This window comes from Allobacillus saliphilus (assembly GCF_018138385.1).
Lineage (GTDB): Bacteria > Bacillota > Bacilli > Bacillales > Alkalibacillaceae > Allobacillus > Allobacillus saliphilus.
Window position 1 is genome coordinate 1 of record NZ_JAGSIE010000010.1, and the last position, 57,671, is coordinate 57,671.

A 57,671-nucleotide genomic window follows, 5' to 3' on the forward strand; every position below is an offset into this window, starting at 1 on the left:
CTATGTGCTTACCGCTACCAGGTCACACTCGGGACTTTCACCCGTTAGAATTCACCCATGCCGGGCAAACAAAAAACCCATCTATTCCTTATTGAATAGATGGGTCGAAACAATTATGCTTGTCGTTTTCGACGAGTCGATTTAGGTTGATCAAGTACTTCACTCATAATCAAGCTTTCAACCAGTCTTTTTTTATTTAAGTTTTCTTTTACTGAAATACGCGTCGTGGAACGATGATCGCTTGGGACAATAGATCCTGCTTTAATTTTATCACTTGTCACCATACGCTCAGCTGTATCTTCGAGCGATTCCTCTCTTCTTTTCTGCGAATCCTCTAACGCTTGATACCATTCATTTGACGAATCCGATTGGACGTCAGAAATAGTCGTTTCCACTTCCTGCTTAAATGTTTCAAAACGTTCTTTAATCGTTTGCTTTTCGCTTGTTTCTTGTTTTGAAGTTGGGTTATCTCGTGTTGGCCGTTCATCGTGGTCTTTTTTATCATCTTCATTTTTAAAGAATCCAAATAACCCAGCCAACAGTGCCATAATTATGAAAATATTACTGAATATCGCATCTAAAATTCCTTCCAAAAGGATTCACACTCCTTTGGCGAGCAGATTATTATTTCGAGTCATTATCATGATTTTGATCATCTTTACTGATCTTGCTAATCATATCTCGCATATCCGTATCGGCCATTACGTTTTTATAGTTGACGTAATCCATGACACCCATATTCCCGCTACGAAGTGCTTCAGAAAGTGCTTGCGGAACAAGTGCTTCCGCTTCAACCACTTGTGCTTGCATTTCTTGAACTTTGGCAATGTTCTCTTGTTCTTGAGCAACTGCCATCGCACGTCTTTCTTCTGCTTTCGCTTGCGCGATGTTTTTATCCGCTTCCGCTTGATCTGTTTGTAACATCGCACCAATGTTTTTACCGATATCAACATCTGCAATATCAATGGATAAGATTTCAAATGCTGTTCCAGCATCTAACCCTTTACCTAAAACATTTTTAGAAATTCTGTCTGGATTTTCTAATACTTTACCATGACTTTCTGAAGAACCGATTGTACTAACGACACCTTCACCGACACGTGCGATAACCGTATCTTCACCGGCACCACCGACAAGGCGGTCGATGTTAGCACGTACTGTAATTCGAGCTTTTGCTTTTACTTCAATACCATCCATTGCAACACCTGCGATAAACGGTGTTTCAATAACTTTCGGGTTAACACTCATTTGTACAGCTTCTAAAACGTCACGACCAGCCAAGTCGATGGCTGCACAACGCTCAAAACTTAATTCAATGTTAGCACGTTGAGCCGCAATCAAAGCATTGACGACACGGTCAACGTTACCCCCGGCTAAATAGTGACTCTCTAGCTGGTTAGTATTTACATCAAGTCCTGCTTTGTGAGATTTAATCAATGGATTAATGACCATCTTAGGAACAACTCGACGTAAGCGCATACCGATTAATGTAAAGATACTGATTCTAACACCTGCAGCTAATGCACTAATCCAGAGTGTTACTGGAACAAACGTGAACAAAATCGCCACAGCGATAATGATTAGTGCTACGAGCAATAAAGGCCATAATTCTTGAAATTCCATATTAAAATTCCTCCTATAAAATTAATCTTCTTTTTTTACTTCTCTAACAACTAAACGCGAACCTTCAACTTTGACAATTTTAATGATTGAACCTTGTGCAATAAAAGAACCTTCTGAAACGACATCGAGTCGTTCTTCATCAAACACAGCTGTCCCTGATGGACGTAAATAAGTTAGGGCTGTTCCTTCCTTCCCTATTAACTCCATACGGTTTACATTTGAAATGTAACCCTTTTCCGTGGACGTTTGGTCTTTTAACACAATATGACGAAAGATTCCTTTATCGGTATCAATCTTTTTAAATAGAATGATTGCCAAAATCATTGCAACCAATAAAGCAATCCCGATACTGAAAGCCATATGACCCATGTCGGCTCCTGAAGTCAGCATGGCACCGAGAATCGCTCCTCCACCGACAATTCCAAGAATACCACTCGGTAAAAATATTTCCAATACAATTAAAACAATACCTGCAAGCATGAGCACTAAAGATTCATATCCAGCTAATCCCGCTACAAGGTGCCCGTAAAAGAAAAGAAATAGAGCAGCAACGCCCATTCCGCCAGCAACACCAAAACCTGGTGAATATAGCTCGACAATCAAGCCGATACTTGCAATTGATAATAGGATTGGGACGACAACCGGATTCGTAATGAATCTTGCTAAGTTCTCAGAAAAAGTTGGATTGGTCTCTGTGACAGTTGGATTGGTGATTTCCATTTTTTCAAATAGCTCTTGGCGGTCAGATGCAATGCCTTCTGCATATTCCACTTCGAGAGCTTCCTGTGCACGCAATGTCAGAAATTCACCTTCTCCAGCACGATATTCAGGTAAATCGATACTTGGATCCGCCATGGCTTGCGCATACAATGGGTCCCTTCCATTTTTCTCGGCTGCAGACGTCATCGCTGCAATCCATGCTGATTGTGCTTTCTTGCTTGCTGCATTTCCATCCCCAGTAATGACGCCAGAGGCTCCCATTGTTGCTCCAGGTTTAAAATAGATTTCATCTGCTTGCAAAGCTATGTATGAACCTGCTGACAAGGCTTCATTAACAATGTAAGCTGCGGTTGGTATGTCTGTACTTGATATCAATGTTGCAATATCTCCTGCTGAATCTACTCTTCCACCGGGTGAGTTAATCTCAAAAACGATTTGATCGGCAAACTCTTCCTCTGCCTCTTTGATACTACGATCGAGAAAAGCAACCAATCCCCGTTCAACTTCATTTTCAACAGGAATTACATACACGGATGTAGATGCTTCCTGCTCATCATTTGCAAAAATTGATGCTTGGTTGATCCATAGGAATGACAAAGTGAATATGAAAACCGCCAAAAATTTTTTTCGCATTCATTTCACTCCCTTCTTCCAGACTTTTCAGACGGTTAATTACTATTCTACTATATATACGTCTAAGAACAATCAGAAGTTTCATGTTTTAAAAAAATGTAAAATTTATTAGGTTTGCTTGAACAGATCAGTTTCACCTGGTATGAAAACCAGAAGAATCTCGCTTTTCATATCAACTACCAAATTAAATTGTTCATCGAAAGCATAATGAAAAACCCAATTTGATGGAAAATCCCACCAAATTGGGTTTTATCTTTTTATTGTAAATGTTTCATTACGAATTGATTGACTTTTGAACCGTCAGCTTTGCCTTTAACTTTCGGCATCACTGCACTCATTACTTTCCCCATATCTTTTTTGGAAGTAGCTTGTTGTTCATCAATCGTTTCTTGGATGATTTTTTCTAATTCTTCATCAGATAACTGCTCTGGCATATAAGCTTGAATAATGGCCAACTCGCTTTCAATCTGTTCGGCCAAATCTTCACGGTTAGCTTTTCGGAATTCATGGAGGGAATCATTTCTTTGTTTTACTTCGCGACTTAAAACTTGTAACTCTTCTTCTTCAGTCAAGTCAGCCTGTTTTTTGATCGCTTCATTTTGCAAAGATGATTTAACCATTCGAATAACAGTCAATTTTTCTTTTTCTCTGTTTTTCATCGCTGTTTTCATATCAGCGTTTAATTGTTCAAGCAATGACATGAACGCTTACACCCTCTTTTATTTTTTACGCTTCCGTGCAGCCTCTGATTTTTTCTTACGTCTTACACTAGGCTTTTCATAATATTCACGCTTACGATACTCAGACAATGTACCGTTTTTTGAAACGGATCGTCTAAAGCGTCGAAGAGCATCCTCAATAGTCTCATTCTTTCTAACGCGAGTTGTATTATTAGACATGCTCAACCCTCCCTCCAGCTAAACCAAAAAAGTGAAACAATGCACACAGCTCGTGTACATCTTTGGTTATTATATTAAAAATTCTTCCCCAGGTCAATGAACTCTTTCTAAAACAGTCATGTATTCATCGAACAAGCATAAAATGTAACGGGGAGGAACGCTATGTATCTCATGATTTTGATGATTGCTACGTATATTGGAATATTTTTGTTTGGAATTTTGCTCATGCGCGTTGGTTTCGAAAATATCAGTATGCAGACGATAAAATCCGTCCGGCCTAATCCTTCGATCTACGCTGGCTTGCTAATGGGCTTTTTGCTGACACTTCTACTACAAAGTAGCTCTGTTTCAATTGCTTTATTAATTTCTTTTTACGCAGCATACCGACTGAGTATTCCGTTTGCTATTTGTTTCATCATTGGAGCTAATATTGGGACAACCTTAACTGCTCAGTTATTCATTTGGAATAATGAACATTTAATGATTGCTTGTTTATTGATCGGCTTCATATGTTTAGTTAGTCAGAAGCGTAACATATTTTTTATCGGTACTATTTTATTTGGCATGGGTGTTGTATTCAGTGCATTAGGGGGACTTGAGCAATTATCAAACCAAATTCCTAAAAATTCGTATATGGCTATCCAAAACGGACAAATTGACCATCCATTCATTCTGCTTTTATTCGGGGCTGCAATCACTTCCATTATTCAGTCTTCTACTGCTTTCACAGGAATTCTTATCAGTTTTTCAGGTGGCGGCTCGATTCCGTTACTGGATATCTACTACTTGCTACTCGGTGCCAATATAGGGACTTGCTTAACCGTCATACTCGTTGGTCTTAGCCACAAGCCGAAGCTTAGAATTATTGCGTATATTCACATTTGGATTAATGTAATTGGAAGTGTTGTATTTTTCTACCCGGGGATCGGACAAGTATTTGTAAACACGGTATCAGCTATTTCTGACCATCCAGGCCAACAAATTATATTATTAGCGTTCTTATACAATTTATCTGTTGGTTTGTTGATTTTCATTTTACACAAACCTTTTGCCCGTCTACTAGAAGAGCTTTATTTACGCCAAGCCAGTTGGTCAAACTCTGTTACCCAAAAGAATATAAAAAAACAAAGAGCCAGCTAGATTACTATTTGAATTAAGATTGATTTGCTTAATCTGTACGTGGACACTCATGATCAACTTAATGGGGGCACTGCAGCTGACTGTTGAAGAAGTTCGACTCACTGCTGATAAGTGGTTGCTAACTGTTGAAAAAGTGTGGCTGACTGCTGATAAAGGATTGCTAACTGTTGATAGAGCGCGGCTGACTGCTGATAAAGGATTGCTAACTGTTGAAAAAACGCGGCTGACTGCTGATAAAGGGTTGCTAACTGCTGAAAAAACGCGGCTGACTGTTGATAAAGGGGTGCTAACTGTTGAAAAAACGCGGCTGACTGCTGATAATTCGTTGCTCACAACTTAAATAAGCTCGAATTTTTTTAACAAACAACAAAACAATCAAAAGCCCGAACGATTTTAGATTCAAACCGTTCGAGCTTTTTGAGTTTTTTTATGCAATTCACTTAGTAACTAGATTGACCTTCTTGACCATTTACTATATCTACACCTGCAGATGCGCCTATTCGAGTCGCTCCTGCATCTAACATTGCATTGGCATCCTCTAGGTTACGAACACCACCAGATGCTTTGACACCCATTTCAGGGCCGACTGTCAGACGCATGAGACGGACATCATCAACAGTTGCTCCTCCACCAGCAAATCCAGTGGACGTTTTGACGAAATCAGCACCAGCTAATTTAGCTAGCTCGCATGCTTTCACTTTTTCATCCTGGTCTAATAAGACTGTTTCAATAATCACTTTGACAATCGCTCGACCTTTTACAGCTTCTACGATTTCTTTTATTTCCGTTTCAACTTCCTCAAAACGATGATCTTTTAGTGATCCGATATTAATAACCATATCTATTTCAGTTGCGCCATTTTCAACAGCTTGTTTTGCTTCAAATACTTTTGTTTCTAATGTTGTTGCACCTAATGGGAAACCGACCACTGTACAAACTTTGACATCGGAATCTTTCAATAGCTCATGACAATGTGCGACCCATGTAGGATTTACACAGACGGAAGCAAACTTATATTCTTTTGCCTCTTCACATATTTGATTGATTTGTTCTGCTTGAACTTCAGGCTTTAACAATGTGTGGTCAATCATTCCAGCGATATTTTGGTCCATTTACATCTACTCCTTTTATGAACTGATTACTTTGTTATACACTTCATCGTCTTCCATCACACGGACAAATTGTCCATTATTATAAGGATAACCTGCTTCTGTGATTTTTACTTTCACTACTTTTCCAATCATATCTGGAGAACACTCAAGCACAACTTTTAAATAGTTGTCTGAATAGCCTTCATACAAACCACTGTCTGGATCTTTTTTATATGGAACTTCTGGAATGACTTCTAACACTTCACCTTCAAAAAGAGAAGCATATTCTTTCGCTTGCTGGTCGGATAGCTCGATGAGTCGATGAACACGGTCATTTTTTGTTTCGTCATCGATTTGATCCTTCATTCGCGCTGCAGGTGTACCGGTTCTTTGAGAATATGGAAAGACGTGTAACTCTGAAAAGCCAATTTCCTGAATCGAACGATAGGTTTCCATAAATTCTTCTTCCGTTTCACCAGGGAAACCAACAATGACGTCTGAAGTAATCGCTAGACCAGGTAAGGCTTTTTTTACTTTTTGGACTCGGGTTAGATAGAACTCCATTGTGTATTTTCTTCGCATACGTTTTAAGACGGTGTCAGACCCTGATTGTAGTGGAATATGCAAGTGACGCACAATCTTCTTCGATTGATCAAGCACTTCAATCACCTCATCAGAAATCTGACTCGCTTCGATGGAGGAAATTCGAATCCGCTTTAAGCCGACGACTTTACTTTCTAAATCACGAAGCAAAGCAGCTAAATTATAGTCTTCTAAATCTTCTCCATATCCGCCTGTATGAATACCTGTTAGTACAATCTCTTGATATCCGGCATCAACAAGTTGTTGCGCTTGATTGATGACATCCTCTGGTGGACGGGAGCGCATTAAGCCCCTTGCCCAAGGAATAATGCAAAACGTACAGAAATTATTACATCCTTCTTGAATTTTTAAAGAAGCACGTGTACGGTCAGTGAATTCAGGTACATCCATCGCTTCAAAGACGCGATTTTTCATAATGTTTTTAACCGCATTAATCGGCTGTCTTTCTTCTTTATAAACTTCGATGTACTCGAGCATCTTCTTACGATCCTGCGTACCGACAACGATATCCACTCCGGGAATTTGCATAATTTCATCTGGAGAGGTTTGTGCATAACAACCTGTTACACAAATGACGGCTTCTGGGTTTTTACGTACTGCTCTACGAATGACTTGTCGGCTTTTTTTATCGCCTGTATTCGTTACCGTGCATGTATTGATGACGTAGACATCTGAATGCTGGTCAAAATCAACACGTTCATAATCATGCTCTTTAAAAAATTGCCAAATGGCTTCTGTTTCATAATGATTGACCTTACAACCTAAGGTGTGAAAAGCAACGGTCGTCACACGATCAACTCCATTCTTCAAAATAAAAAGACAAAGCAGCAAGTACATATAATGGCGCTGTCTCCGTCCGTAAAATACGTTTTCCAAGTCGAATCGAATACACATGATCATGATCAAAAAAAGCTAATTCTTTTTCAGAAAATCCACCTTCTGGACCAATAATCACTAGTATTTGATCATTTTTATTTATTTTACCAAGAACTTCTCGAAAAGTCGAAGAATGATCTGCTTGCTTAGCTTCTGTTTCATTCGCGATCAAACAGTAATCATATTGCTGAAGATCCAGCTCTCGTAAAGATATCAATGGTAGTATGTTCGGGATGATGGTTCGATGCGATTGCTCACTAGCTTCTTTCATAATCTTCTCTAAACGAGCTCGCTTCTTCGCTTCTTTTTTTCCATCCCATTTAACAATCGAACGATCCATTTGAACAGGTAGTAGCGCGTGCATGCCGAGCTCTGTGCCTTTTTGTGCAATTAACTCAAGCTTATCGCCTTTAGGCATGCCTTGCGCTACAGTGACCGTTATTGGCAACTCTTTCTGTTCATCTAATTCTTCCAGTAGCGTAATTGTAATTTCCTCTGCATGAATATGCTCGATTGCACCTATGTGAGTACTTTCATCTGGTTGGCAAATAATCACTTTGTCTCCAGGTTGGAAACGCATAACATTCACCATGTGGTGTCGATCATCACCTTGAATGGTAATGATATTTCCTTTTATGTCTTCTGAGGATACAAAGTATCTTTGCATATTATTTCAGACCCTTTTTCGTTGCGTTCGGTTTCTGTGCGACGATTGAAACCCAATCATCTAATTCTTTCGTCTCAATAACTTGAAAACCTTTTTCTGTTAAATCATTTAAGACTTCTTGTTTCTTTTTCTGGATGATTCCAGAAGTAATCAGGAGTCCATTTGGTTTTAACAAATGAAAAGCATCTTCAGTCAACTGAATGATAATCTCAGCTAAAATATTGGATACGATGACATCTGGTTCATATTGAACGTTTTTCAATAAATCATTCTTCTGTACGGTAATCAACTCATCTGTCTGATTTAATGTCGAGTTGTTTTGTGTACTTGTAACTGCTACCTCGTCCAGATCGAACGCATAAACGTGTGAAGCACCTAGCTTTGCTGCAGCTATACTGAGAATGCCTGAACCAGATCCGACATCGAGTACAAGATTGTTTGGTTTTAAGAAACGTTCCAATGCTTGCAAGCTTAAAACCGTTGTTGGATGTGTTCCTGTGCCAAATGCCATTCCAGGATCCAATTCAATAATCAATTCGTTCGACGATGGTTGATAATCCTCCCATGTCGGTTTGATTGTGATATGATCAGACACTTTAACCGGTTTATAGTATTTCTTCCATGCTGTTGACCAATCTTCCTCATGAACTTCCGAGATGGTCACTTCATTCCGCCCAATTGGTATATTAAAGTTTGGCAATTCACTGATCGACTGCTTGATGAAAGACACTTTTTCAGCCAGTGAATCATCTGTTGGTAAATAAGATTTTACATATACGCCATCATCGGGATAATTTGAAGCATCTAGCTCATAGATTGTACCGTATAAGGTAACATGATCTTTATATAAGTCTTGCGGATCGACAATCACAACACCACTTGCCCCAGCTTCTTGGAATATATGAGAAACAGCTTCAATTGCTTCATTTGTTGTGTGTATCTTAATCTCTGACCATGTCATCAATGAATCGCCAACTTTCTTTTACAACTTTATTAATCACCTTTAAAGGCTCTCTTCATTCGTTGAAACAAATTGTCATGATGTTCATCTAGCGTTTCGTCACTTTCCATTTCATGTAGTTCTCTAAGCAGTTCTTTTTGTCGATCATTTAATTGTTTTGGAACCATTACTTTCACTAGAATATGTTGATCGCCTTGACCATAACCGTGAACATTCGGTACACCTTTTCCTTTTAGACGGAAATGTGTGCCTGTTTGTGTTCCACTTGGTATTTTGAACTTAACTTTGCCATGAACTGTTGGAACTTCTACCTCATCACCAAGTGCAGCTTGCGCATAAGTGATTGGCATTTCACAAAGGATATCATCGCCATCGCGTTCAAAGAACTCATGGTTTTTGACTCGAATGACGACAAACAAGTCTCCCGGTGGTCCTCCGTTTTCGCCAGGATTTCCTTCCCCGCTAACTCGAATTTGCTGACCATCGTCAATTCCTGCTGGAATATTAATCTCTATTTTCTTTCTTTTGCGCACAGAACCTTTACCACCACAAGTTGAACATTTTTGCTCTACTTGTTTTCCTGTTCCGCTACAATAATGACAAGCTCGGCGGTTGACGACTCTGCCAAAAGGCGTATCCTGTGTTTCATTCAACTGACCTGTTCCTTGACAGTGTGGACAAGTGTTTACATTCGTTCCAGGCTTCGCACCGGAACCTTCACACGTATCACATGTTTCTTCTTTCGGTATATGAATAGCTGTTTCTTTTCCAAAGACAGCTTCTTCAAAATCAAGTTCCATCGTATATTGAAGGTCTTGACCTTTTTGAGGAGCGTTCGGATCTCTTGTACGTCCGCCACCTCCGAAGAACATATCGAAAATGTCCTCGAAGCCACCGAATCCTCCTGCTCCGAAGCCGCCAGCACCAGAGCCACCTTGGCCTCCTTGCGTACCCGCATGGCCAAACTGGTCATATTGTGCTCTCTTCTGTTCATTGCCAAGAACTTCATATGCTTCTTTTGCTTCTTTAAATTTATCAGCCGCATCCTCTTCTTTATTCACATCAGGATGGTACTTTCGCGCTAATTTTCGATAAGCCTTTTTAATTTCGTCCTTAGAGGCATCTTTAGAGACCCCCAAGATTTCATAATAATCTCTTTTACTCATGAGACCACTCTCCTGCATCGTATAACATAAAATTTATCATAACATTAGATGATTTCCTTCTGCAATGTAAAGTCGGTTTCGATGACCGATTTTAGCTTGGCTTATTATTTAAAACTTGGTTCATTCTAGTTTATCTGAAATACAGATGACAAACGTGTTGCTAGATATAGAGAAAATCACCTTAAAAAAAGCCAAAGCCAGTAAGTTGACTTTGACTTTTTTTAAACCTTTTACACATGAAGCTTATTTTTTCTCTTCATCGTCTTGAACTTCTTCATATTCAGCGTCTACAACGTTGTCATCTTGAGACTGTTCGCCGCCTTCTTGTTGAGCTTGCTGTGCTGCCTGCTCATACAATTTCACGCTGAGGTTCTGTACCTCTTGCTCTAGTGCTTCTTTTTTCTCTTTGATTGCATCTAGGTCTTCGCCTTCAAGAGCAGACTTCAATTCTTCTTTAAGCTCTTCAGCTTTCTTCTTCTCATCTTCTGAAACTTGTTCGCCTAGATCTTTAATCGTTTTATCCGTTGTGAATACGAGTTGATCAGCTTCGTTGCGTAGCTCTACTTCTTCACGACGTTTTTTATCTTCTTCAGCATTTTCTTCTGCTTCTTTTACCATACGTTCAACTTCATCATCGGATAGACCTGAAGAAGATTTGATTGTAATGGATTGTTCTTTGTTTGTGCCTAAATCTTTTGCACTTACGTTTACAATGCCGTTTGCATCGATATCAAAAGATACTTCAATTTGCGGAATACCACGTGGTGCTGGTGGAATATCCGTTAACTGGAAACGGCCAAGTGTCTTGTTGTATTGTGCCATTTCACGTTCACCTTGTAGGACGTGAATATCAACTGCTGTTTGATTATCAGCCGCAGTAGAGAATACTTGTTTTTCACTTGTTGGAATCGTTGTGTTACGTTCAATCAGCTTAGTGAATACTCCACCCATTGTTTCAATTCCAAGTGAAAGTGGTGTAACGTCCAATAGTACAACGTCTTTAACGTCTCCTTGAAGCACGCCACCTTGGATTGCTGCGCCTAGTGCAACAACTTCGTCTGGGTTAACGCCTTTTGAAGGCTCTTTTCCAATTTCTTTCTTAATCGCTTCTTGTACTGCTGGAATACGAGTGGAACCACCGACCAATAGTACTTTATCAATGTCTGAAGCTTTCATATCCGCATCATTTAATGCTTGGCGAGTTGGCTTCATTGTCCGCTCAACCAATCCAGCAGATAGTTCTTCAAACTTCGCACGGCTTAGTGTCATTTCTAGATGAAGTGGTCCTGCTTCTCCTGCTGTAATAAATGGTAGAGAAATTTGTGTTTGTGCTACACCAGAAAGATCTTTCTTCGCTTTCTCAGCAGCATCTTTCAAACGCTGAACTGCCATTTTATCTTGAGATAAATCAATGCCGTTTTCTTTTTTGAATTCTTGAACCATATGATCAATAATGACTTGGTCAAAATCATCTCCACCTAGACGATTGTCACCCGCAGTTGAAACAACTTCAAATGTTCCATCACCGATATCTAGAATAGATACGTCAAACGTACCACCACCAAGGTCATAAACCAAAACAGTTTGATCGTCATCTTGGTTAATTCCGTATGCCAATGCAGCAGCAGTTGGCTCGTTAATGATACGCTCTACTTCCAAGCCAGCAATCTTACCAGCATCTTTTGTTGCTTGTCTTTCAGCATCATTGAAATATGCAGGTACTGTGACGACTGCTTTTTCAACGGTTTCACCTAAATATTCTTCTGCATATGATTTTAAGTGCTGAAGTAAAATCGCAGAGACTTCTTGTGGGGTGTATTCTTTACCCTCTGCTTCTTCCTTGTGGTCTGTTCCCATATAACGTTTAATGGACTGAATGGTGTTAGGATTCGTGATCGCTTGACGTTTTGCGACTTCACCTACTTGACGCTCACCATTTTTAAAGGAAACTACAGATGGTGTTGTACGGTTTCCTTCAGGGTTTGCAATGATTGTAGCATCTCCGCCTTCCATTACGGCTACGGCAGAGTTTGTCGTTCCTAAGTCAATTCCGATAATTTTACTCATAAAAAAATCCTCCTTGCATACTGTTTGTTTTGGTTTATTTTTATTGGTTAACTTTAACCATCGCCGGTCGGATCACACGATCTTTTAACTGATATCCTTTTTGAAGCACTTCAATTACTTGGTTTGAATCATATCCATCTTCTTCAACTTGCATCACAGCTTGATGGATGGTAGGGTCAAATTCTTTTCCCTCTGCTTCAATTTCAGTAACACCGACTTTTTCCAAAGCCTGTTGGAGTTGTTGATAAACCATTTCAACTCCTTCAACAAATGAAGCAACATTCTCTTGATCAGCACCGGTTTGAAGTGCCCGTTCAAAGTTATCCAACACAGGGATGATTTCTGTAGCAAGCTCTTGGGATTTATATTTTAAATCCATCTCTTTTTCTTTTTTCATTCTTCTCTTGTAGTTATCAAAATCTGCTTGCAAACGAAGGAGACGGTCATTTAAATCAGCATTCTCATCCTTTAACTGGTTGAGTTCAGATTGATTTTCTTCCGAATTAGCATCTCGTGACTCTTCGGTTTCGTTTTCTACTTGATTTGTATCTTCATTTTTTTCATTTTCCTCTTTAATCACTTCATCGAAATGATCTTCTGGGTCTGTTACGATGTTATCTTTTTCAATGTTATTTTCATCGACCAATCCAGTCACCTCCTCATGTAACGCTTCCTAGATTTCCAATTGTTAAATATATCATCTATCAACTAAAAATCAACCAGTAAGGATTGACACTTAGTAATTAATTTTCGTCATACCACGACTTTAAGGATTGGCTCATTTGCTTACTCCATAACTGAAGCATGGCAACAGCTTTCGCATAATCCATTCGAGTTGGCCCAAGTAAAGCAATCGTACCCACTTGGTCTTCTCCAATTGTATAGGTAGACGTAATTAATGATAGGTCATTTAATGCCTCAATTTTATTTTCGCGTCCGATAAAAATATGGGTTCCTTCTTCTTTCGATTTTAAAAGAGGCGCAATTTGTTCTTCACTTTCCATCATGCTAAACAAAATTTTAATCTTTTCAATATCATTGAACTCTGGTTGATTCAGCATATTCCCTTTTCCGCTTACATATAAATTAGTCGGCAAGTCGATCAATAAGGCTTCCTCTAACAAATGATAGGCTTGTGAAAAATCGGACGTATATTGTTTGATTAACCCTCTAACTTCTTTTTTAATCATCCGATCCAAATAGACTAACGGTACTCCGACAAGCTTTTCATTTAAAATATTGACCGTTTTTTCAAGGTCAGATTGGTCTAATCCTTGAGGAATAACAAAGGAACGGTGTTCAACATGACCCGTATCCGTCACAAGGATTGCAATCGCTGAATGCTGATTTAGAGGAACGATTTGTACTTGCTTTAACTTGGTTTCGAAAATTTCTGGACCAAGAACCAATGTCATGTACTGCGTCAATTCAGATAGAATGTTAGCGGAGTTTTCCATCACTCGTTCCAATTCAATCATCTTATGGCTAAAGTACTTATTAATCCGCTTGATTTCATCTTTCGTCAATTTCAACGGATCCATTAGATGGTCTACATAGAAACGGTAACCCTTTTCCGATGGCATTCTTCCTGAAGATGAATGGGTTTTTTGCAAGAAACCCAACTCCTCTAAATCAGCCATTTCATTGCGGATTGTTGCTGGACTAAACCCTACTTGCTCCTTTTTAGCTATATTTCTGGAGCCAATCGGTTGTGCAGTATCAACAAACTCATCCACGATGACTTTCAATATTAACAATTGGCGATCTGTAAGCATTTAACTCACCTCTGTTAGCACTCTTTTCATTCGAGTGCTAATGCTATTATTAAATTATCAAAAACCATTTTACCTGTCAATAAGAGTGATTTGATTTTCATCCAATAAGAACGAGGAGAATACTTCATTACCGAACATTAATCCTTGTCGAGTCATACGAATGGTATCTTTATCATAATAAATCCACTCTTTTTGACTTAATCGCTCTATCTCTTTACGATAAATATCGAATAAGGAAATGCTATACTTAAGTTGAAACAGCGTATCAGAAACGCCGCTTCTTCTTCGCAATCCGAGAAACATTTCTTCTTCAATCTTTTCTCTTTTCGTAATGTCATCGACATGCAAAATTGGCTTTTTTCCATCGTTAATTGCTTTAATATAATGATTTACCGGCCGGTAATTGACATATCGTTCATCGTTTAAATAGCCATGTGCTCCAGACCCAAATGCGTAGTAGGTTGCATTGCTCCAATAGGTCAAATTATGTTGGCTTTCAAAGCCTTTCTTTGCATAATTACTAATTTCATAATGATTTAAACCGTTGTTTTCCATCATGTCCATCAATGTAATCAACATATCTGCTTCTGTTTCTTCTGGTGGTTTATTCAATTTTCCTTGTTGATGTCGCATGTGGAATACAGTACGTGGTTCAATTTGCAATGCGTAAGATGAATAATGAGGCAAATCATAGGATATTGCCTGGGTTAATGTTTGTTTAAAATGATCCAACGTTTGATCTGGAAGCGCATAAATAAAATCCATGCTAATATTCGTCAAATCATGATGCTGTAATAAATGAACAGCCTGATTAACTTCCTCAACGGTATGAAGCCTGTTCATTTGTTTCAGATACTCATCATCCAACACTTGCACTCCAAGCGAAACGCGGTTGACACCGAATTCTTTCATAACTTTCACATGTTCTTCTGTAAACTCGCCTGGATTTGCCTCAATTGTAAACTCCTCAACTTTATCAACGTTAAAATAGGTTAATATCGATTTCATTAGTGTTGTCAATTGCTTTGGATTTAAACTCGTCGGGGTACCTCCACCGATATAAATTGTACGTACCGTTTTTTGTTGTTTTCCTATATATAACTCCATTTCCTTATCTAAAGCTTTCAAGTAATCATCTGCCAATGATTGATTATAGTACATTTTTGCAAAATCACAGTAATGGCAAATTTCATGGCAAAAAGGAATATGAATATATGCTGCGTTTGTCATCGGTAACCTTCTTTCTTCGAGACAGTATGTTAAATCTATTGCAGATTTTCCATCCGCTACCGGTGGACGCTTTTACCCGCAGGAGTCGCCACCTTCGCTTCTCACAATTCAACATTGATATTCATTTTAAATTGATAATCTCAACATCGAATTTTAACAGTTCAATAAACAAAGAAAAGGGCGACCGAATTGGCCTGCCCTAGTCGTCGTCATCCATTTCAAGTACGGACATAAATGCCTCTTGTGGGATTTCGACTTTTCCAACCATTTTCATTCGTTTCTTACCTTCTTTTTGCTTCTCCAATAATTTTCTCTTTCTCGATATATCTCCACCGTAACATTTCGATAAAACGTTTTTACGCATGGCTTTAATTGTTGTCCGAGCAATAATTTTATTTCCGATTGCTGCTTGAACCGGTACTTCAAATTGTTGCCTTGGAATAATCTTTTTCAACTTTTCAGCAATATGCTTTCCTCGATGAAATGCAAAGTCCCTATGAACAATGAAAGATAGAGCATCGACAGATTCACCGTTTAATAAAATGTCCATTTTAACCAAATTCGAAACTTGATAGCCCTTAAAGTCATAATCAAATGAAGCGTATCCCTTCGTTTGTGACTTTAATTGGTCAAAGAAATCATAGACGATTTCTGACAAAGGAATTTCGTACGTAATATTTACACGGTTTTCATCTAAATATTGCATATCCTTGAATTGACCACGTTTTTTCTGACAAATTTCCATTACCGCACCGACAAAATCATTTGGAACCATAATGGTCGCTTCAACATAAGGCTCTTTAATTTCTGATACTTCCTGTGGATCTGGTAGCATAGATGGATTATCAACATGGATAATTTCACCATCATTTAATTGAACTTCATAAATAACACTTGGTGCTGTCGTAATCAAGTCAATGTTGAATTCTCTTTCAATTCTTTCTTGAATAATTTCCATGTGTAAAAGTCCAAGAAATCCACAACGGAATCCAAAACCGAGCGCTTGCGAAGTTTCCGCTTCATATTGTAAAGACGAGTCATTAAGCTCTAAGCGTTCTAGCGCCTCGCGTAAGTCATTGTATTTATCCGCATCTACTGGATACAAACCACAAAAAACCATTGGATTCATTTTTTTGTAACCAGGTAATGGTTCGGACGCTGGGTTGTTCGCTAATGTAATCGTATCCCCAACCCGAGAATCTCCTACGTCTTTAATTGATGCTGTTAAGAATCCAACGTCACCAACAGTAAGCTCTTCTTTCTCGACAGGACTTGGTGTGAAAACTCCTAGCCCGTTTACTTCGAATGTTTTACCAGTCTGCATCATTTGGATTTTATCGCCTTTTTTTAGGCTGCCTTCTTTTATACAAATATAAGCAATGACACCGCGGTAAGAATCATACAAAGAATCAAAAATCAAAGCTTTTGTTGGCTCTTCTTCATCTCCAGCCGGAGCAGGTATATCTGTCACAATACGTTCTAAAATTTCATCTATACCTTTTCCTGCTTTTGCAGAAGCCAAGATAGCATCATCCGCGGGTATCCCGATGACATCTTCTATCTCTTGTTTCACACGTTCTGGGTCTGCACTTGGTAAGTCAACTTTATTAATAACTGGAATGATTTCCAAATCGTTATCCAAAGCTAAATAAACGTTTGCAAGTGTTTGGGCTTCAATACCTTGCGCTGCGTCAACGACTAGGATCGCCCCTTCACAAGCTGCCAGACTACGTGATACTTCATATGTAAAGTCGACGTGTCCAGGCGTATCGATCAAATGAAATAAATAATCTTCACCATCTTGATCCGTATATCCTAATTGTACGGCATTCAATTTGATGGTTATTCCACGTTCTCTCTCCAAATCCATGGCATCAAGAAATTGTTCTTTCATTTCTCTTTGGGTCAACGCATTCGTTCTTTCTAATATGCGATCGGCTAGAGTAGATTTACCGTGATCGATATGGGCAATAATTGAAAAATTTCGTACGTTTCTTTTCTTTCTCTCTGTCAAACTGCATCACTCCTGTAATTCGCGAAAATACGCTAGCTTGATTATAGCAATACAATCGACAACATTCAATTGATTTTCGTTACCAGAATAGCAAAGAAAATCGATGAAGGAATTCGAACAGGAATGAGAACAAGCTTTTTAGTCCTGTTTCCAAAAAGCTAGCAATCATGAATAGCTCGCTTCCTTTAGGCTTCTCATTTAATTGCTTCGTATGTTTTACTTCAAACGATTCAACACCCTGTTCTTTCTTGTCCAGTTCCGTTTCATTCGCTATAACTTCTGTTGTAGTAGGTTCGGCGTGCTTTCCGAAAGACACACCGACCTGAAAGATAAAGAACAAAACAATGAGAATACCTAAAAGTCTTAACATGATTACACCTCTTCCGCCGTTTTATTGAAATAATAATCTGCAAAAATTTCACTGAAGTACTTAATGGTTAAATAAAGTTCTTCAAATGTATTTTCATACCCACCAACCTCAAGAACAATCGAGTTCTCTGCTAAATCTTGGTTATAGACTCCGTTAACCCCAGATCCTCTTTTCACTTCCACACCCCGACTTAACGTTGGATATTTTTCTTCAATCCGTTCGTGAAGCTCTGCTGCGAATGCTAAGTTTTTCTCATAATTCTCATGTTCGCCACCGATGACAAACATTATCTTCGCGGCCTTTTGACCGTTAATTTCTGTCGTTGTTATATTCCTTGGCTGCGCATCACGATGGATATCGATCATAAAACTTAAATCTTCATTGTTTGCTTGCGCTTGTTGAACCACTCTTCGTGCATAATCATATGACTGGTGATAAACCATTCCTTCTTTTTTCAGTTCATTCCAAATATCCGTTTCATCCACAAACGATTCAATTTGCTGATTCTTTAAGTGTTCACTCATTTTTTTGGAAAGCTTCATAACGTTCTCCGTCTGATGGAAGGCTTCATCTGGAACTCGACCTTCTGATAGTTCAGGTAAAAAAGACTCTCTATTATGGGAGGTATAAAGGAAAACTGACTCACCGGTATATGTTTGATCTGGTTTACTGTCCTCAACAATCTCTTCATCTTCAAACAATTCATCTGGTGGAGCTGACTCAATCGACGTCGTAAAGTGGTTCGTTCCACTTCCGCGAATCGCAATCGTACTGTTGTTAATAGAAAAGTTCGGTAGCTCATGTCCAAACAACAAGCGAATGTCTTGATACGGCAAACTAGTTACCATTGGCAATAATACGGATGATAATGACAGTTGCTCTTCCGATGAAACAATGCCATCCATAATCGGTTGGTCAATCGTTAATAAATGACTGAGTGAAACAGCATCAATGTCAGCTAACCATTCATCCATAAATGAATCTTGTCCGTTTGGAATTGGTCTGATCGTAAATGCTGGAATTAATAGCCATAAGACAATAAACAAGACAATAAATAAGACAAATGGATTTTTCATTTTCTTTTTAATGTTTTTGGAGTTGAAGAATATTGGATTCATGTTTTATTTCAACCTCTCTAGTAAAGTTCTATTAAAACTCTATTCGAGAGATTCAGATGATAGAACGTCGAATCAACGAAAAATAAAAACCCCTGTTAGGACCTATTTCAAAACGTCCATTACAGGGGTTCAAGAATTGTATGGCTTTACTTTATAAATAATCGTTAGCATTCTGTTCATCGATGGATGCATGAAGTCCTTGATTCAGTCCATTGGCGATAACCATACTCAATTCCTCAATTACTTCGTCGACTTCTTTTGGGGTAACCATTAAATTATGACCGATTGGATGGAGTACTTCTTGAATCAGTTGGCGTTTCTCCTCCTCGCCTAAAGCGCCGATCACTCCCATGAATTTCTTTCTTGTTTCCTCATCTGGTAAGTCTTCTGGTTTTAAAAGCTTTCGCTTACCGAATGACATTCCCGCAGGTGTCAACGCTTTGCTTGCTCGACCTTGCTCAGAGATTTCCCGACCAAAATGCTTGAGCATATAATCAATCGTGTCACTCGTAATTGTGACAGCATCAACTACTGTCGGTACACCTATTGAAAATACAGGAACATTCAAAGTAGCTTCACTAACTTCTTTTCGATTATTACCTACCCCGGAGCCCGGATGTATTCCTGTATCAGACATTTGGATTGTAGCATTCACGCGGTTGATACTCCTTGCAGCAAGGGCGTCAATAACAATAATGAAATCAGGCTTAGACTGTTTTGTAACACCGAAAATCATATCACTCGTCTCAATTCCGGTCATTCCCATTACACCTGGGGTAAAAGCTGCTATCGGACGGACACCTTTTTCAACCGAATCGGGATGTAGCTTGAACAGATGGGCATTCACGTATGTTTTATTGACCGTTCTTGGTCCTAAAGCGTCTGGTGTTATATATTCATTTCCGAGACCGACAATTAAACAACGTGCATCATTTGGGATTTCATGCTTTTGAATCAATCGGCTTAGCTCTTTAGCCATCATCGTGCTTATTTGGTTCATAAAGTCGGATTTTAATTCCCGCAACTTTTGAGATTCCAACGTGACATATTCTCCCGGACTTTTGCCTACACGTTTACTGCCTTCTTCATCAATTTCAACACGTGTTAATTTGACATCGTCTGCTTGAAATTCTCGAATAATGATTCCATCAAGCTCGTGTTCTTTTTCTGGATTTTTCTCAACAAACATCTCTTTTGCTTCAACCGCTAAATCTGTACGTAATCTGTATTCATTTTCCATATAAAACCCTCCGATCTCTGTTTCTTAGTCTGTTCTAAACTTCCTATTTTAATCGCAAGCGTTTTCATCTTAGAAGTAATTTATTGAAATTTCCGCAAACCTTTGTTACAATATTTTTTGTCCAAGATATTGCTTGGACAATTCATCAGGAGGTGAATGAACATGGCGAACACTAAAAGCTCAACTAAAAGAATCCGAGTTAATAATGAAAAACGTACAGGTAACCAGACAATCAAATCTGATATGCGTAGCTCTATGCGTGAGGTAGAAAATCATGTACGTAACAACAATGCTGATGAAGCAAAAGAATCTTTAGTAACAGCGGTAAAGAAAATCGACAAAGCGCAACAAAGAGGAATTATTCATAAAAACAACGCGAGCCGTAAAAAGCGTACACTTATGAAAAAAGTGAATGAAATAACTTCATAAGTGAAAAAACGATGGTGAATTTCACGCTAAAGTGATTGCTTTTCCATCAAAAAAAGAGCTGGTCTTCAAGCATTACTCGAGTGCTTGGACATCAGCTCTTTTTATGTGCGATTTTTTATTTTTGTTCTATCGATTTCCCTCTAAGCTGGCTCACCAATCAGTCTTCCGGCTCTTTCTATAAACATCTCTAATGCTAACCACTTATCCTTTTCGCCCGTTTTCATCTGTTCATCACACTTCGCCGCTTCAATGATCATTTGTTTCAATTGCTCTTCTGTAAATCTTCTTTCTCTTTTGAGTGCCATCTTGACAGCGTATGGATGGACTTTCAGCTGTTTTGCCATTTGTTGCTGTTGATAATTCGATTTTTTTAATAATTTGCATTGTAAAATCAAACGAATTTGAGATGCGACGAGTGCCAACAATGCAATCGGCTCCTCATTTCGTTTACGAAATTCTTTTAATGCCGAGAGTGAATGACCTAAGTTGTTATCTGTCAATGCATCAATTAACGTAAACGTACTTGTTTCGGCATGAGTGGAAACAAGCGACTTTGCTTGTTCATAACTAATGTCTCCATTCGTCGCATATAAAGCGATTTTCTCTAACTCATGATCTAAAGCTTCGATATGCTCACCGACTCTTTCAATCAGTAAATCAATTACTTCGTTGGATAACTGTAGACCACGGGAGGCTGCCATTGGTTGAATCGTACTTTTCATGTCATATAAATTCGGTGGTGTACAGTCAATGACCATACTATTTTCTTTAACGATTTTAGTGATTTTTTTTCGTTGATCCAGTTTAGGATAAGGTGCAATGATGATCACTGTCGTAAAATCGACGGGATGCTGGATAAACTCAGTCAGTACGTCAATCTGGTGGTCAACATCCCCTCTATGTACTTGGCCAGTCAAAAAATGTGCTCGGTTAATGATGACGATTTTATGATCACTGAAAAAAGGAAATGTCTCTGCGTCATGAATAGCTTCTTGAATCGGAGTTGTTTCCATATCATAAAGCTGAAAATCAGCATTTTCATCAATATTATTCAGCGATTGAACAATCTTCTCCCGAACCTTTTGAATATAAAAAGTTTCTTCTCCATATAATAAAAAAACATTATGTTTAAAATTATTCTCTTTTACGTTCAAAAATTCCTTTGCATGCATGTAATTTCATCTCCTCCTTTTTAATCGTATAACGGATTGTCCTTATTGACAATGCAAAAAATATGGAGGGTGCCATATACAGACACCCTCGAATCTATATAAACGCCAAAAAGACAAAATCCCGGGCCGTTTTTGTCTTTGGCGGCGTTTGGTGTTATACTTATTGTGTGTATTGTTGGCAGGAATATAGCTGACAACTCTTAGCAATCATTTGTTAAAATTTTATGGATTTTATTAAAAGGACTAGACGATAACTTCAGTCTACCAGTATACTGTATATGAAACGGGAGGGATGAACGTGAACGAATTCGAACAAGAAGTACAATCAAAAAACAATGATGTCGTTGATTCAATTAAAGGCTTTGGTTTTTCTTTCTTATTCTTTTTCATTATTTTCTTCATTGGAACAGTCTTTCAGGTGATTGGTTCGTAATTAAAATAATTGGTTCAAAGAGGCTGATTCATTCAGCCTCTTTTTTCTATTCTATGGAGTAAATAGGTAAAATGTGCTTTGTCCATTTTTATAATTCATTTCAACAGCCCCATGGATATCTGTCCGCCAAATTCGGATATTCCGCTCCTCCAATCGTTGAATCACCTCCTCCGATGGATGGTTAAAGGCATTTTCTTCTCCGACAGATATAAAAGCATCTTTCACCTCCCCCTCTACTTCTGTTATGAAAGCCTCACCCGTAGAAGTTTTACTTCCATGATGGGCAACCTTCAATAAATCAATTGGTGGTAAGTTTGCTTGAAGAATTTGTTTCTCCCCTGGTTTTTCTACATCACCGGTAAACAACGCCCGATGCCCATCTACTTCTAAAATAAACACTAACGAATGATTATTTTCACTACCAGATAATTGGTCTGTTTCAGGCGCAATTACTTCAATGCTTCCGCCTCCGAATTGTAGGTGATGACCTTTCCTTAAAAGAATGGGTTCATAACGATCGCCAAAATAGCGTTTAACTGGTTCGATATCCTTTCTTGCTGCAATATACAATCCTTTCGTTTTAAATGTGTCCATGATTTCTCTTCCGCCTGCAACGTGATCGTAGTCAAAATGGCTAATAAACAAAGCATCGAGCTCAGAAATTCCTTTTGACCATAAAAAAGGTTGAATAACATTCTTCATATTTCTATTTGGCCGATCCAAATGAGAATAAGCTACCTCTTCTCCTGCATCCACCATTAAAACAGCTGACCTGTATGGCAATTCAATGACGAATGAATCACCTTGACCGACATCAAGCATAGTAATCCGATACGTACTATCCAAATATGGCAATGCTTGCTGCACCCACCAACACGTAATTAACATAACCGAAAATGCTGCAGCTAACTTTTTATTACCATCATTCCATAAATTCATCACACTAAGAAATAGTACATAATAAATAAAAATTATTACAATCGAGGGTTTGCCAACAATCCATTGAGCAAAAGAAAATTGTTCAAGTCCAACGAATGCGTCCATCATTGGCTGGTTGATCCATATGAAAACCTTTTCCATTAAAAGAGCAAGTGAAGGCGATAAATAGTGTAACAACAAAAGAGTAATCAATAGTGGTAGCATAAACAGCGTAAAATATGGGACAAACAATAAGTTGAGGAGAAAGGATAAAACATTTGTGTAGTAAAAGTGATAAAACTGAAGTGGCAATAGTGCGAGTTGGCTAATGAGACTAATTTTTATCGAAATCCACAACCAACCGTCTGTTGTAATCAACCGCTTCGATAAAATTAAACTACTGGTCACGAGGAAGGAGAACTGAAAAGAGAGCTGATAAAACAGATAGGGGTCGAATATCAACGAAGCAATATAAACAATCGATAAAACATCCAGTAATTTTAGAGCTAATTTCAACTTCGTAATCAAAATGACCAATACGGCCATCATGCCTGCACGAATGACAGAAGGTTGAGCTCCAGCAAGTAAGATATAAACTGGGATTGTAACAAGCATTACATTCATAACGGATTCTTTCGAAATGCGGAATCCAAAATACAACACAGCATACAACAAGCTCAATAGTAAACCAACATGTAATCCACTGATCGCAAGTAAATGTGACAGATTCCAAAATTGAAAGCTTTCGATGAGCTGATCATCTAAGCTAGATCGTTCGCCAAACAGTAGAGCTTTCATCCATGCGGCGGTATTCGATGAAAAAATGCCATCAATTCTGCCGAGCAGACGGTCTCGATATTCATAAAGTGGTGAAACAAACGATGAACCGACACACTCATCAATTGTTGCATCATATACAGTCCCACTAATGCCTTGATTGCGTAAAAATAAAGCATAATCAAACTGACCCGGGTTCGTTGCTTTTTTATCCTGTTCGATCGATAACTCTGCTTTGCACACAGCACCGAGTTTAATATCTGTTCGCTTATGTGTGGGTTGTCGAACAAGAACGTTATGTTGATCAGCTAACTCAACTTCAAACTCTGTATAGAATTCTTTCGTAACAGGATGACTTTTAATAATGATTGATCCTGTGTATTGATCTGGAATAATACTTTCAGACAATGGGGTTCCTGTAGGCGAGAGGTATAAAGAGAGGATAAAAAGAAGTAGGGATACTCCTAAAAACCATTTATGGTTGAACCAAAAGCGTAGGAGTGACAATAGCAGTACTCCTACCAAACAAAGGCTCACTTCGATTGGCAAGTATCCCAAAGTAAAGATGATTGCGGTTAAATAGAAATTACCTTTCACTTCGACCTCAATTTATTCGACGTGCATAAATAGGTCATTGATTTGTTCTCGGTAATGACGTAATTTTTCCTCTTCGACTCCCTGCGCTTCCAACTCTTGAATGAGCTTTGTCATTAAAGTAATTTTTTCTTTTGTACCAGTGTCAATATGTAAATAATCCAATTCGACCTTTTCATATTCAACACCCGCAGCTTCTAGTAATTCAATCGCATATGGATGGTTCCGATAATCTTCTGCATAATAAATTTTACTAATTCCACTTTGAATGATTGTCTTGCAACAATTTAAACATGGAAAGTGGGTGACGTATATTTCAGCTCCTTCTGTCGGCACACCGAATTTGGCACATTGTAAAATCGCATTGATTTCAGCATGAATTGTTCGCACACAATGCCCGTCAACAACCTTACATCCAACTTCAATACAGTGATCGCCACCAGATACGCTCCCATTGTATCCACCTGCGATGACTCGTTTTTCACGCACGATAGTCGCACCAACCGATAATCGCTCACACGTACTTCGTAAAGCCAATAAATGACTTTGCGACATAAAATATTGATCCCAAGAAATTCGCTCCATTGGTTACGTTCCTCCTAAGCACTCCAAATAATTTATTTCTCTTTAGTATATCACGTCAACACTATGGGACAATGACCATATCTCTAAATCGTTCGAGCGTTTTTTCTCCTATTCCTGATATTTGCAATAAATCTTCAACAGATTGAAATTTACCATTTGTTTCACGGTATTCAATAATACTCTTCGCTTTCTGTTCACCGATACCCGGTAATGTCATGATTTCATTTAATTCAGCAGTATTAATCCTTACTTTTCCTTCCTCAGCCATTACACGTTGAGAAGAATAAGTACCTTCACCTTCCTCTCCTTTCATAGGTACATAAATAACCATTTCATCGTGAACTAAGGCAGCCATATTGACCATCAGCTCATCGGCGTCCTCTACAAAACCACCTGCTATTTGGATCGCATCCTTGACACGGTCGCCTTCTGTTAATTGGTACACACCTGGCTTTTGTACCATCCCTTTAATATCCACCCATAGTATTGCGGATTCGATAGTTTTATCCATCGACTCTAAGTTCTCCTGGACTACCTCAACAGGTTCCTCAACGATCACTGAAGCCGTTTCTCGGTTTTGCTGGAAAAAGAGTAACGCAATGAATAAAAGTAAAAAGATGAGTGCATAAATCAACCATTTTTTTTGAATAATCATGTTCAAGACCTTCTTTCATATATTAATTTAGGGATACCTTTAAGGAGGTTATGAAATGAATTGGGGAATTATCGGAACAGGCAATATGGGGAAAGTTCTCTTGCATTCATTTACTACTAGTCATGCTGTGGAGGAAGAGAACCTTTACCTTTATAATCGTACATTGATGAAGGCATATGAGTTGTTAAATCAATATCCAAATGTCCATGTCGAACGAAGCTTAACGAACATGGCCAATAAATGTGATGTGCTATTGCTATGTGCTAAACCGAAAGAAATCCTAGAGATTTCAAAAAAACTTCAGCCTCACATTAAAAAAGAACAGTTGGTTATATCAATTACGAGTTCAATCTCAACTGATCATCTAGATCAAATTCTTCCTTGTAAAACAGCACGAATGATTCCAAGTATTACAAACCAATCGTTAACTGGAGCTACATTACTTACATTTGGGAAACGAACGAATATGATGGATCAACAAATGATTAAGCAAACGTGTAAACTATTCTCAGAGCCTTTCGAAGTCAAAGATGACAACGTCCGTGCCGCTTCTGATATCGTCTCCTGTGGTCCGGCTTTTTTAAGTTATGTATTAGAAGATATGATTCAGTCCGTTGAACAAGAAACATCACTCAAAAGAGAAGAAGCAGTAAACTTTGTAGAAACAATGGTAATTGGATTTGGTCGTTTACTAGAGGAAAAACATTTTTCTCTTGAAACGTTACGTGAAAAAGTAATGGTGAAAGGTGGGATTACGGGAGTGGGCATGGAAGCGTTGGAAAAAGAGATACACAACAGTTTCAATCAAGTATTTAAAAATACACATCAAAAATTCTCTGCGGAAAAAGAAATGGTGGAGGCATTGATTCTCGAGGCGAAAATGAATTTTAGTGGATAATTCTATTGTAGCCAAGACATAGAAAAAAGCAACAAATGAATGTTGCTTTTTTCACTGAGCTTCACAAACAAAGAACAAGCGATCTCCTTCTTCACTTTCCTCGAAAAAGTTGAAGTCGGCATAGACGCGAACATTCGAAAAGCCTACTTGCTCAAGCCATTGTTTATATTGATGAACTAAAAAAGTGCGTTGTGTGTGTTCTTCATCAAATCGTTTATACCGCCCGTCATTTTCTGCTACGAAAAACGTGAGGTCGTAATGGACCTCCCCTTTTTCTTGACCTGGTAGGCAAAACCAAACATAACTCAGTTCATCAGTTATATACGAATAGATTTCATCTGCAATCAATTGGTTCATATGTTTAAGACTATGAACATCAAAAAGAAACGTCCCGCCTGGCTTCAAGTGATTTTTAATTCGTTGAAAGGATTCCTTCACTTGATTTTGATCAGTTATATAGTTTAAAACATCTAAAAAGCTAACAATGACATCAAATTGTTCATCGAGTGATAATTGAACTAAATTTGCTTGCTCAAACATAACGGAACTCGTTTCTGGTTTTTTATTATTTGCTTGTTCAATCATTTCTTCAGATAAATCGATACCAACGACTTTTCCTGCGGTTGACTCCAAGCGAAATGACATCTCGCCAGTTCCACAACCGAGATCTAACACCGATGGATTAGAGTGATTTATCGTGAATGTTTCATAAAAATCAACCCATTGGTGATACGGTACCTCTGCCATGAAGTAATCATAAATTTTTGCCATTTGATTGTACATGAAGATTGCGCCCTTTCTTAAATAGGCAAGTCAACTTTTGATGCATCGCCCCACAATTTTTCCAAGTTATAATAGGCTCTTTCTTCTTTATGGAAAATATGGACAACGACATCTTCTAGATCAACAAGCACCCACCTTGCTTGGTCTTTACCTTCTATTCTTTTCACTTCTTTACCTTGTTCTTCTACTGCATCTTTAATGGACTTGCTAATTGCATCCACTTGACGTTCAGTGTTTCCAGAACAAATTAAAAAGTAATCAGCAATTAAAGATACTTCCTTCATATCGAGTGCGACAATCTCTTGACCGCTTTTATCGTCACATGCCTTTGCCGCGATTTCAAGTAGTTGTTTACTGTCCAAATAAAACCCTCCTAATTTTTAGTTAATTCATTATATGCATGAAATGTATCGGGGTAAATCAATTGTTGTTTACTCATTAGAAAACGAATCGTTTCCTGAAGAGTATACCGACAAGCCTCATTCAAGTCTTGAGTAGCTAATTCTCTTGCTTTGTAGACGGCTGGAAAGTCTCTTCCTGGTTCAATATAGTCTGCTAAGAAAACAATTTTCTCTTCAAGTGACATTCCAGCACGCCCTGTTGTATGATAACAAATTGCATGAAGGATATTTTTTTCTGTTATATTAAATTGACGTCGGATGAGTTCAGCGCCGGCTGGACCATGTAACAGTTCTTCATTAAACATCAATAAATCTTTAGGTAGATGGTCAGATGACTCAATAATTTCACTGAGATGTGTTTGATCAAATTCTTTCGCGTAATCATGCAGTGCAGCAGCAATGCCGACATGTTCTTCATTAGCATTATATAGCTTCGCTAAGCGCAGTGCTTCTTCAGTTACTCGCTCTACGTGTGCTTGACGTTTGTTGCTTAATACTTTTTTTGATTCCGCTAACGCCGATTCAACGTTCATAAAGATGATTCTCCCTTATATACCGTTCTACTTTTTCGTCCAAGCCTTCAATTGGTTCATTATTTTTCAATCCTTCTCGGATACTCGTCGATGAGTAAGGTAAATCAGGAATTTCAACCATTTGAATTTGCTCTGGTATGTCATATGAATAACCTTTTCTCCTTACTCCAACGAATTGAACTAAACGTTTCAATTCTTCGATTTTATACCAATTAGGTAAATATGCAATTTGATCGCCGCCGATAATAAAATAAAACTGTACTTCTGGGTGACGTTTTTGTAGTGCTTTCACCGTATCAATCGTGTAAGAACGGCCTTCTCGATTAAACTCAATCGTCGAAATATAAAGACCTTCCTCACCAGCAATCAATCGTTCTAGCATACGTAATCGGTCATTCGGTGATGCTGTTGCATTGTCTTTATGAGGCGGTTCGTACGTCGGAATAAACCAAACTTCATCCAATTCCAGTTTTTCTCTTACTGCTTTTCCGATCTCATAATGTCCCAAATGTGGCGGATCAAATGTGCCACCAAACAATCCTACTTTCATAAAATCACCTTTTACACCGACATAAAATATTAGTTGAGCCTTCACATTATGGTAATTGAATCTGTTTATTTTCTTCAGAAGGCTTGTATAAAACGATGATATTTCCAATCAGTTGTACTAATTCAGCACCCGTTCCTTGGACGATTTGTTGGGCAATCTCTTCTTTGTCCTCCAAAACGTTTTGCAAAATATTAACCTTAATCAATTCTCTTTTTTCAAGTACATCATTTAATTGTGCAATCATATTTTCATTGACACCTTGCTTGCCGACTTGGAAAATTGGCGATAAATGATGTGCTTCTTTACGTAAAAAACGTTTTTGTTTTCCTGTTAACATTCAATCACTCCTTCAGCGATTCCAGCAGTTTTTCGTTCGGGCGATGTCCTGTCCAAATCTCAAAGGATTTAGCCGCTTGGTAAATCAACATATCTATCCCAAACAATACGTAGACACCTTGCGCATTTGCTTGCTTAAGAAACTTCGTCCATTTCGGCTGGTAGACGATATCGCTGACAATAGCTGTTGGTTTGACACGATTCAATCGGATGACTTGTTCATCTATATTCGGTTGCATTCCAACGGTTGTCGTTTGAATAATCAAATCAAACGTTTCTAGATACCGTTCAGCCTCTTCCAAACTATATACGTGACTTTTTTTTAGTTTCTTAGCAAGTTCAAGCGCTCTTTCTTCCGTTCGGTTCGCTATATTAATGGTAGTATTTTCTAAACCATTCAGAGCAAGAGCGATCCCTTTAGCTGCTCCTCCTGCCCCGATGATCAAAATCTCTTTATTTGTATGGTCAAAAAAATCGGGTTTAAATTGCCTTAACGCTTCCATATAGCCTATTCCATCTGTATTGTAACCAACAAGCTCGCCATTCATCAATTTCACGGTATTCACGGCGTTCATTTCTTTTGCAAAAAAATCTAATCGATCTAAATGTGGAATAATGGCTTCTTTATAAGGTACGGTTACATTGAACCCTAACAATCCCTCTCGCTTCACCCACTCTGTAAAAGTACCCAATTCTATTTCTAATAACTCATACAATTCGTATGCGCCTCTCACATTAAACTCTTTCAGAAACTGTTTATGAAGTTCGGGTGATTTTGAATGTTTTATTGGATTTCCTATCAACCCTAGACGATACATATAATCATTCCTTTTAAATGATTGCTTCACGTATTATAACATTTACGCCTTCGGGTGCATACGCGTCTATTGTGATTTTGCCTGCCGGAATAGTAATCCATCCAAGACCAGAAACAACAACATCCATTTTCTTTTCGTGAATATGGAAGGTTTTTCGTTTTAAAGCTGGCCAATTCTCTAATGTTTCTTCACTCGGTGGAGATAGCATTTCACCTAGGTGATTTTCATATAATTCTTCCGCTTTCTCTGTCTTCGTTCGGTGAATGGACAATCGGTTTGAGAAGTAACAAATATAGCCGTATTTATCATCCGCTTCAGAAATGTCCAATCGAACCATTCCCCCGACGAATAATGTTTGTCCATCATTCAATTGAAAGACTCTCGGTTTCACTTCCTTTTTTGGAGTGATGATCTTCAAATCTTTCGCAGACATTAGATGGGCCATTTGGTGTTCATTAATAATTCCTGGAGTGTCAATCAAACTTGATTGTTCATCTAATGGGATTTCAATGAACCCAAGTGTTGTTCCAGGAAAATAGGATGTCGTAATAACATCTTTTTCACCGACCGATTGATGAATTAGATGATTGATGAAAGTCGATTTACCGACGTTTGTACAACCGACAACATAGACATCTTTACCTTTACGCAGTTGATCGAGTTGTATCGACGCTTCTTCAATGCCTGTTCCTTTGACAGAACTGACTAAAAAGACATCCTCGACAATTAACCCATACTCCTTAGCGACATTGCGCAACCAGAGCTTAACTTTGTTCAGATTTGTAGACTTTGGTAGCAAATCGACTTTATTACCGACTAAAACGATGGGATTGTTCCCAACAAAGCGCTTTAAACCCGGAATGAAGCTTCCGTGAACATCGAATAAATCAACAATGTTAACGACCACTGCATCTTGGTCACTAATATCATGAAGCATTTGGAGAAAGTCATCTGCATGCATATTCACATCTTGAACTTCATTATAATTTTTTAACCGAAAGCAACGCTGGCAAATCAATTGTTCTTGATTTAACGCAGATTCTGGTACATAACCAGGTTCTTGCTTATTTTCTGTCTGAATGGGTGCCCCACAACCTTGACAGTACAGTTGCTCATTCATATTAATCCTCCCAATTCAACTTACCTTTTCGTTTAAAATAATTCATGATTCTTCTTTCAATCATTCGATTAAATTTTGTAAAGAATCCATCAGATTCAACAACGGGTATAACAAGTATTGTGTAAAGACCCGCACGATTCCCCCCAAGAACATCTGTCAATAATTGATCGCCGATAACCACAATTTCTTCTTTTGGAAGATTCATCGTTTTTCTTGCCTGTCTGAAAGCTTTTTGTGTAGGTTTTTTAGCATTATGGATAAAGGGAATATTCAATGGGGTTGAAAACATTCCTACTCGATCTTCATTGTTATTAGAAATGATCGTTACTTGGAGACCGGCCTCTTTTAATGACTCGAACCACTCGATAATTTCCGGAGTGGCTTCAGGCTGATCCCAAGCAACCAACGTATTGTCTAAATCAGTAATAACCCCTTTTATTCCTCGCTCTTTTAAATAAGCAGGTGTTATCTCAAATACGTCTTTAACTTGATCACTTGGCAAAAATTCTGAAAGCATACTTACACCTCACCTAGATTCGCTAGTATTCATCATAAAGGAACCTATCACAATTGAAAAGCGTTTTTAATGGATAGCTTTGTTAAAGCCCGTTGTTGATATTGTGATCCGCTATCGGTGGACGCTTTCCGCGGGCACGGCTCGAGCCTCCTCGGCCTAAAAAATGGCCTGCGGGGTCTCGAGACTCGTGCTTTTCCCGCAGGAGTCGCCACCTTCGCTTCTCACAATTCAACAACTCAGTACTTCATCATTAGAAAATCAACACTGAGCTTTAACAAAGCCTAATGTATAGTTATTAGCCTGTCACTTTTTATGTATTTCATGTTTACATCATAGTTGTAACGGAAATAATAAGTAATACCATTTTTTAAAATAATAAATAATTTGAAAAAATGTTAAGAATCGTTCGACAAATTCATACATTTTTCTCTCTGTGGATAAATAAATCAACAAGATAAACCTTCATCCTTCAATATTTTCGAACCTCTTTAAGTTGATTGCTCACAACTTATGCACAAGTTACACACAAGTTATCCGAATTGTGTATTCTTCTTTTTAGTGATAGGATAAATCACGTGGAATAGAGATTCATGTAGAGATTTATGGGAGGTGCAAGCCTTTTAGGGCATTCACAATGGAACAATTATCAGATCATTTATTAATTGAATCTTACTTACGAGCTGTCAAACTAGAGTTGAATGATGACTTTATCGACTTAATTGAGCAAGAACTTGTCATTAGAGGGCTAGATGAAAAAATCAAGGAAATGTCATAATTAGCTTTTCTAACTATATATAACTAACACGTATAATCGTGTTAGTTTTTTTATTGGCTAATGGTTTACTCTTTTCAATTGTAATCAATAGCCATTATAATGTTACTATATTTGTATCTATATCTTTGAAAGGATGTCACCATTCATGATTTACGCAGTTTTTGCACCAATTCTATTTGCAATCGTCATTCCATTCCTCAGCAGGATGAAACATAAAATACATACTGGATGGCTCATCCTGCCTGTTCCGTTATTGGTTTTTATTTATTTTGTTTCATTCGTCGGGAGTGGTTTTGAAAGTCAAGTAAGCAACTATAGTTGGATACCTTCACTTGATATATCGCTTAGCTTTCACTTGGATGGGCTGAGTCTTTTATTTGCTCTATTGATCAGCGGGATTGGTTCGTTGGTCGTTTTATACTCCATCTATTATTTAGACAGAGAGGAACGACTCGGTCATTTTTATACATATTTGTATATTTTTATGACAGCCATGTTGGGGGTTGTCCTATCCGATAACGTGTTTGCCCTCTATGCTTTTTGGGAGTTCACGTCCCTCTCTTCGTTTCTTTTAATCGGTTATTGGCATTTTAAAGAGAGATCCCGTTATGGAGCAATTAAGTCTCTATTAATTACGGTCAGTGGTGGTTTTAGTTTATTAGCTGGATTAATTTCACTAACCATCGTTACCGGGACGACAAGTATACGTGAAATGGTTGGCCAACCGGATGTTATTTTGGAAAGTTCCTTTTTCCCTTTGATTTTAATCTTTTTATTGCTCGGTGCATTTACGAAATCCGCACAATTTCCTTTCCATATTTGGTTACCTGATGCGATGGAAGCGCCGACACCTGTCAGTGCATATTTGCACTCTGCAACAATGGTAAAAGCAGGTATATATTTAATGGCTCGTTTCTCAGCAATCTTCGGAGGTGAACCTAGCTTCTTCATGCTGTTGAGCCTATTTGGAATCATTACTTTGGTATGTGGTTCTTATATGGCCGTCAGGCAGACGGATCTAAAGGCGATTCTTGCTTATTCAACGATCAGTCAATTAGGTATGATTATGGCGATGTTAGGATTCGGCACAGATATCGCGATTTTTGCAGCTGTATTCCACATCTTAAACCACGCAACCTTTAAAGGTAGCTTGTTTATGATTGCTGGGATTGTCGACCATGAAACCGGTACAAGAGATATAAGAAAACTGGGTGGACTGATGACATTTATGCCAATGTCTGCCACACTAGCTCTATTTGGAACATTTTCGATGGCTGGCGTTCCATTGCCATTCTTAAATGGTTTCTATAGTAAAGAAATGTTTTTCGATGCATCGCTTCAGTTATCCGGGTATGCAGGTACATTTGTAGAAATAGTTGCAATCGTGCTTCCATATTTAGCGGTGATTGGCAGTATATTCACATTTGTTTATTCGATGTACTTATTCTTTGGAACATTTAGAGGAAAGTATAAAGAAGAGCAATTACCGGTTAAGCCGCATGAGGCACCTTTTATGATGCTATTATCACCCATCATTTTAGTTTCTGGCGTGATTATCATTGGGCTTTTCCCTAACCTATTCAATAATGGCTTATTGACTCATGCAGCGGATGCTGTCTTCGGTGATGAAGTGACAAAAGAAATTAGCTTTTGGCATGGATTCATCCCACCGCTGTACATGTCATTAACAGTAGTCATACTTGGAGCAATTCTTGTACTAACAAAAACAAAATGGGAAAGAGTTTACAATATTCTACCTGGAAACTTCTCTTTTAATCGGATTTATGATTGGGGAGTCAATCAGTTAGAAGCTTCCAGTAATCGAATCACATTCACTTATATGAATGGATCTTTACGTCTTTACATGGTTTTGTTATTGGCTTCTGTAACAGCCATTACCGGAACTGCTTTATTCATTAGTGATGGAATTAATTTCGAAGTATCGGATGTGGCTCCTGTCACCGTCCATGAGGTGCTCATTGCCATTGTCATGGCACTTGCAGCAATTGCAACCATCTTTGTGACCAACCGCCTTGCTGCGATCTTAGTTGTTGGTGTTGTCGGATATGGTCTAGCCATTTTATTTGTTCTTTACAGTGCACCAGATTTAGCACTGACACAACTGATTGTTGAGACCGTTACTGTTGCTCTGTTTTTACTTTGTTTCTATCACTTACCAAACTTGACCAAACGAACAGAGTCAATCGCCCATCGTGGTGTAAACATAATCATTTCAATCGGTTTCGGAGCATTGATGCTCGTCATGTCCATCAGTGCTTATAATAGTCAATTCTTTGATACGATTTCCGATTACTTTACAGAAAACTCCTATAAGCTAGGCGGAGGAGATAATATCGTCAACGTGATTTTGGTCGATTTCCGTGGCTTAGATACACTTTTTGAAGTATCTGTACTATTTGGAGCCGGACTCGCCATATACACATTAATTCGATTTAGAAAGAATAAGGGGGCGAAATAATATGGAAATCTTGATGGCTATCTTGGCGTCCATTTTGTTCGCCACCGCCATATATAACTTATTGCAAAAGCAGTTTTTAAGAATCATTATAGGTACGGTACTGCTGTCGCATGCTGCCCATCTTTTCTTGCTTACGATGGGAAAGTTGAAACGAGGAAATCCTCCTGTATTGGTTGAGGGTGTCACGAATTACACGGACCCTCTTCCGCAAGCTCTCATTCTGACATCAATTGTCATTAGCTTTGGGGTAACTAGTTTTCTACTCGTATTAGCTTACCGAACCTTCACACTGAACAAATCGGATAATATGGATGAATTGAGAGGTAGTAGTGATGAGTAACTTAGCAGTTTTACCTATTGTAATACCTTTAATAGCTAGTGTTATCTCAGCGTTTATACCAAAAAAGCTCGGTCTATCACGGGTCATTGCGAAACTATTCGCGTTAATCTTTTTAGTATATGCGGGGTACTTAGCTTGGGTCGTTTTCACAGACGGAATCATCGTTATGCAGTCAAGTGGCTGGGCCGCTCCATTCGGCATATCGATTGTCGCAGATTATTTATCAGTGACATTAGTTTTGATTACGTCAATTGTGACTACCGCAGCCGTCTTCTATGCACCTAGTTCATTAAGTAAACTACAAGAAAGTTACTATTTTTATACTTTTATGTTCTTAATGATTAGTGGGGTTGTCGGTGCATTTCTGACCGGAGACTTGTTTAACCTATTTGTTTTCTTTGAAGTATTGTTGATGGCCTCGTACGGACTCATCGTACTCGGAGGAGGAAAAGTACAATTAAGAGAATCTCTCAAATATGTTCTATTTAACGTTTTCTCTTCCATGCTATTTGTAACTACGATTGGTTTTATCTATGCTTCAGTTGGTACAGTAAACATGGCTCACTTAGCTGAAAGAATTCAAGAAGCTGAGCAAGCAGGAATATTAACAGGGCTCGCTGTCTTGCTGTTTTTCGTTTTTGCCATTAAAGCAGCCATTTTTCCGCTATATTACTGGTTACCTAATTCATATATCGTTCCAAATCCAGTCGTTTCTGCTTTATTTGGAGCGTTACTTACGAAAGTCGGAATCTATTCGATCCTTCGTATGTATACATTGGTTTTCAATCACGATGTCGGCATTACCCATGAGATCTTCATTTGGTTAGCGATGTTCACGATGTTATTCGGTGTCATTGGAGCCTTATCTACACAAAATGTTAAACTGATTGTTACGTATAACATTATTCCAGCAATCGGATTCATTTTAATGGGAATTGGCTTGTATTCGACATCTGGTATTGAAGGTTCAGTTTATTACTTAATCCATGACATGGTCATCAAAGCAGCCTTATTCTTTCTTGTTGGTGCTTTAGTCGTAGCGGCGGGTACAGATGATTTACGGAAAATGGGTGGCTTAATCACCCGATATCCTGTTCTAGGCTGGCTGTTCTTTGTCGGTTCTCTCGTACTGGCAGGTGTCCCACCGTTTAGTGGTTTTATAGGAAAACTGTTATTATTAAGAGGTTCATTAGAACAAGAAGAGATCCTTTTAACAATCGCAGCCCTAATCACAAGTTTATTAATCCTATATTCCATGGTACGTATTTTCGTACGTGGTTTCTGGGGAGACACTGTTGAAGAGTTACCCGAAGGACAGAACAAAAAAGTTCGCAACTTAACCATTCCTGCTGCACTACTACTAGCGATCAGTATTTTTCTAGGAATTGGCGCTGAGTTTATCTATCCTCATGTTGAAACAATTGCCAATATGTTATTAGATCGCACAGAATACATTAATGCCGTACTAAGGGAGTAAGATTTATGGCTATTCAAATTATATTCAATTTACTTATTGCATGTTTATGGATGTTTTTGACTGAGTCTTATACATTCGTCACTTTTCTGATTGGTTATATCATCGGTATAGCTTTATTGTTTTTACTTCGTCGCTTCATACCAGATGCATTTTACTTTAAGCGAGTCTTGTTGCTGTTCAAGTTGATCTTGCTCTTCTTAAAAGAATTAATTGTATCAACATGGCAAATTGCTAAACTCGTATATAAACCGAAGTTGAATGTACAACCTGGAATTTTTGCACTACCAACAGATCTTCGGACGAATTGGGAAATTACGTTGCTAGCCAACTTAATTTCCCTAACGCCTGGAACATTGAGCGTATCCATTTCAGAAGATCATACGAAAATTTTTATCCACGCGATGGATATGCCGGATATTGAAAAAGAAATTGAAGGAATAAAAGAAACTTTTGAAAAAGCGATTATGGAGGTGACAAGATAATGTTTGAAGATTTCGGAGGCCAACTATTGGAATGGACAGTGATCATTTGTTTAATTGTCATTGCTATTTCGGTAGTTATCCTATTGATTCGCATTATCATTGGTCCTACGAATGCGGACCGTGCTGTCGCCTTAGATACGATGGGGATCAATTTGATGGCATTTGCTGGACTGACAGCAATCCATCTCGTGACGACTAAGTTAAATGATGTTATTTTATTGATTGGAATTTTGTTGTTTATCGGTACAATCGCAATCGCGAAATTCATTGAAAAGGGTGTTATCATTGATCGAAATAATCATTAGTCTATTTTTATTGATTGGCACCTTTTTCATTTTTTCAGGATCACTGGGAATTCTACGGTTTCCTGATGTTTATACGAGGCTTCACGCAGCTACAAAGGCTTCTACACTCGGTGTTGCGAGTGTCTTATTGGCAGCTTTCTTATACCTCTATGTAGACCATGGAATTATTAGTGGAAAGCTTTTGATCGGGATATGGTTTATTATGCTTACTGCCCCAATCAGTGGTCACATGATATCCAGAGCTGCTCATAATGCCGGAGTCAAGCTACATGAAAGTAGTATCCGTGATGAATTACAAGAAATGAATGAACAAAATGAAGCCGAACGCCAATCTGAATAACAGTTGTTTAATCATCAACGAAAAGACTGCACTCCTTTTGATGGAGTGCAGTTTTTTTATTGTTTTTAAGTTGGACAAGCACAAATTAAAATCTCCGCCATATAATTGGGATGTAGGCAAATATCTAGTCAACCGGGAGTGATGTTTTGCTTAGTTTTTTAAAACTACTTTCATTGTTCGTCCAGCACCCTTACTTTTTTGCCCTCTATATAAAGGGACAGATTTTTCCTCAACCGCTTTCAAAAGAAGATGAAAAAAAGTACTTAGACCTTTGGCAAAATGGAGACTTGGACGCTCGCAATAAACTAATTGAACATAACTTACGACTTGTAGCGCATATCGCAAAAAAGTATGAAAATAATAAAGAAGATCAAGAAGATTTAATTTCAATTGGTACAATCGGTCTAATCAAAGGTGTAGAAAGCTTTTCACCGGATAAAGGCACAAAGCTAGCAACCTATGTAGCAAGATGTATCGACAACGAAATACTGATGTTTCTTCGTTCCACCAAAAAAAGCAATAAAGATATGTCCCTACAAGACCCAATCGGTAATGATAAAGAAGGAAATGAGATTAGTCTTATAGACATATTACAATCAGATCAACCTGACCTCGCTGAAAAAGTTCAGACGACGATGGAAATCGAAAAAATCTTCCAATATATTCATTTATTAAATCAGCGTGAAAAAGAAGTGATTGTAAAAAGATATGGATTAAATAATCAAAAAGAATACACACAACGAGAGATCTCTCAGTCACTTGGCATATCACGCAGCTATGTCTCTCGAATTGAAAAACGCGCACTAATGAAAATGTTTCATGCATTTTACCGTGAAAAAGAAAAAATTAAGAAGCAAAAAGAATCCTAAATGTTCAATGACCGAGCAGGATTAACTGGCATTATTTTGGCACATAATAAACCCTAGACGAAGATCGGATTCATTGATCTTTATCTAGGGTTTTCGTTATAGCATATTCAATATAAAACTCGCACTGTTTTCTGCCGCTTTCGCAAGAAATTTTTCAAAGCTAACTTCTGATGTTTTACCTGCAATGTCAGATAAAGAGCGAACAATTAAAAACGGTGTTTCGTATTGATAACAAACTTGGGCGATGGCGGCCGCCTCCATCTCTAGTGCTTTCACTTCTGGAAATCGACTGACAACTTGGCTAACACGATCAGCGTCAGACATGAAGGTGTCAGCTGTACCTATCATCCCTACAACCTTCTGAAAATCACCTGTAAGCTCTTCCATAGAATCTTTGGCTCGTTGGATCAGTTGGTCATCTGATGTAAACACTTCCGGCATTTGTGGTATTTGACCGAACTTATAACCAAATGCGGTTGCATCAGCATCGTGGTGCAAAATCTTTTCACCGATGACGACATCTCCAACTTCCAATGACGGATCAGTTCCACCAGCACTTCCTGTATTAATGACATAGTCGGGCTTAAAACGCTCATGTAAAATTGTGGTCGATAAAGCTGCATTCACTTTTCCGATTCCAGACTGCAATAGAATAATCTCATGATCGCCATAGCTTCCTAGATCATATTTGCAATTTGCTATCGTTTTTGATGAGTGGATGGTTATCCGTTTTTGGATCGCTTCTACTTCTTCTTCCATTGCCCCAATAATTGCATATTTCATTTCTAAACTCCTTAGTACTATTATTCAAATCGATGTTTTTGATCGTTTTCTTCTAGAACTTTTACGAGTTGTGGTTGCCAGCCTTTATTTTCGATCCATTCTAAGTGGACACGATAGATTTCTCCATCTGTCTGGTTTTCGATCGTCGCTTCCACATAATTTGGTCTTCCGTCGCTTCCAAACCACCAATAAGTAATGTTCTCTGAATCACCGTTAATTGCCATAGCTGAAGCTTCTTCTAACTCTTGGCGGTCTTGGCTTCCTTTATTTAAATCAATAGAATGTGGTTCATTTTGATTCGTTGGGTAGGCATCCCAATTCCCTTTAATAACTTTGATTACATTCTCTTCATTGGATTGCTCAACTTCAATGTTTTCTCCGAAGCTGCTATATTCACCTGAATCTTCTTCTGACGACTCTTCAGTTTCTTCCTCATCTGACTGTTCTTGTTCATCTGTAGATTGGTCTTCATCAGATGTTTGGTCCTCGTTACCTTCATCTGTATTCTCATTATCTTCTTCCTGGTCTGATGATCCAGTTTCGTTCGATTCTCCATCAGAAGACTCATTTAACTCCATACCTTCCTCAGAATCTGCATTTTCAGCCTCATCTTCACCAGAAAAGAAAAATAACATAGCTAGTAACAGAATTAAAATTCCTGCCAATATCAACATGTAATTGAGCATCTTTGTTGTTCTTCTTCTTTTTTCAAAACGTTCAGCTCTTGTATGTTCATTTTGATATTCATCTGCCATAACACGGACCTCCACGAAATGGATTTATTTAAGTAGTTGAATATGTAAATGTCCTACACAACAATGCGTAGGACAATACATATATAACACTTTCTTATTTCACTTCAGTAATTCGAACTTCCAATTCGCCACCTGGTGTAACGACGGTTACTTCTTCACCGACTTTTTTACCAAGTAAGCTTTGTGCCATCGGGGAATCATTTGAAATTCGACCCTCAAAAGGATCCGCTTCCGCACTTCCGACAATTTGATATTCTTCTTCGTCTCCGTCTGGTAATTCAACGAATTTAACAGTTTTACCTAACTGGACAATATCCGATACGTTTTCATCATTTTCAATAATGACAGCATAGCGAAGCATCGTCTCAATTTGAGAAATCCGGGATTCAACAAATGCTTGTTCATCTTTCGCTGAATCATATTCAGAGTTCTCGGATAAGTCACCAAAATCCCTAGCTATTTTAATGCGTTCAACCACTTCTGGTCGTCGAACGGTAATTAAATCATTTAATTCATCTTCTAGCTTCTTTTTCCCTTCTTCTGTCATAAAAAACTGTTTCTCTTCTGCCATTTCTAACACCTCTTTATATTTTCTAATCTGTTTGTCACTAATCCATTGTTATGAATGTTTGTCCTCAATAATACTTTTAATTTTTGTTGTCAATAAGTCGATTGCAACGTAGTTATGGCCGCCTTCTGGAATAATAATGTCTGCATACCTCTTTGCTGGCTCGACAAATTGCAGATGCATCGGTCTCACTACATTGACATATTGATCAATGACAGATTCAATCGATCTACCACGTTCATTGATATCTCGCATCATTCTACGAATAATTCGTAAGTCAGAATCCGTATCAACGAATACTTTGATATCCATCATCTCACGTAATCTTTCGTCTTCAAGGACTAAAATTCCTTCTAAAATGATAACATCTTTTGGTTCAACGGTAATTGTTTCGTCAGACCTTGTATGCATTTCGTAATTATATACCGGCTTTTCAATCGATTGACGATCTAATAGCTTCTGTAAATCTTCCCTTAGCAGGTCATTGTCAAATGCTAGTGGGTGGTCATAATTTGTTTTTAATCTTTCCTCAAACGGTAAATGCGATTGATCCTTATAGTAATAGTCTTGTTCAATCACTAGCATGGAAGTATCTTTGAATTGATCATAAATTGCTCTTGTTACAGTCGTTTTTCCTGAGCCGCTTCCTCCAGCGACACCAATTATAATAGGTTTCTTGCTCACGGGAATCCGAAGCCCCTTTCTAGTTTGTCTGTTTTATTGCCACTGCGATTCCATCTCCGGTTTCTACAATCGTCGTCTCAAAACGTTCATCGTTCATCAACCATTGATTAAAGGAGTTTATTTTGGAACCTAGCTTGGATAACCGTTTGGATTCATTATTCTCTCCAGAAACATATCCCTTAAATAATACATTGTCAACTACCAATAAGCCATTCTTTTTTAAGAAAGGTGCTGTATAGTCTACAAAATCTTTGTTTTTCCCTTTGGCCGCATCAATTAAAACAAAATCAAATGGCTCATCTTCTGTTCGATCATTTAAATAATCGATTGCGTCTTGATGTATGGCGTTTATCTGTTTTTCATAATTGAATGTTTGTATGTTTTTAATAGCTTGTCGATACCTAGTTTCATCGACTTCCAAGGTTGTTACATGAATACTCGGATCTACTTTCGCCATCTGTATGGCGGAATAGCCGATTGCTGTTCCAATCTCAAGAATTTTTTTAGGCCGATGAATTCGAATCAACTGTTTGATGAATTGGATGCCGTCAACTTCCATAATCGGCACATGATGCTCTACTGCATATTCTGTAATTTTCTGTAGTTCAGAGTCGGATCCTTCATACAATGACTGGATGTAACTTTGCGAAGCACGCATGACTTTCCTCCAACAGTGCATTATTCTTCAATTCCGTTATTTTATCATAAAAAAAGGTGGGAACGCGAATTCCAGGCGCTCCCTAACAATTCTGTCCATTAATCTTTCGGCGGACGATATTCTTGAATATTTTGTTCATGTTCAGCAAATGTTTCTGCATAATAAACTTCGCCTTCATACGATGCAACAAAATAAAGATATTCATGTTCTTCAGGATTCAATGCCGCTTCCATCGAATTTTGATGGAAATTGGCAATCGGTCCAATTGGTAAGCCTGTAATATAATATGTGTTATAAGGAGATTCAATCTCCAAATCGGAATATAACACACGCTCCTTATGTTCGCCATGGGCGTATAATGCGGTAGGATCCGTCTGCAGTTTCATACCATCTTCTAAACGATTATAAAAAACGCCAGAAATCATTTTTCGGTCTTCCTTACTACCAGCCTCTCGCTCAAGTAATGATGCCATTGTAATGGCTTCATGAACATTAAACTCCGATGCTTCTATTTGGCTCATAAACGGCTGTAATTGATTGGAAGTTTCAGTCAACATCATATTAACTACATCATCAATCGTTAAATCTTCTTGATAGACCGGATACGTAATGGCATATAAATAACCTTCAAGTGGATACCTAATTTCATCCTGTAAAATATCTTCTCCAAGAATCGTAGGATATCTTCCCATTAGCGATTGGATATACTCACGATCTTGCATTTTATCTAAAAACTCTTCTTCATTGATTGGCGTCTCTTTATCCAAACGGGCCGCGATTTGTTCCACTGTGAACCCTTCTGGAATGGTTATCGTGTACAAAGGATCGACGAGTATCTTACCTGTCTTTAACGTTTCAATGATTTTATCAAGCTCCATATTCTGTGCCAATAAATACTCACCAGCTTGGAAGCCCGATTCATTTTTGAATTTCACATACAAACGAAAGATTAAGCTATTATTAATGATATCCTTTTCCTCAAGTATGCTGGCAATCCCTTCTGTACTTGTACCTAATGGGATCTCTACTTCGATAATCTCATTATTATCAGGGTCGACTGGACTTAGACCCTTGTCTATGTAGTTATATATAGACATTCCACCAATGATTAAACCGATGATCACAAAGAGAAGAATAGTTATAATCCATTTCCGTGCAATCTTTGCTTCCCATATTCGTTTTTTCTTTACTTCTTTATAGGTTAATTTTGAATCATCATTGGAAGTTGACATTTTCTCTTCCCCCTATCTACCCGCTTCATTATAAAGTATTCATGAAATAATTTCTATAATTTCAGTAGAGTTTCCAAAAAATTGTCTAATAAATTGTCCTGCATAAAAAAATTGGTACGTTGAAATAGGGTGAAATATAATGCGATCGATCTTGTAAATGCGCTCACAAAAAATTAATCTATAAAAAAAGCCGGTCCTTGATGGACTCGGCTTTTCTAGATCAATGAACCATCTTACTCTGTATCTTCTTCTTCTGAAAAAGTCGCGAGCATTTCTTCGACCATTTCCCATTCTTCATCCGTTTCGATCTCGTAAAGAGCCATGTCATCTTCATTTTCATCGCTTTCTTCATAGCGGAATGCATAAACTTCTACTTCATCTTCATCCACTTGATCGGAAGGGACAACGACGATATATGACTTTTCTGTTTCATCTACATCAAACGAGAACAACACATCAAAAAGATGTTCCTCACCATTTTCGTCCGGAATAATAATTCGTTCTTTCTCTTCCATTTTCAACACTCCTTTTTAGTTGGATTGATCCAGAAAACCTTGCAGGATCAATACGGCTGCCATTTTATCAATGACTTTTTTCCTCTTTTTACGACTCATATCTGCTTCAAGTAGCACGCGTTCAGCAGCCATTGATGTCAATCGTTCATCCCAAAGAACCGTTTCGATACCAAGTTCATTTTCAAGAAACGCGGCAAATCTTTTTGACGCTTCTCCACGGTCACCAATTGTTCCATTCATATGTTTGGGGAGACCGACGACAGCTTTGCTAATTTCGTGTTCTTTGATGATTGCCTCCATTTTGGGCAATATTTGTTCAAAACCTGCATGCTCATCCCAAGAAATTGTTTCAATTCCTTGAGCTGTGAAGTGTAGGGCATCAGAGACAGCAACCCCGATGGTTTTCTCCCCAACATCTAATCCTAATATCCTCATCTATTATCCTCTTTATTCGTTTTTAAGTAGTGCTTGACCACTTCCTCAATCAACTCATCCCGTTCAACTTTTCGAATCATATTCCGTGCATCTCGATGACGAGGGATGTAAGCAGGATCTCCTGACAATAGATAGCCGACAATTTGATTAATCGGATTATAGCCTTTTTCTTCAAGCGACTCATACACAGAATGCAAAATTTCATTTACGACTTGTTCTTGAGAGTCATCAGCAAACTGGAACTTCATCGTATGGTCTTGATTATCCATAATTGATCCCCCTCATTTCTACTTACCTTCATTATAAACGTAAATGCGTTCAAGAAGAAACATTTTTAATGTAGTCTTTTGCTGATTCTAATGCTTCATCAATTTTTTCAGGGTTTTTACCGCCTGCTTGAGCCATGTCTGGACGGCCTCCACCGCCACCTCCGCAAATAATGGCTGCTTGTTTAACCATGTTTCCGGCATGGTATCCCTTTTTCACTAAATCATCTGATACGCTACCTGCTAATTGAACCTTTTCACCATTTTCAATGGCTAACAAAATGATTCCAGACGTTAATTGCTGTTTAAATTCATCTACCATTTGTCTGAGTGCATTCATATCCTTTACATTAACTTTCGCTGCTAATAGTGAAATACCTTCTACATTTTCGGTCTGTTCGATTAACTCGGCTGCTTCGACATTCGCTAAACGGGCTGATAAAGATTCATTTTCTTTTTGTAATGACTTGATTTCAGCAAATAATGATTCTATTCGATTTGGAACTTGATCTTCCTTCGTCTTGAGCAAGTTTGCTGCTTGATGTAAATAGGCTTGTTTATCTTCAAAAAATTCGAAAGCGCCTTTGCTTGTTTTTGCTTCAATACGTCTCGTTCCTGCACCAATACCAGATTCAGAAATAATCTTGAATAAGCCAATTTCCGCCGTATTTGTAACATGGCAACCACCACATAGCTCAAGGCTGTATTCACCAATAGAGACGACACGAACTTCTTTTCCGTATTTTTCACCAAATAGAGCCATCGCACCCATTTTCTTGGCTTCTTCTATATCATGGTAACTAACACGAACATGAATAGATTCCCAAATTTTTTCATTCACGTTTTTCTCAATTTCACTCAGCTCTTCTTCCGAGACTGCATTGAAATGAGAAAAATCGAATCGCAATCGATCGGGTGCAACCAGTGAGCCTGATTGATTAACGTGGTCACCTAATACATCCTTAAGCGCTTGGTGTAATAAGTGTGTCGCTGTATGGTTTTTAATAATTTTTTTTCGTTTTGATTTATTGACCTCTGCAGTAACCACATCTTGGGTGCGCAATATACCTTCATCTACTTTAATACGGTGAAGATTTTGGCCATTTGGTGCTTTTTGGACGTCCAATACGAGAGCCTTTCCTTGCTCAGATTGGATTATACCTTCATCAGCTACCTGTCCTCCACTTTCTGCATAAAACGGTGTTTCTTTGAGGAATAGATAAACTTCATCGCCTTGTTTCACTTCATGCACTTCTTGCTTGTCTTTAATCAACGCTGCAATAGTTGTATCCACCTTCAATTGATCATACCCTGTAAATTCACTGCTTACATGAATTTCTCTAAGAACTTGATCTTGAACTTGCATGGAATCAACATTTTGTCGAGCATCTCGTGCACGTTGGCGCTGCGCTGCCATTTCTTTCTCAAATCCAGCTTCGTCAATTTCAAAACCTTCATCTTGGATGTACTCTTCCGTCAATTCTTTCGGAAATCCGTACGTGTCATATAGCACAAACACTTCGTTGCCCGGAAAAATATAACTTCCTTTTTCTTTCTCTTGCTTCATGATTTTTTCTAAAATGGCAAGTCCCTCTTGAAGTGTTTCATGAAATCGTTCCTCTTCCGTCCGGATGACATTTTGAATGAAATCACTTTTTTCACTGACTTCTGGATAAAAGTCTTTCATAATATTTGCAACGACTTCAACCAACTGATGAATAAATGGTTGGCCCATACCCAACTCTTTAGAAAAACGCACTGCTCTACGTAATAGTCTTCTTAAGACATAACCTCTTCCTTCATTTGAAGGTAATGCTCCATCTCCAATTGCAAATGCGACGGTTCTTACATGGTCAGCAACGACTTTAAATGCTGTATCGACTTCTTTTGATCTACCATACGTTTTTCCACTGATGGTTTCAATTTTTTCAAGGATGGGTTTAAATAAATCCGTCTCAAAATTCGTTGGTGTGTCTTGAATGACAGAAACAATTCGTTCTAAGCCCATACCCGTATCAATGTTTTTATTCGGCAACGGTGTGTACGTATGATCTGGATTATGGTTGAACTGAGAGAATACTAAGTTCCAAATCTCCAAATAACGTTCATTTTCACCGCCTGGATAAAGCTCTGGATCTTTGGGATCGTTTCCATATTTCTCTCCACGATCGTAAAAGATTTCTGAGTTTGGACCGCTTGGACCTTCTCCGATGTCCCAGAAATTCTCTTCAATCCGAATAATTTTTTCTACAGGAAGTCCAATTTTTTCTGCCCAAATCTTGTACGCTTCTTCGTCTTCTGGGTGAACAGTAACTGACAATTTTTCCGGATCAAATCCAATCCAATCTTTACTCGTGAGAAATTCCCATGCCCACTCAATTGCTTCTTCTTTAAAATACTCACCAATTGAAAAGTTGCCGAGCATTTCAAAAAATGTGTGGTGTCTTGCCGTAAATCCTACATTTTCAATGTCGTTTGTTCGGATTGCCTTTTGAGCGTTGACGATTCTAGGATTATCAGGGATTACTCGACCATCAAAATATTTCTTTAACGTTGCAACCCCACTATTAATCCATAATAAAGTCGGGTCTTCATGGGGAACCAACGACCGGCTTGGTTCAACAGCGTGATTTTTTTCTTGAAAGAAATCTAAAAACATTTGTCTTACTTCACTTGACGTCAATAATTTCATCGTTCTTCCTCCTCAAGGATTTCGTAATATAAAGCTTTGTTAAAATCTGTTGTTAATCTTGTGATTCACGATCGATTTTTCACGATTTATCGGCGGCTTCGCTTAGGGTTTCGACGGCTTCACAGGGTTTTTCGGTGGCTTTGATCGATTTTTCGACGGCTTCGATCGGTTTTTCGGCGGCTTCGATCGACTTTTCGGCGGCTTCGATCGACTTTTCGACGGCTTCGATCGACTTTTCGACGGCTTCGATCGACTTTTCGGCGGCTCCGCTTGGTTTTTCGACGGCTTCGATCGGTTTTTCAGCAGTGCTTTTAGCGGAAGTTCTTTTAGTTCATGATCCGCTGAAGTCGTCCCCGACACGATTCACAATTCAATAACTCAGTGCTACATCATTAAGAATTTAAATTGTGCCAAATACAAAAAAGCCCCTACAATAATATGTAGGGACGGTTATCCGCGGTGCCACCCTGATTATAGATTTTAACAAAACCAACCTTATATACCTCATAAGTTGGTGATTGGAAAATCTATCAGCTCAATCACTGTAACGGAGTGGACCGGCGGGGATTAGCCGCTCTCTGGAATAGCGTTCAATGACATTCACTTAGCGTCTTTTACAGCCAGGAAGACACCTCTCTTGGAAGTGGCTATGTCATTTACTCGTTTCCTTCATCGATTTCGTAAATTTTACTTCTGTCGCTATTATATTGAATCTCTATCAGGCTGTCAATTTCTACTATCGTTCATCTGAAAATAAATCCTCTAAAAAATACTCAGGTTGTTGTACTTGGCTTACCAATTCCCTTGATTGTTGCTCATGATCGATTTCAACGAGGCAATTCCAACAATAAAATCGCTCTTCGCCAATCATTCCAATGTTGCACGTATGACAGTTTGGGCATTTCATGGAAAATAACTCCTTTGTATTTTCCTCTCATTTTTTGTCATGAGGGCCCAAATTATGCATATTTAGATATATTCGTTTTGGCTGTTCGACATTCGCCTTCACTATGACTCAATTTTTGTATATTAATCCATAAAATCATATGGTGATAAACCATCATCATGTTTTTCAGCATCTTCTAATGGTAGTCCTTCGTAATCGTCTTCTGATTCAATTTTTGGCTTTACTTGTTTTGTCTCGATTATTTTATCAGATGAAGCTTCGTCTTGTGTTCCACTCAGTTCTTGTGTCGAGTCGCTGACTTCAGATGCGTCATTACAATCGATTTCATCTACACTCATTCCCCAAACATGTTTTAATCGTTCGACTAACGTCGTATTCCGGTTAAAGAAGTTCTTTTGACGCAATCCATCCATCAGTTCGTTATATTCTCCACAAATAATGAGTGATGATTTTCCTCGTGTAATTGCTGTATAGATTAAGTTTTTTACGAGCATTCTTCTAAAAGAACGAACAATTGGAATAATAACGATTGGAAATTCTGAGCCTTGTGATTTATGGATCGAAATCGCATAAGCGAGCATCAATTGATTGAAATCTTGCCGAGTATAGGAAACTTCCAATCCTTCAAAATCCACAATCATTTCTTCTTTTTTCGTTTCCGTTTCCGTCGGTTTTTTAATCGCTCTTATTTCTCCAATATCGCCATTAAACACCTTTTTCTCTGGTTGATTCACAAGCTGAATGACTTTGTCGCCAGATCGATAGATTGAATCAAAGTGTTTTATTTCTCGTTTTTGTTGCGAAGGTGGATTAAATAGCTGCTGCAATGCTTCATTTAATGCATGAATGCCTGCTTTCGAACGATACATAGGAGCCAAAACTTGAATATCACGTTGTGTATAGCCTTTCGCCAATGCACGCTCTACTATTTTTTCAATCACGACCGCTGTATTTTCTGTCGTTGTCGGGAAAAAATTAAAGTCACTGGATTTCGATAAATCAAGCTCTTCAAAACGGTCATTTTTAATCGCATGGGCTAACTTAATAATGGATGAATTTTCTTTTTGTCGATAGATCTCTTCTAGTCTAGCTACTTTAATACAATCGGACTTCAACAAATCGGAGAGCACTTCTCCTGGCCCGACTGATGGTAACTGATCTTCATCTCCTACAAGTATGACTTTCATTGATGACGGAATCGCTTTGACCAATCGATTCGCAAGCCAAACATCGACCATGGAAAATTCATCGATGATAATTAGTTTTCCATCCAGTTGATTACCTGCATCATATTCAAACTCATTTTCTCCACTCCAACCGAGCAAGCTATGAATCGTTTTCGCTTTCATTCCTGTTGATTCACTCAATCGCTTAGCGGCACGACCCGTTGGCGCGCATAGTAAATAATCGGAGTCTTTGATCGTTTTTTCTTTATCGCACAGTTTTTGATAACTCTCCAATATACCTTTCACAACGGTGGTCTTACCAGTCCCGGGTCCCCCGGTCAATATCATGACTTTTTCATCCAACGCCATCTTGATTGCTTCATACTGCTCTTCTCCGTATGATATACCTTCACGTTCCTCTAAGTCGCCAATCAGTTTCAATAGTTCACTTTCTGCATAGGTTGCATCCTCTTTTACTTCCTGAATCCGAGCAAGTTGAGATGCAATCCCTTCTTCTGCAAAATAAAGTTGAGGTAAATAGATCCGGTTATTTTCTTTCACGAGCAATGATTCTTCTATTAATGACTGAAAATAAATGTCAAATGAGAAGTCACCGTTAGTACCATGAGAAAACAGTAGTTCTGAAGCTTGGCGGATCAAGTATTTTTCATACACAAACACATGGCCGTTGAGTGACTCTTCTTCCAACACATGTAAAATGCCTGCTTGAATCCGTGTTGGATGATCATTACGGATTCCAATCTGCTGGGCAATTTCATCCGCTCGTTGAAATCCGAATCCTTCAATTTGGAATACGAGTTGGTAAGGGTTCTCTGTCAACACATCCAACGTTTTTTCTTGATGTAACGCATAAATTTTTTGTGCGAGCTGAAGTCCGATTCCGTACTTGGACAATTCGACCGTTACACGATCAAAACCTTGATGAAGACGTAAATCTTGAATAAACTGCTGTTTCGTCTCTTTTTTCATCGATACGATTCCATCTAAAACCGTTTCATCCTTGAGCACTTTTTCGACCGTATCAATCCCTAATTTACCGACGATTTTCTTCGCTGTCTTTAATCCAATTCCATAAAATAAATCACTAGCGAGATAACGGATTAAGCTTTCCTCGGTTTTCGGTAGCTCTTTTTCATAAGTGAAAACTTGAAATTGGTCCCCGAATCGAGGGTGGCTTTCCATCTTGCCGTAAAATATATAATCATTTCCATATGTAAGTTTCGGAAGATGACCTTTAACCACAAATTCATCTTCCTTTGTGTCTAAATTCGTTTCCTCCAGCTTGATCGATGCGATAGAAAATTGTTTTTCAGCATTATGGAATATCATATGATTCAGTTGGCCTTTTATATAAAGCTGTTCAGTCATTCCTTCTATCTCCTTCATCGATCAAATCAATTATACTTCTTTCAAATATTCCTCGACTTTAATTTTACCATCTGCTGCAAGCATGTGGTCCGGCTGTATATGAAGTGTTTTTTTGAAATAGGTCAATGCTTCTTGTGCTAGGTCTTTGTGTAAATAACACACTGCGATATTGTAGTGAGCATCTGCGTGTTGTTCGTCCAATTCCGTTACATACATTAACTGGGTCAATGCATGGTCGATTTGTCCATTATAAGCTAAGCTTAAACCATATTGGAACTGAATTTCTTCATCTTTTTTGTCCAACTCGCTTGCTCGTTGAAAGTACGGAAGAGCGAGCTTTTCATTTTGTTGATTTCTTAACGTAACAGCAAGCATATAATAAGCATCTGCATCGTTTAAACCGAATTGTACAGCACTTTGAAATTCTCTTGCTGCCTGCTGATAATCTTCTTGCTCAAAATAAAGGACGCCTAAACCGTAATAAGCGGTTCCTGATTTTGAATCGATCTCAATGGCACGATTAAAAAAGTTTTTTGCTTTGTCATATTCACCGACATGGTTAAGTAAATTTCCGAAATTAATAAATCCAACAGGATCGTTTGGATTTTCCTCGATGTATTGATTGAATGTACTGGCAGCTTCCTCCAGCTCGTTCGCTTGCATGTGTTCGATTCCTTTTTCGATTAAGTTCATTTCGCTCTACTCCTTTCGATTGCACAGCTATCTTCATAACCTTTACGCAAATTCATTTAACTTTTATTTTATCGTATCGCAAACCTCGTGCGAATAAATTTTTTCAAAATATGTACTTTATTTTGTTAAATAAGGCGTTTATCTGGCAAAAAAGCCACCACAATAATGTGCTGACTTTTAAGCTAGATATGTTAGTTGTTTACCGTCTTTAAAAGCTCGATCGATCGTTCCGCCACCCAGACAACGATCACCATCATAAAATACAACAGCTTGACCTGGTGTAATCGCCCGTTGTGGTTCTTTAAAGATGACGTTCGCTTGTTCTTTATCGGAATCAACGATGACTCGAACGGCGTAGTCTTCCTGTCTATATCTGAACTTTGCCGTACACTCAATTGGTTCGCTTAAATCGATATCTGCTAACCAATTCAAGTGGACAGCTTCTAATGAATCTGAATAAAGTGCTTCGTTATCAAAACTTTGCCCGACGTAAAGTATATTGTCTTCTAAATTTTTCCCAATTACGAACCATGGATCACCCGCACCACCGATTCCAAGACCTTGTCTTTGACCGATTGTGTAGTACATTAATCCATCATGTTTACCTTTCACTTCGCCATCCAATGTTTGCATTTCACCTGGTTTGGCCGGTAGGTATTCACTCAAAAATTCTTTGAAGTTACGTTCGCCAATAAAGCAAATTCCTGTACTATCTTTCTTCGTTGCAGTAGCTAAATCATGTTTTTTGGCAATTTCACGTACTTCAGATTTATCGAGCTCTCCTAAAGGAAACATCAATCTCGGAAGTATTTCTTTCGGAATCTGATTCAAAAAGTATGTTTGATCTTTATTTGAATCAACGCCCCGAAGCATTTGTGCTTGACCATCTATTTCATTGACTCGTGCATAATGTCCAGTTGCCAAGTAATCTGCGCCTAATCCCATTGCGTGGTCTAGAAATGCTTTGAACTTAATTTCTTTATTACACATGACATCTGGGTTTGGCGTGCGTCCCGCTTTATATTCATCTAAAAAGTAGGTAAACACTTTATCCCAATATTGCTTTTCAAAATTTACCGAGTAGTAAGGAATGTCCAGTTGGTTAGCAACCCGTGCCACATCTTCATAGTCCTCTGTTGCTGTACACACACCGAATTCATCTGTGTCATCCCAGTTTTTCATGAAGATTCCCACGACATCATATCCTTGTTGCTTTAAAAGCAACGCAGTGACAGATGAGTCGACCCCTCCAGACATACCAACTACCACTCTCGTATCTTCTGGTTTTTTCATTTTTTCACCACCTAACCTTTTGTATCGCTTGGTATTAATCTGTTTAAAATCTTACTTATTTTTTCTACACAAAACTGTATATCTTTCTCACTCGTTTCGATTCCAAAGCTAAAACGAATGGAATTATATATCCGAGCATTTTTTTCACCATACATTGCTTTTAGCACATGGGACGGATCAATGGAACCGGCAGTACATGCAGAACCTGATGAGACAGCAATGCCTTCCAAGTCGAGATTGGTCAAAAACATCTCAACTTCTACACCTGGAAAACTAATATTTAATATATTTGGCATATGCTCTTCTTTTGCTCCATTCAATTGATAGTCAATGGAGAAATCATTCAATCCTTCGAAAAACTGCTTACTAAGCTTTTCGTAATGCATCCACCGCTCGTTCTGTTCTTTCTCCAGTAATTCAATTGCTTTTGTAAAGCCTCTAATGCCAAGCATATTTTCAGTTCCAGAGCGCCATTTTCTTTCTTGTTCACCGCCAAAGATTTGTTGTGCTAAATGAACATCGTCATTTCGATATAAAAACCCAATTCCTTTTGGTCCGTAAATTTTATGCGATGAAACAGATAGTAGGTCTACGTTCAATGATGTGACATCAAGCTTTTCCAACCCGTATGCTTGTACCGCATCTGTATGGAAAATGGCTTGGTGTTCTTTTAACCGTTCACCAATCGCCTCAATTGGCTGACGCATACCCGTTTCATTATTTACTCGCATGATGGAAACAAAAATCGTATCCGGTCGAAGAGCTTTTTCTACCGCATCGACTGAAACAATACCCGATTCATCAACTGGGAGAAAGGTTACTTCAAAGCCTTCCTTTTGCAGTTCCTCCATTGGATGCAAAACAGCATGATGTTCGATTTGCGTCGTGATGATATGTTTTCCTCGATGGGCATACGCAGCAGCAACACCGAAAATCGCCAAATTATTTGCCTCGGTTGCTCCGCTCGTAAATATAATAGAAGAAAAATCGGCCCCAATACTATTTGCCGCTATATTTCTAGCATCATCCAATATTTTTCTACTTTCTCTGCCGAAGGAATGGATACTTGATGGATTTCCATATGTTCCATCTAAAGCTTCCATCATCTCTTGCTTGACTTCAGGATGTAGTGGAGTTGTCGCTGCGTAATCTAAATAAACGCGTTTCACAGAAGTCACCTACTTTTTCTATTAAATATAAAACATATGCTCTTCCTGATAAATAGAGCCATCATGTTCAGCTAAATCAGCTAATGTCGTTGAATCAAGTACATCTTTCACAGCATCACGGATTCTACGCCATAATTCTTTTTGAGCGGGTTGTTCGTCATCCATTTCTTCGACGGGACGAATCGGCCCTTCAAGTGGTCTGATGATATCAGCTGCCGTTATATTTTTTGGCTCTTCAGCTAGCAAATATCCACCCTTTGCTCCACGAACACTTTTGACTAATCCTACATTACGGAGTGGTGCAATCAATTGTTCAAGGTAATGCTCAGATAATTGATATTCTTGAGCAATTGCTTTTAGCGAAATCGGTTTTTTACTCGGGTGACCTTTCGCCAATGCGATCATTATCGTTAGTCCGTATCTCCCTTTTGTAGAGATTTTCATCCTTTATCCCCCTCATTAATAAACAACGTAACAGCAAGATTGATTTCTTTGTAGAAAACCATCTGACATTATAGCATGTTTTATAACATTGTGGAATTTAATGAACTAGCGCTTTTTTGAATTCTGACGAGATTCATTCGCTAACTTTTTTAATTTCTCGTATGTTTGCGCATATCTTTTTTCTTCACCTAACATCTTCGGCTGATAATAAGTCATGCCACGAAGTGATTCAGGTAAATATTCTTGGTAAACCCATCCCGTGGAAGAGTGGTGTGGATATTGATATTCAACCCCATGACCTAAATTGGATGCACCTGCATAATGGGAATCTTTTATATGATCAGGTATATCAGCCGTAATACCTTTTTTGACGTGTTTAATCGCTTTGTCCAATGCTTTATATGCCGTATTCGACTTCGGTGATAAGCATAACTCAATTGTGATGACACTAAGTGGAATTCTAGCCTCAGGCAAGCCTAATCGTTCAACTGATTGGATAGCAGGTAGCACCCTTGCGGCAACGGCTGGACTAGCCAAACCAATATCCTCATATGCAATGACCAACAATCGGCGCATGATGGCTTCTAGATCGCCGCCTTCTAATAGCCTAGCTAAATAATATAAGGCGGCATCCGCGTCACTTCCCCGGATGCTTTTTTGAAAACCGGACAGAAGATCATAATAAATGTCTCCCTTATTATCATGCACAAAACCTTTGTTTTGAATGCTTGATTCAACTGTTTCGAGTTCTACTTGATAGACACCTTCATCAGTCATGTCCGAAGCGAATACCACTTCTTCTAAAATGGTCAAAGCTGTCCGTCCATCACCTGTCGTTTCGGCTATTCGTTTCAGATGCTCCTCTGAAATATCAATCGTCATGTTTGATAACCCTTTTGGATCTTTTAACGCTCGATGAAGAAGCCCTAATATATCTTCTTTCTTTAATGGTTGCAATTGTTTAATTTGTCCACAACGAGAGCGAATCGCATTGTTTACACTATGGTAAGGGTTTTCTGTCGTAGCACCGATAAATGTAATAATTCCTTCTTCCATTGCATTTAACAAGGTATCCTGTTGTCCTTTATGAAAACGATGGATTTCATCAATGAACAAAAGGACATTTCTTGTTAACTTAGCTTCTTGGATAATATGCTCGACCTCTTTTTTGCTGGCACTCGTTGCATTGATCGCAAAAAATTCCATGTTAGAGGAACCCGCAATGGCATAAGCCAAAGAGGTTTTACCAGTTCCTGGAGGGCCATAAAGAAGCATTGAAGGTACATAACCATTTTTTATCATTTTATATAAAGAAGTGTCTTCACCAATGACAAGTTTTTGACCGACAACTTCTTCAATTTTCTCTGGTCGCATACGGAAAGCAAGTGGTTCATTGTTAAACATATCGTTCTCCTTCAAATCATGTTCAATCTTTTATCTATTTTACTATATATATTCATTTATTTCTTAGTTTGAGCCTGGATTTCTATGTATATTATCTTCGCGACTTGCACATGATAGAAATAGGAAACTATCAATCGAGAACAAAAGGAGTTGGGAATATGGTTAAAGTGAGGCAAGACGCTTGGTCTCATGAAGATGATTTATTACTGGCAGAAACTGTGCTTAGACATATACGTGAAGGAAGCACACAGCTCGTAGCTTTCGAGGAAGTCGGCGACAAACTGAATCGAACGGCTGCTGCCTGTGGTTTTCGGTGGAACGCTGAAGTCCGTAAAAACTATGAAAAAGCAGTAGACTTAGCCAAAAGACAGCGTAAGGAACGAAAAAAGGCTATGAAACAACAAGCTACAGATCGTGTAACAAGCATTTCCAGAACGAAAGAAATCAATACAACGAAACAACCTTCGACAATTGATGAAATTATTCATTTACTAGAACAACTAAAAGAATCTACTGCATTAAACAATGAAGCTGAGTTCGAGCAAATGAAGGAATACAATCAACAATTAACAAATGAGAATGGAGAGTGGAAAGTAAAATACGAGCAACTACAGAAAGATTATGAAACGCTAAAAGAAGATTACCAGACATTTGTAAATATCATGGATCGAGCCAGAAAAATGGTCGTATTGGATGAGGATTCATCCTTGTCTTCACCAGCATTTAAGATGGCCAAAAATGGTAATTTAGAACAGATTGCTAAGTGAAACAAACATAGCTCTAAACCCATTCATTAAGATTGTTACTAAGATTTTTTCTATAAAAATATGTAAAAAAGCTATTCTAAGCGATGCTTAAAATAGCTTTTTTCATATGTACACAATCCCAATTGTGCCGTTCCTCCTTAATGTTTTGAACCCGCTCCAGGCAGGTGGGTGTCCTGTTCTGCGTCTTGTATGTCCTTAAAAAGGCATATACGCCACGCAGAAACGCCAGACTCCCTTACATAAAAGTGTTCGGTCAAAACGTACGACGGAGAAGACGAACACATTAGGATTGCTTTGTTTCAAGTTTGTAATCAAATAATATCACATACATTTTTCAATATCAAGGGAAACAAGCGCCCAATTTTTGGTTTTCTAAAACTTTTTTTAGAATTTTCAACTTATTCGTTTTCTTTCTTTTTCAATTCTAAATTCAAGTCAGCTAGTTGCTCATCTGATACTTGTGATGGCGCCTCTGTCAATGGATCTGACGCTGAAGCTGTTTTCGGGAAAAGAATCGTGTCACGAAGATTCGTCTTACCGGCCAAGAGCATTACCAAGCGGTCAAATCCCAAAGCAATTCCTCCGTGTGGTGGTGCACCATATTCCAATGCTTCCAATAAGAATCCAAATTGTTCTTCCGCTGATTCTTTTGTAAAACCAAGCGCTTCAAACATTTTGTACTGCAAATCTTTTTCGTATATACGCAACGACCCACCGCCAAGTTCGAATCCATTTAACACAACGTCATAAGCTTGTGCTTGGACATCTTCCGGTGAATCCGTTAGTTTTTCAATATGTTCTTGTTTAGGCATTGTAAACGGGTGGTGAGCTGCATGATAGCGTCCGTCGTCAGCATCATATTCAAATAACGGCCAATCAGTTACCCACAAGAAGTTCAGCTGATCCTCGTCAATTAAACCTAAACTTTTTCCTAATTTTAAACGCAATGCGCCTAAACTATCGTAAACAATTTGTTTTTGATCCGCAACGAACAGCAGTAAATCATTCGCTTTTGCTCCCAATTGTTCACGTAATGAATTTGCGTCATCTTCATCGAAAAACTTAGCGATTG

63 protein-coding genes, 1 other RNA gene and 1 other annotated feature (1 of these 65 running past the window's edge) are annotated in these 57,671 nt (G+C 38.4%); of the genes, 15 read left to right on the plus strand and 49 right to left on the minus strand.

The window, feature by feature from the left end; all coding sequences use genetic code 11:
- Positions 1-113: 113 nt before the first annotated feature.
- The 5 genes from KC820_RS04075 to rpsU form a co-directional block, all read right to left on the minus strand.
- Complete coding sequence (locus KC820_RS04075) at positions 114-593, minus strand: hypothetical protein (protein ID WP_212368379.1); 480 nt, start codon at positions 591-593, stop codon at positions 114-116.
- A gap of 31 nt (positions 594-624) precedes the next feature.
- Positions 625-1,623 (minus strand): flotillin-like protein FloA, encoded by a 999-nt coding sequence (gene floA, locus KC820_RS04080; protein ID WP_144087506.1) that lies wholly within the window; start codon positions 1,621-1,623, stop codon positions 625-627.
- A 21-nt stretch (positions 1,624-1,644) separates the two neighbouring features.
- Positions 1,645-2,976 carry an NfeD family protein gene (locus tag KC820_RS04085; protein ID WP_212368381.1) on the minus strand — a complete coding sequence of 444 codons (1,332 nt, stop codon included), beginning with the start codon at positions 2,974-2,976 and terminating at the stop codon, positions 1,645-1,647.
- Between the two features lie 257 nt (positions 2,977-3,233).
- The gene (locus KC820_RS04090) at positions 3,234-3,677 is read right to left on the minus strand and encodes a GatB/YqeY domain-containing protein (protein ID WP_144087508.1); all 444 of its coding nucleotides are present in this window, start codon (positions 3,675-3,677) and stop codon (positions 3,234-3,236) included.
- Between the two features lie 18 nt (positions 3,678-3,695).
- Positions 3,696-3,875 (minus strand): 30S ribosomal protein S21, encoded by a 180-nt coding sequence (rpsU, locus tag KC820_RS04095; protein ID WP_144087509.1) that lies wholly within the window; start codon positions 3,873-3,875, stop codon positions 3,696-3,698.
- A 162-nt stretch (positions 3,876-4,037) separates the two neighbouring features.
- On the opposite strand from rpsU, the gene KC820_RS04100 reads away from it, so the two are divergent.
- A complete protein-coding gene (locus tag KC820_RS04100; RefSeq protein WP_212368383.1) occupies positions 4,038-5,015 on the plus strand; it encodes a Na/Pi symporter in 978 nt (325 codons plus the stop codon).
- Positions 5,016-5,064: 49 nt separating this feature from the next.
- Entirely contained in the window at positions 5,065-5,355 is a 291-nt protein-coding gene (locus KC820_RS04105; protein ID WP_212368385.1) for a hypothetical protein, read from the plus strand.
- Between the two features lie 100 nt (positions 5,356-5,455).
- Here the strand turns inward: KC820_RS04105 and deoC are convergent, their stop codons facing one another.
- The 13 genes from deoC to gpr all read right to left on the minus strand — a co-directional run bounded on the left by deoC (position 5,456) and on the right by gpr (position 20,193).
- Positions 5,456-6,127: a deoxyribose-phosphate aldolase gene (deoC, locus tag KC820_RS04110; RefSeq protein WP_212368387.1), complete on the minus strand. Its 672-nt coding sequence runs from the start codon at positions 6,125-6,127 to the stop codon at positions 5,456-5,458.
- Positions 6,128-6,142: 15 nt separating this feature from the next.
- A complete protein-coding gene (gene mtaB / locus KC820_RS04115) occupies positions 6,143-7,498 on the minus strand; it encodes a tRNA (N(6)-L-threonylcarbamoyladenosine(37)-C(2))-methylthiotransferase MtaB (RefSeq protein WP_212368389.1) in 1,356 nt (451 codons plus the stop codon).
- A gap of 4 nt (positions 7,499-7,502) precedes the next feature.
- Complete coding sequence (locus KC820_RS04120) at positions 7,503-8,252, minus strand: 16S rRNA (uracil(1498)-N(3))-methyltransferase (protein WP_212368392.1); 750 nt, start codon at positions 8,250-8,252, stop codon at positions 7,503-7,505.
- 1 nt (position 8,253) lies between these two features.
- Entirely contained in the window at positions 8,254-9,213 is a 960-nt protein-coding gene (gene prmA, locus KC820_RS04125; protein WP_212368395.1) for a 50S ribosomal protein L11 methyltransferase, read from the minus strand.
- Positions 9,214-9,245: 32 nt separating this feature from the next.
- Complete coding sequence (gene dnaJ, locus KC820_RS04130) at positions 9,246-10,379, minus strand: molecular chaperone DnaJ (protein WP_212368398.1); 1,134 nt, start codon at positions 10,377-10,379, stop codon at positions 9,246-9,248.
- A gap of 243 nt (positions 10,380-10,622) precedes the next feature.
- The gene (gene dnaK / locus KC820_RS04135; RefSeq protein ID WP_212368401.1) at positions 10,623-12,446 is read right to left on the minus strand and encodes a molecular chaperone DnaK; all 1,824 of its coding nucleotides are present in this window, start codon (positions 12,444-12,446) and stop codon (positions 10,623-10,625) included.
- A 40-nt stretch (positions 12,447-12,486) separates the two neighbouring features.
- Complete coding sequence (gene grpE / locus KC820_RS04140) at positions 12,487-13,101, minus strand: nucleotide exchange factor GrpE (protein WP_377862682.1); 615 nt, start codon at positions 13,099-13,101, stop codon at positions 12,487-12,489.
- An 88-nt stretch (positions 13,102-13,189) separates the two neighbouring features.
- Positions 13,190-14,221, minus strand: coding sequence for a heat-inducible transcriptional repressor HrcA (hrcA, locus tag KC820_RS04145; RefSeq protein WP_212368404.1), 1,032 nt, complete (start codon positions 14,219-14,221; stop codon positions 13,190-13,192).
- Positions 14,222-14,290: 69 nt separating this feature from the next.
- On the minus strand, positions 14,291-15,451 hold the full coding sequence (gene hemW, locus KC820_RS04150; protein WP_212368407.1) for a radical SAM family heme chaperone HemW: 1,161 nt from the start codon (positions 15,449-15,451) through the stop codon (positions 14,291-14,293).
- Positions 15,452-15,650: 199 nt separating this feature from the next.
- On the minus strand, positions 15,651-17,465 hold the full coding sequence (lepA, locus tag KC820_RS04155; RefSeq protein ID WP_212368409.1) for a translation elongation factor 4: 1,815 nt from the start codon (positions 17,463-17,465) through the stop codon (positions 15,651-15,653).
- A gap of 79 nt (positions 17,466-17,544) precedes the next feature.
- Positions 17,545-17,835 (minus strand): hypothetical protein, encoded by a 291-nt coding sequence (locus tag KC820_RS04160; protein WP_144160364.1) that lies wholly within the window; start codon positions 17,833-17,835, stop codon positions 17,545-17,547.
- A gap of 2 nt (positions 17,836-17,837) precedes the next feature.
- Entirely contained in the window at positions 17,838-18,953 is a 1,116-nt protein-coding gene (spoIIP, locus tag KC820_RS04165; protein ID WP_212368411.1) for a stage II sporulation protein P, read from the minus strand.
- Between the two features lie 151 nt (positions 18,954-19,104).
- Positions 19,105-20,193, minus strand: a complete 1,089-nt coding sequence (gene gpr / locus KC820_RS04170) for a GPR endopeptidase (protein WP_212368413.1) — start codon at positions 20,191-20,193, stop codon at positions 19,105-19,107.
- A 162-nt stretch (positions 20,194-20,355) separates the two neighbouring features.
- Between gpr and rpsT the strand changes: the two genes are divergently transcribed.
- Positions 20,356-20,622 (plus strand): 30S ribosomal protein S20, encoded by a 267-nt coding sequence (rpsT, locus tag KC820_RS04175; RefSeq protein ID WP_212368416.1) that lies wholly within the window; start codon positions 20,356-20,358, stop codon positions 20,620-20,622.
- A 140-nt stretch (positions 20,623-20,762) separates the two neighbouring features.
- Here the strand turns inward: rpsT and holA are convergent, their stop codons facing one another.
- On the minus strand, positions 20,763-21,794 hold the full coding sequence (gene holA, locus KC820_RS04180; protein ID WP_212368418.1) for a DNA polymerase III subunit delta: 1,032 nt from the start codon (positions 21,792-21,794) through the stop codon (positions 20,763-20,765).
- A gap of 298 nt (positions 21,795-22,092) precedes the next feature.
- Between holA and KC820_RS04185 the strand changes: the two genes are divergently transcribed.
- Positions 22,093-22,227, plus strand: a complete 135-nt coding sequence (locus KC820_RS04185; protein ID WP_144087524.1) for a YqzM family protein — start codon at positions 22,093-22,095, stop codon at positions 22,225-22,227.
- A gap of 51 nt (positions 22,228-22,278) precedes the next feature.
- Here KC820_RS04185 and KC820_RS04190 read toward each other — a convergent pair whose 3' ends face one another.
- The 3 genes from KC820_RS04190 to KC820_RS04200 all read right to left on the minus strand — a co-directional run bounded on the left by KC820_RS04190 (position 22,279) and on the right by KC820_RS04200 (position 25,756).
- Positions 22,279-24,519, minus strand: a complete 2,241-nt coding sequence (locus KC820_RS04190) for a DNA internalization-related competence protein ComEC/Rec2 (protein WP_336511015.1) — start codon at positions 24,517-24,519, stop codon at positions 22,279-22,281.
- A 12-nt stretch (positions 24,520-24,531) separates the two neighbouring features.
- Positions 24,532-25,101 (minus strand): ComE operon protein 2, encoded by a 570-nt coding sequence (locus KC820_RS04195; RefSeq protein ID WP_212368423.1) that lies wholly within the window; start codon positions 25,099-25,101, stop codon positions 24,532-24,534.
- Between the two features lie 61 nt (positions 25,102-25,162).
- Positions 25,163-25,756 carry a helix-hairpin-helix domain-containing protein gene (locus KC820_RS04200; protein WP_212368426.1) on the minus strand — a complete coding sequence of 198 codons (594 nt, stop codon included), beginning with the start codon at positions 25,754-25,756 and terminating at the stop codon, positions 25,163-25,165.
- A 55-nt stretch (positions 25,757-25,811) separates the two neighbouring features.
- Between KC820_RS04200 and comER the strand changes: the two genes are divergently transcribed.
- The gene (comER, locus tag KC820_RS04205) at positions 25,812-26,654 is read left to right on the plus strand and encodes a late competence protein ComER (RefSeq protein ID WP_212368429.1); all 843 of its coding nucleotides are present in this window, start codon (positions 25,812-25,814) and stop codon (positions 26,652-26,654) included.
- A gap of 51 nt (positions 26,655-26,705) precedes the next feature.
- Here comER and KC820_RS04210 read toward each other — a convergent pair whose 3' ends face one another.
- Genes KC820_RS04210 through KC820_RS04245 form a run of 8 tightly spaced genes read right to left on the minus strand, consistent with a single transcriptional unit; the run spans position 26,706 to position 31,712 of the window.
- A complete protein-coding gene (locus KC820_RS04210) occupies positions 26,706-27,425 on the minus strand; it encodes a class I SAM-dependent DNA methyltransferase (protein ID WP_212368431.1) in 720 nt (239 codons plus the stop codon).
- A gap of 29 nt (positions 27,426-27,454) precedes the next feature.
- Entirely contained in the window at positions 27,455-27,799 is a 345-nt protein-coding gene (gene rsfS, locus KC820_RS04215) for a ribosome silencing factor (protein WP_144087530.1), read from the minus strand.
- Positions 27,800-27,810: 11 nt separating this feature from the next.
- Positions 27,811-28,371 carry a bis(5'-nucleosyl)-tetraphosphatase (symmetrical) YqeK gene (gene yqeK / locus KC820_RS04220; protein ID WP_212368434.1) on the minus strand — a complete coding sequence of 187 codons (561 nt, stop codon included), beginning with the start codon at positions 28,369-28,371 and terminating at the stop codon, positions 27,811-27,813.
- Complete coding sequence (locus KC820_RS04225) at positions 28,361-28,966, minus strand: nicotinate-nucleotide adenylyltransferase (RefSeq protein ID WP_336511016.1); 606 nt, start codon at positions 28,964-28,966, stop codon at positions 28,361-28,363. The genes yqeK and KC820_RS04225 overlap by 11 nt, the downstream gene beginning before the upstream one ends.
- Before the next feature lies 1 nt (position 28,967).
- Positions 28,968-29,258, minus strand: a complete 291-nt coding sequence (gene yhbY / locus KC820_RS04230; RefSeq protein WP_212368437.1) for a ribosome assembly RNA-binding protein YhbY — start codon at positions 29,256-29,258, stop codon at positions 28,968-28,970.
- Between the two features lie 4 nt (positions 29,259-29,262).
- A complete protein-coding gene (gene aroE, locus KC820_RS04235) occupies positions 29,263-30,105 on the minus strand; it encodes a shikimate dehydrogenase (RefSeq protein WP_336511017.1) in 843 nt (280 codons plus the stop codon).
- The gene (gene yqeH, locus KC820_RS04240) at positions 30,089-31,195 is read right to left on the minus strand and encodes a ribosome biogenesis GTPase YqeH (RefSeq protein ID WP_212368440.1); all 1,107 of its coding nucleotides are present in this window, start codon (positions 31,193-31,195) and stop codon (positions 30,089-30,091) included. The genes aroE and yqeH overlap by 17 nt, the downstream gene beginning before the upstream one ends.
- Before the next feature lies 1 nt (position 31,196).
- Complete coding sequence (locus KC820_RS04245) at positions 31,197-31,712, minus strand: YqeG family HAD IIIA-type phosphatase (RefSeq protein ID WP_212368442.1); 516 nt, start codon at positions 31,710-31,712, stop codon at positions 31,197-31,199.
- Positions 31,713-32,346: 634 nt separating this feature from the next.
- Here KC820_RS04245 and sda point away from each other — a divergent pair.
- The 8 genes from sda to sigK all read left to right on the plus strand — a co-directional run bounded on the left by sda (position 32,347) and on the right by sigK (position 38,779).
- On the plus strand, positions 32,347-32,487 hold the full coding sequence (gene sda / locus KC820_RS04250) for a sporulation histidine kinase inhibitor Sda (protein WP_212368444.1): 141 nt from the start codon (positions 32,347-32,349) through the stop codon (positions 32,485-32,487).
- A 145-nt stretch (positions 32,488-32,632) separates the two neighbouring features.
- Positions 32,633-34,966, plus strand: coding sequence for a Na+/H+ antiporter subunit A (locus tag KC820_RS04255; RefSeq protein ID WP_212368446.1), 2,334 nt, complete (start codon positions 32,633-32,635; stop codon positions 34,964-34,966).
- Position 34,967: 1 nt separating this feature from the next.
- Positions 34,968-35,306 (plus strand): Na(+)/H(+) antiporter subunit C, encoded by a 339-nt coding sequence (locus tag KC820_RS04260; RefSeq protein WP_212368448.1) that lies wholly within the window; start codon positions 34,968-34,970, stop codon positions 35,304-35,306.
- Positions 35,299-36,783: a Na+/H+ antiporter subunit D gene (locus KC820_RS04265; RefSeq protein ID WP_212368450.1), complete on the plus strand. Its 1,485-nt coding sequence runs from the start codon at positions 35,299-35,301 to the stop codon at positions 36,781-36,783. The genes KC820_RS04260 and KC820_RS04265 overlap by 8 nt, the downstream gene beginning before the upstream one ends.
- A gap of 5 nt (positions 36,784-36,788) precedes the next feature.
- The gene (locus KC820_RS04270; protein ID WP_212368452.1) at positions 36,789-37,265 is read left to right on the plus strand and encodes a Na+/H+ antiporter subunit E; all 477 of its coding nucleotides are present in this window, start codon (positions 36,789-36,791) and stop codon (positions 37,263-37,265) included.
- Positions 37,265-37,570 (plus strand): Na(+)/H(+) antiporter subunit F1, encoded by a 306-nt coding sequence (locus KC820_RS04275; protein ID WP_144087542.1) that lies wholly within the window; start codon positions 37,265-37,267, stop codon positions 37,568-37,570. Before KC820_RS04270 ends, KC820_RS04275 begins: the two co-directional genes overlap by 1 nt.
- The gene (gene mnhG / locus KC820_RS04280; RefSeq protein ID WP_144087543.1) at positions 37,551-37,910 is read left to right on the plus strand and encodes a monovalent cation/H(+) antiporter subunit G; all 360 of its coding nucleotides are present in this window, start codon (positions 37,551-37,553) and stop codon (positions 37,908-37,910) included. Before KC820_RS04275 ends, mnhG begins: the two co-directional genes overlap by 20 nt.
- Before the next feature lie 146 nt (positions 37,911-38,056).
- Positions 38,057-38,779: an RNA polymerase sporulation sigma factor SigK gene (sigK, locus tag KC820_RS04285; RefSeq protein WP_212368455.1), complete on the plus strand. Its 723-nt coding sequence runs from the start codon at positions 38,057-38,059 to the stop codon at positions 38,777-38,779.
- A 96-nt stretch (positions 38,780-38,875) separates the two neighbouring features.
- Here the strand turns inward: sigK and mtnN are convergent, their stop codons facing one another.
- The 10 genes from mtnN to alaS form a co-directional block, all read right to left on the minus strand.
- The gene (gene mtnN / locus KC820_RS04290) at positions 38,876-39,562 is read right to left on the minus strand and encodes a 5'-methylthioadenosine/S-adenosylhomocysteine nucleosidase (protein ID WP_212368458.1); all 687 of its coding nucleotides are present in this window, start codon (positions 39,560-39,562) and stop codon (positions 38,876-38,878) included.
- A 20-nt stretch (positions 39,563-39,582) separates the two neighbouring features.
- Positions 39,583-40,317: a YrrS family protein gene (locus KC820_RS04295; RefSeq protein ID WP_212368461.1), complete on the minus strand. Its 735-nt coding sequence runs from the start codon at positions 40,315-40,317 to the stop codon at positions 39,583-39,585.
- 94 nt (positions 40,318-40,411) lie between these two features.
- Positions 40,412-40,888 carry a transcription elongation factor GreA gene (gene greA, locus KC820_RS04300; RefSeq protein ID WP_144087547.1) on the minus strand — a complete coding sequence of 159 codons (477 nt, stop codon included), beginning with the start codon at positions 40,886-40,888 and terminating at the stop codon, positions 40,412-40,414.
- A 48-nt stretch (positions 40,889-40,936) separates the two neighbouring features.
- The gene (gene udk / locus KC820_RS04305; protein WP_212368464.1) at positions 40,937-41,569 is read right to left on the minus strand and encodes a uridine kinase; all 633 of its coding nucleotides are present in this window, start codon (positions 41,567-41,569) and stop codon (positions 40,937-40,939) included.
- A gap of 19 nt (positions 41,570-41,588) precedes the next feature.
- Entirely contained in the window at positions 41,589-42,227 is a 639-nt protein-coding gene (locus tag KC820_RS04310) for an O-methyltransferase (RefSeq protein WP_212368467.1), read from the minus strand.
- Between the two features lie 98 nt (positions 42,228-42,325).
- Entirely contained in the window at positions 42,326-43,459 is a 1,134-nt protein-coding gene (mltG, locus tag KC820_RS04315; RefSeq protein ID WP_212368470.1) for an endolytic transglycosylase MltG, read from the minus strand.
- A 233-nt stretch (positions 43,460-43,692) separates the two neighbouring features.
- The gene (locus KC820_RS04320; protein ID WP_144087551.1) at positions 43,693-43,980 is read right to left on the minus strand and encodes a DUF1292 domain-containing protein; all 288 of its coding nucleotides are present in this window, start codon (positions 43,978-43,980) and stop codon (positions 43,693-43,695) included.
- Positions 43,981-43,989: 9 nt separating this feature from the next.
- Positions 43,990-44,409, minus strand: coding sequence for a Holliday junction resolvase RuvX (gene ruvX / locus KC820_RS04325; protein ID WP_212368472.1), 420 nt, complete (start codon positions 44,407-44,409; stop codon positions 43,990-43,992).
- The gene (locus KC820_RS04330; protein WP_212368475.1) at positions 44,406-44,678 is read right to left on the minus strand and encodes an IreB family regulatory phosphoprotein; all 273 of its coding nucleotides are present in this window, start codon (positions 44,676-44,678) and stop codon (positions 44,406-44,408) included. The genes ruvX and KC820_RS04330 overlap by 4 nt, the downstream gene beginning before the upstream one ends.
- A gap of 49 nt (positions 44,679-44,727) precedes the next feature.
- Complete coding sequence (gene alaS, locus KC820_RS04335) at positions 44,728-47,367, minus strand: alanine--tRNA ligase (protein WP_212368478.1); 2,640 nt, start codon at positions 47,365-47,367, stop codon at positions 44,728-44,730.
- A 134-nt stretch (positions 47,368-47,501) separates the two neighbouring features.
- Here alaS and KC820_RS04340 point away from each other — a divergent pair, with 134 nt between their 5' ends.
- Complete coding sequence (locus KC820_RS04340; protein WP_212368481.1) at positions 47,502-47,744, plus strand: hypothetical protein; 243 nt, start codon at positions 47,502-47,504, stop codon at positions 47,742-47,744.
- A 62-nt stretch (positions 47,745-47,806) separates the two neighbouring features.
- Positions 47,807-48,049, minus strand: a binding site (T-box leader).
- A 54-nt stretch (positions 48,050-48,103) separates the two neighbouring features.
- Here the strand turns inward: KC820_RS04340 and KC820_RS04345 are convergent.
- From KC820_RS04345 to KC820_RS04375, 7 genes are all read right to left on the minus strand, one after another.
- The gene (locus KC820_RS04345) at positions 48,104-48,274 is read right to left on the minus strand and encodes a hypothetical protein (RefSeq protein ID WP_186279508.1); all 171 of its coding nucleotides are present in this window, start codon (positions 48,272-48,274) and stop codon (positions 48,104-48,106) included.
- Positions 48,275-48,396: 122 nt separating this feature from the next.
- Positions 48,397-50,829: an SF1B family DNA helicase RecD2 gene (gene recD2 / locus KC820_RS04350; protein WP_212368484.1), complete on the minus strand. Its 2,433-nt coding sequence runs from the start codon at positions 50,827-50,829 to the stop codon at positions 48,397-48,399.
- Between the two features lie 30 nt (positions 50,830-50,859).
- Positions 50,860-51,522, minus strand: a complete 663-nt coding sequence (locus KC820_RS04355) for a tetratricopeptide repeat protein (protein ID WP_212368487.1) — start codon at positions 51,520-51,522, stop codon at positions 50,860-50,862.
- Between the two features lie 177 nt (positions 51,523-51,699).
- The gene (gene mnmA / locus KC820_RS04360; RefSeq protein ID WP_212368490.1) at positions 51,700-52,815 is read right to left on the minus strand and encodes a tRNA 2-thiouridine(34) synthase MnmA; all 1,116 of its coding nucleotides are present in this window, start codon (positions 52,813-52,815) and stop codon (positions 51,700-51,702) included.
- A gap of 11 nt (positions 52,816-52,826) precedes the next feature.
- Positions 52,827-53,984, minus strand: a complete 1,158-nt coding sequence (locus tag KC820_RS04365; protein ID WP_212368492.1) for a cysteine desulfurase family protein — start codon at positions 53,982-53,984, stop codon at positions 52,827-52,829.
- 21 nt (positions 53,985-54,005) lie between these two features.
- Complete coding sequence (cymR, locus tag KC820_RS04370; protein WP_144087559.1) at positions 54,006-54,428, minus strand: cysteine metabolism transcriptional regulator CymR; 423 nt, start codon at positions 54,426-54,428, stop codon at positions 54,006-54,008.
- Positions 54,429-54,533: 105 nt separating this feature from the next.
- Positions 54,534-55,832, minus strand: a complete 1,299-nt coding sequence (locus KC820_RS04375) for a replication-associated recombination protein A (protein WP_212368494.1) — start codon at positions 55,830-55,832, stop codon at positions 54,534-54,536.
- 158 nt (positions 55,833-55,990) lie between these two features.
- On the opposite strand from KC820_RS04375, the gene KC820_RS04380 reads away from it, so the two are divergent.
- Positions 55,991-56,599, plus strand: a complete 609-nt coding sequence (locus KC820_RS04380) for an RsfA family transcriptional regulator (RefSeq protein ID WP_212368497.1) — start codon at positions 55,991-55,993, stop codon at positions 56,597-56,599.
- 111 nt (positions 56,600-56,710) lie between these two features.
- On the opposite strand, the gene ssrS is transcribed toward KC820_RS04380, so the two are convergent.
- A non-coding RNA gene (gene ssrS / locus KC820_RS04385) (6S RNA) lies at positions 56,711-56,892 on the minus strand.
- 105 nt (positions 56,893-56,997) lie between these two features.
- Positions 56,998-57,671: the end of an aspartate--tRNA ligase gene (gene aspS, locus KC820_RS04390; protein ID WP_212368499.1), read on the minus strand. 1,099 nt of this gene lie beyond the right edge of the window; 674 of the gene's 1,773 nt are visible here — the last part of the coding sequence; its start codon lies off the right edge, out of view; it ends in the stop codon at positions 56,998-57,000.

Excerpts from the sequence above, each read along its gene's own strand:
- floA (WP_144087506.1), bottom strand. The coding sequence starts at position 1,623 with ATGGAATTTCAAGAATTATGGCCTTTATTGCTCGTAGCACTAATCATT.
- KC820_RS04085 (WP_212368381.1), bottom strand. The coding sequence starts at position 2,976 with ATGCGAAAAAAATTTTTGGCGGTTTTCATATTCACTTTGTCATTCCTA.
- KC820_RS04090 (WP_144087508.1), bottom strand. The coding sequence starts at position 3,677 with ATGTCATTGCTTGAACAATTAAACGCTGATATGAAAACAGCGATGAAA.
- rpsU (WP_144087509.1), bottom strand. The coding sequence starts at position 3,875 with ATGTCTAATAATACAACTCGCGTTAGAAAGAATGAGACTATTGAGGAT.
- KC820_RS04100 (WP_212368383.1), top strand. The coding sequence starts at position 4,038 with ATGTATCTCATGATTTTGATGATTGCTACGTATATTGGAATATTTTTG.
- KC820_RS04105 (WP_212368385.1), top strand. The coding sequence starts at position 5,065 with ATGATCAACTTAATGGGGGCACTGCAGCTGACTGTTGAAGAAGTTCGA.
- deoC (WP_212368387.1), bottom strand. The coding sequence starts at position 6,127 with ATGGACCAAAATATCGCTGGAATGATTGACCACACATTGTTAAAGCCT.
- KC820_RS04120 (WP_212368392.1), bottom strand. The coding sequence starts at position 8,252 with ATGCAAAGATACTTTGTATCCTCAGAAGACATAAAAGGAAATATCATT.
- prmA (WP_212368395.1), bottom strand. The coding sequence starts at position 9,213 with ATGACATGGTCAGAGATTAAGATACACACAACAAATGAAGCAATTGAA.
- dnaJ (WP_212368398.1), bottom strand. The coding sequence starts at position 10,379 with ATGAGTAAAAGAGATTATTATGAAATCTTGGGGGTCTCTAAAGATGCC.
- dnaK (WP_212368401.1), bottom strand. The coding sequence starts at position 12,446 with ATGAGTAAAATTATCGGAATTGACTTAGGAACGACAAACTCTGCCGTA.
- hrcA (WP_212368404.1), bottom strand. The coding sequence starts at position 14,221 with ATGCTTACAGATCGCCAATTGTTAATATTGAAAGTCATCGTGGATGAG.
- hemW (WP_212368407.1), bottom strand. The coding sequence starts at position 15,451 with ATGACAAACGCAGCATATATTCATATTCCTTTTTGCCATGAAATTTGC.
- KC820_RS04160 (WP_144160364.1), bottom strand. The coding sequence starts at position 17,835 with ATGTTAAGACTTTTAGGTATTCTCATTGTTTTGTTCTTTATCTTTCAG.
- spoIIP (WP_212368411.1), bottom strand. The coding sequence starts at position 18,953 with ATGAATCCAATATTCTTCAACTCCAAAAACATTAAAAAGAAAATGAAA.
- gpr (WP_212368413.1), bottom strand. The coding sequence starts at position 20,193 with ATGGAAAATGAATACAGATTACGTACAGATTTAGCGGTTGAAGCAAAA.
- rpsT (WP_212368416.1), top strand. The coding sequence starts at position 20,356 with ATGGCGAACACTAAAAGCTCAACTAAAAGAATCCGAGTTAATAATGAA.
- holA (WP_212368418.1), bottom strand. The coding sequence starts at position 21,794 with ATGCATGCAAAGGAATTTTTGAACGTAAAAGAGAATAATTTTAAACAT.
- KC820_RS04195 (WP_212368423.1), bottom strand. The coding sequence starts at position 25,101 with ATGGAGCGAATTTCTTGGGATCAATATTTTATGTCGCAAAGTCATTTA.
- KC820_RS04200 (WP_212368426.1), bottom strand. The coding sequence starts at position 25,756 with ATGATTATTCAAAAAAAATGGTTGATTTATGCACTCATCTTTTTACTT.
- comER (WP_212368429.1), top strand. The coding sequence starts at position 25,812 with ATGAATTGGGGAATTATCGGAACAGGCAATATGGGGAAAGTTCTCTTG.
- KC820_RS04210 (WP_212368431.1), bottom strand. The coding sequence starts at position 27,425 with ATGGCAAAAATTTATGATTACTTCATGGCAGAGGTACCGTATCACCAA.
- yqeK (WP_212368434.1), bottom strand. The coding sequence starts at position 28,371 with ATGAACGTTGAATCGGCGTTAGCGGAATCAAAAAAAGTATTAAGCAAC.
- yhbY (WP_212368437.1), bottom strand. The coding sequence starts at position 29,258 with ATGTTAACAGGAAAACAAAAACGTTTTTTACGTAAAGAAGCACATCAT.
- yqeH (WP_212368440.1), bottom strand. The coding sequence starts at position 31,195 with ATGAATGAGCAACTGTACTGTCAAGGTTGTGGGGCACCCATTCAGACA.
- KC820_RS04245 (WP_212368442.1), bottom strand. The coding sequence starts at position 31,712 with ATGCTTTCAGAATTTTTGCCAAGTGATCAAGTTAAAGACGTATTTGAG.
- sda (WP_212368444.1), top strand. The coding sequence starts at position 32,347 with ATGGAACAATTATCAGATCATTTATTAATTGAATCTTACTTACGAGCT.
- KC820_RS04255 (WP_212368446.1), top strand. The coding sequence starts at position 32,633 with ATGATTTACGCAGTTTTTGCACCAATTCTATTTGCAATCGTCATTCCA.
- KC820_RS04260 (WP_212368448.1), top strand. The coding sequence starts at position 34,968 with ATGGAAATCTTGATGGCTATCTTGGCGTCCATTTTGTTCGCCACCGCC.
- KC820_RS04265 (WP_212368450.1), top strand. The coding sequence starts at position 35,299 with ATGAGTAACTTAGCAGTTTTACCTATTGTAATACCTTTAATAGCTAGT.
- KC820_RS04270 (WP_212368452.1), top strand. The coding sequence starts at position 36,789 with ATGGCTATTCAAATTATATTCAATTTACTTATTGCATGTTTATGGATG.
- KC820_RS04275 (WP_144087542.1), top strand. The coding sequence starts at position 37,265 with ATGTTTGAAGATTTCGGAGGCCAACTATTGGAATGGACAGTGATCATT.
- mtnN (WP_212368458.1), bottom strand. The coding sequence starts at position 39,562 with ATGAAATATGCAATTATTGGGGCAATGGAAGAAGAAGTAGAAGCGATC.
- KC820_RS04295 (WP_212368461.1), bottom strand. The coding sequence starts at position 40,317 with ATGGCAGATGAATATCAAAATGAACATACAAGAGCTGAACGTTTTGAA.
- greA (WP_144087547.1), bottom strand. The coding sequence starts at position 40,888 with ATGGCAGAAGAGAAACAGTTTTTTATGACAGAAGAAGGGAAAAAGAAG.
- KC820_RS04310 (WP_212368467.1), bottom strand. The coding sequence starts at position 42,227 with ATGCGTGCTTCGCAAAGTTACATCCAGTCATTGTATGAAGGATCCGAC.
- mltG (WP_212368470.1), bottom strand. The coding sequence starts at position 43,459 with ATGTCAACTTCCAATGATGATTCAAAATTAACCTATAAAGAAGTAAAG.
- ruvX (WP_212368472.1), bottom strand. The coding sequence starts at position 44,409 with ATGAGGATATTAGGATTAGATGTTGGGGAGAAAACCATCGGGGTTGCT.
- KC820_RS04330 (WP_212368475.1), bottom strand. The coding sequence starts at position 44,678 with ATGGATAATCAAGACCATACGATGAAGTTCCAGTTTGCTGATGACTCT.
- alaS (WP_212368478.1), bottom strand. The coding sequence starts at position 47,367 with ATGAAATTATTGACGTCAAGTGAAGTAAGACAAATGTTTTTAGATTTC.
- KC820_RS04345 (WP_186279508.1), bottom strand. The coding sequence starts at position 48,274 with ATGAAATGCCCAAACTGTCATACGTGCAACATTGGAATGATTGGCGAA.
- recD2 (WP_212368484.1), bottom strand. The coding sequence starts at position 50,829 with ATGACTGAACAGCTTTATATAAAAGGCCAACTGAATCATATGATATTC.
- KC820_RS04355 (WP_212368487.1), bottom strand. The coding sequence starts at position 51,522 with ATGAACTTAATCGAAAAAGGAATCGAACACATGCAAGCGAACGAGCTG.
- mnmA (WP_212368490.1), bottom strand. The coding sequence starts at position 52,815 with ATGAAAAAACCAGAAGATACGAGAGTGGTAGTTGGTATGTCTGGAGGG.
- cymR (WP_144087559.1), bottom strand. The coding sequence starts at position 54,428 with ATGAAAATCTCTACAAAAGGGAGATACGGACTAACGATAATGATCGCA.
- KC820_RS04375 (WP_212368494.1), bottom strand. The coding sequence starts at position 55,832 with ATGTTTAACAATGAACCACTTGCTTTCCGTATGCGACCAGAGAAAATT.
- KC820_RS04380 (WP_212368497.1), top strand. The coding sequence starts at position 55,991 with ATGGTTAAAGTGAGGCAAGACGCTTGGTCTCATGAAGATGATTTATTA.